Here is a 54,969-nt window from a genome sequence, read left to right on the forward strand (position 1 = left end):
AGCGACACCGGCGCGTTGGGGGAGCAGGGCGGCTGGGGCATCACCAAGGTGTCGAGCGACCACACCGGTTCGAACGTCGGAGGACTGAAGGGCGACTTCCACACGTACTCGGTCAAGGTCCCCGCCGGCGGCATTCCCGCGGGCGGCAGCGTCTCGACGAAGTTCTCCTGGCGCCTTCCGATGACGCAGATCTCGAACCTGCGCGTGAAGATCGGCACCGAGACGTTCGCGGCCCTCTATGACCTGCCTCGCGGCGTCACGGTCGTCGAACCCGGCCCCGGCTCGGGCGGCGGAACGGGAGGCGGCGGCGGAACGGGCACCTGCGACGCCGCAGCGTGGAGCGCCTCGGCGATCTACACGGGCGGCCAGCAGGTGTCGTACGGCGGCTTCGAGTACACGGCCAAGTGGTGGACCCAGGGCAACACGCCGGGCACCAACGACGTGTGGGGCACTGCGACGGCCTGCTGATCGCATCCGGGCGACGCCCTCCTCGTCGTCGTCCGGATGCCGCGGGCGGGGGCGCGTCCATCGCCCCCGCTCGCGCCGGCGGCGGCCCGACACGGCACGTCGACGCCGTGGCCGCCACCTCACCGGAGCCGAGTACGTAGCCCTACGTACTCGGCTCCGAGTCGTCGTGGCGAAGATGTGGATCGTGCGGACGCCGCGCCGCGGCATCCGCTCGTACCGTGACCTCGAGGGGCGCGACCGCGCCCGATCCTCCCTCGACGAAGGACACCATGCAGAGACAGAGAAGCACGCGACGGGGCATGCGCACCGCGCTCGCCGCCCTCGCCACCGGCGCACTCGTCGCCGGTCTCGCCGCGGTCGGTGCTGCGGCGCCGGCCGTCGCCGCCCCCGAGACGGCGCCGAGCGCGGTCAACGGCTACCGCAACGTCGGCTACTTCGCCCAGTGGGGCGTCTACGGCCGCGCCTTCCAGGCGAAGCAGCTCGAGACCTCGGGCACCGCTGCCGACCTCACCCACATCAACTACTCGTTCGGCAACATCAACCACCAGACCCTCGAGTGCTTCATCGCGAACAAGGCGCAGGGCACGGGGCCGAACGGCTCCGACGGCGCGGGCGACGCATGGGCCGACTTCGGCATGGGCTACACGGCGGCGAACTCCGTCGCGGGCGTCGCCGACACCTGGGACCAGAAGCTCGCGGGCTCGTTCAACCAGCTGAAGCAGCTGAAGGCGAAGCATCCGAAGCTCAAGGTCATGATCTCGCTCGGCGGTTGGACCTGGTCGAAGAACTTCTCGAAGGCCGCGGCGACGGATGCCTCGCGCAAGAAGTTCGTGAAGAGCTGCGTCGACCTCTACCTGCGCGGCAACCTGCCCGTGATCGACGGTCGCGGCGGCACGGGTGCGGCCGCGGGCGTCTTCGACGGCATCGACATCGACTGGGAGTGGCCAGGATCGCAGAACGGCGAAGTCGGCAACTTCGTCGACGAGGTCAACGACAAGGCGAACTTCACGCTGCTGCTCAAGGAGTTCCGCACCCAGGTCGATGCGCTGACGGCTGAGAACGGACACCCGTACCAGCTCTCCGCGTTCCTGCCCGCGAATCCCGCCGACATCGCGTCCGGCGGTTGGAACGACCCCGAGAAGTTCCGCTACCTCGACTACGGCAACATCCAGGGCTACGACCTGCACGGCGCGTGGAACCCCACGCTCGCCGGCCACCAGGCCAACCTGTTCGACGACCCCGCTGACACCAGGGCTCCGGCGCAGCGGTTCAGCGTCGACAAGGCCGTCAAGGAGTACCTGAAGACGGGCATCGACCCGAAGCAGCTCGGCATCGGCCTCGCCGCGTACGGGCGCGGCTGGCAGGGCGTGAAGTCCTCCAACGCCTGGAGCGCGTCGACGGATGCCGCTCCCGGCACGTGGGAGAAGGGCAACGAGGACTACGACAAGCTGAAGACCCTCGGCACCGAGTACTACGACGCGGCGCTCGGCGCGGCGTGGCGGTACGACGGCAACCAGTGGTGGAGCTACGACAGCGTCAAGTCAACGACGCGCAAGGCGCAGTACATCGTCGACCTGGGCCTCGGCGGCGGCATGTGGTGGGAGCTCGACGGCGACCGCAACGGCGAGCTCATCGGCACCCTCGCAGACAAGCTCCGCGCGGCCGAGCCCGGACCGGCGACCGACCCCGTCGGCACCACCGACCCGACGGATCCGACCGATCCGACCGATCCGACCGATCCCACGGATCCGACCGACCCGGGCGACTGCGACGCAGCGGCCTGGAACGCAGCGACCGTCTACACGGGCGGCCAGAAGGTGTCGTACAACGGCTCCGAGTACTCGGCGAAGTGGTGGACGCAGGGCAACGCCCCGGGAACCAGCGACGTCTGGGCCCTCGTCGCCGCCTGCACGACGGATCCGACGGATCCGACGGATCCGACGGATCCGACCGAGCCCACCGACCCGACCGACCCCGGCACCTGCGCGGCAGCGGCCTGGGCCGCGTCGACCGCCTACAGCAGCGGAGCGGTCGTGAGCTACGGCGGCTCGACCTACAAGGCCAAGTGGTGGACGCAGAACAACACCCCTGGCGCCGAGCAGTGGGGCCCGTGGGCCCTCCAGGGTGCGTGCTGACGTCCCGTCCGACGGTCGAGTAGCGCGACGCGCGCCTCGAGGCCGGCACCCCTGAACGACCGGATGCCCCGGAGCGAGTTCGCTCCGGGGCATCCGTCGTTCCTGGCGAGGCCGCGTCAGGCGCGGCATCCGCTCAACCGAAGCGGCCGGAGACGTAGTCCTCCGTGGCCTTCACCGACGGGTTCGAGAAGATCGTCGTGGTGTCGGCGTACTCGATGAGCTTGCCGGGCTTGCCGGTGCCGGCGATGTTGAAGAACGCGGTGCGGTCGCTGACACGCGAGGCCTGCTGCATGTTGTGCGTCACGATCACGATCGTGTACTGCAGCTTGAGCTCCTCGATGAGGTCCTCGATGGCGAGGGTCGAGATCGGGTCGAGCGCCGAGCACGGCTCGTCCATGAGGATGACCTCGGGCGAGACGGCGATCGTGCGCGCGATGCAGAGACGCTGCTGCTGGCCGCCCGAGAGGCCCGAACCCGGGCGGTCGAGACGGTCCTTCACCTCGTTCCAGAGGTTCGCGCCGCGGAGCGACTTCTCGACGAGCTCGTCGGCGTCGGACTTCGAGATGCGCTTGTTGTTCAACCGCACGCCGGCGAGGACGTTCTCCTTGATCGACATCGTCGGGAACGGGTTCGGGCGCTGGAACACCATGCCCACCTGGCGCCGCACGAGCACCGGGTCGACCGCGGCGTCGTAGAGGTTGTTGCCGTCGATGAGCACCTCGCCCTGCACGCGGGCGCCGGGGATGACCTCGTGCATGCGGTTCAGGGTGCGGAGGAACGTCGACTTGCCGCAGCCCGACGGGCCGATGAAGGCCGTCACCGTTCGGGGCTCGATCTCGAGCGAGACGCCCTCGACCGCGAGGAAACTGCTGTAGTAGACGTTCAGGTCGTTGACTTCGATGCGCTTGGACACTGGGAGCTTCGCTTCTCTCTGGGCTCGGGAGGGGTTCAGGTCTGGATGGGCCGGGCGTCAGCGGCCGGTCTTCGGCGAGAAGACCTTGGCGACGACGCGGGCGATGACGTTGAGCAGGGCGACGATGAGGATCAGCGTGAGCGCGCCGGCCCATGCCCGGTCGATGTACGCCTGGGCGTCGGCGCCCTGGTTGGCGTACTGGGTGTAGACGAACACGGGGAGGGTCATCATCCGCTCGGAGAACAGGTTGTAGTTCATGCTCGTCGTGAAGCCCGCGATGATGAGCAGCGGCGCAGTCTCGCCGATGACGCGGGCGATCGAGATCATGATGCCCGTGATGATGCCCGCGATCGACGTGGGCAGCACCACCTTGAGGATCGTGAGCCACTTGGGCACGCCGAGGGCGTATGAGGCCTCGCGCAGCTCGTTCGGCACGAGCTTCAGCATCTCCTCGCTCGAGCGCACGACCACGGGGATCATGAGCACCGAGAGGGCGACCGAGCCGCCGAACCCGAAGCGGATGCCGGGGTCGTCGGTGATGAGCGCGAACAGCGCGAACGCGAAGAGGCCGGCGACGATCGACGGGATGCCCGTCATGACGTCGACGAAGAACGTGATGCCGTGCTTCAGGCGGCCGCGACCGTACTCGACCAGGTAGATCGCGGCGAGCAGGCCGACGGGCACGGAGATGAGCGTGGCCATCCCGGTCACGAGCAGCGTGCCGACGATCGCGTGCAGCGCGCCGCCGCCCGGGCCGACGACGTTGCGCATCGACTCGCTGAAGAACTGGATGTCGAAGCGGGGCAGGCCGTTCACGAGGGTCGTCCACGCGACCGAGATGAGCGGCAGCAGGGCGATCGTGAACGCGGTCGCCACGAGCGCGGTCACGAACCGGTCGGCCGCCTTGCGGGGACCTTCGACGGCGCGGGAGAGCACCCAGATGACGACGACGTAGGCGACGACGCCGAGGAACACGGCGGCCACGATGTTGAAGTCGGTGCCGCCCGCGATCGCGACCATCGCGAAGATCGCCGACATCACCGCGATGCACGCGACGAGCACGTAGACCGACGCGTAGCGGGGGAGCTTGCCGGCCGTCAGCGAGTTGGAGACCGGCGTGCCGACCGGCGACTTCGGGGGCGAGGTGACGACGCTCATCAGTTGGCTCCCGAGAATTCCTTGCGCCGGTCCACGATGTACCGGGCGATCATGTTGACGGCGAGGGTGATCACGAAGAGGATCAGGCCCGTCGCGATGAGGATGTTGACCCCGATGCCGTGCGCCTCGGGGAAGTTCAGGGCGATGTTCGCGGCGATGGTGGTCGGGTTCTGCGACTGCAGCAGGGCGAACGAGATGATCGACGCCGGCGAGAGCACCATCGCCACCACCATCGTCTCGCCGAGTGCGCGACCGAGGCCCAGCATGGACGCCGAGATGATGCCCGGACGGCCGAACGGCAGCACCGCGAGCTTGATCATCTCCCAGCGGGTCGCGCCGAGCGCGAGGGCGGCCTCCTCGTGGAGCACCGGGGTCTGCAGGAAGACCTCGCGGCAGAGCGCGGTGATGATGGGCAGCACCATGACCGCGAGCACGACGGCCACGGTGAGGATCGTGCGGCCGGTGCCCGAGACCGGGCCGGCGAAGAGCGGGAACCAGCCGAACCACTCGGTGAGGCTGGTGTAGAAGGGCTGCACGGCCGGGGCGAGCACGGAGATGCCCCAGAGGCCGAAGACCACCGAGGGCACTGCGGCGAGCAGGTCGATGACGTAGCCGAGGCCCTGCGCGAGGCGGCGCGGGGCGTAGTGCGAGATGAACAGCGCGATGCCGAGGGCGATCGGGATCGCCATGATCAGCGCGAGGGCCGCGGCCCAGAGCGTGCCGAAGACGAGCGGCCCGACGTACTGCCAGAAGTTGTCGGCGTCGCCCTTGAAGTCGTCGGGCTCCGCGGTGAAGGCCGGCAGCGCCTGGGCGAGGAGGAAGATCGCCACGGCGGCGAGGGTGACGAGGATGAGCGTTCCGGCCACGACCGTGGCGGTCGAGAACACCCGGTCTCCGGGTCGGGGTTTCGCTGTGATCGCGGATGCCGGTGGGGCTGACGTCATGGCCGGGTCTTCCTGCGTGGATCGGTGGAGAACGGATGCGACGCACGGGCGAGTGCCTGTGCGCCAAGCCTGCCCGACCCGGTCACCGCGCGCAATGGCGGGCGACCGGGCCGGGCAGCGGGTGTTACTTGACGGTCTCGAGCGCTGCCGCGACCTTGTCCGACAGGTCGGACGAGAGCGGAGCCGAACCGGCCTGCTCGGCGGCGACGGACTGGCCGTCGGCGCTGGCGATGTAGCTGATGTACGACTTCACGAGCTCGCCCTGCGCGGCGTCGGCGTACTCCTGGCAGACGATCGCGTAGCTCACGAGCACGAGCGGGTAGTGCGTCGGGTCGGTCGTGGTGCGGTCGAGCGCGATCGCGAGGTCGTTCGCCTCGCGGCCCTCGACGAGCGGCGACTCGGCGACGACGGCGGCAGCGGCCTCGGCCGTGTAGCCGACGAACTCGCCGCCGACCTCGAGGTTCGCGACACCGAGGTCACCGGCGCGCGAGGCGTCGGCGTAGCCGATCGTGTTGACGCCGTTGGTGACGGCGTCGACGACGCCGGACGTGCCCTGAGCGCCCTCGCCGGTCTGGTAGGGGAACGGGTCGGCCGGCTCGGCGTCCCACACGTCGGGCGCGGTCTGGAAGAGGTAGTCCGCGAAGTTCTTCGTGGTGCCCGAGTCGTCGGAGCGGTGCACGGCGGTGATGTTCGCCGCGGGCAGGGTCGCGTCGGGGTTGAGCGCGACGATCGCCGGGTCGTTCCAGGTCGTGATCTCGCCCTTGAAGATCTTCGCGATCGTGGCGGAGTCGAGGTTCAGCTCGTCGACGCCGTCGATGTTGAAGATGAGCGCGATCGGGGAGATGTAGACCGGGAGGTCGATCGCCGCGGTGTCGGGGGCGCAGGAGCCGAACTCGCCCGCGAGCTCCTCGTCCTTCAGGTACGAGTCGGAGCCCGCGAAGTCCACGCCGCCGGCGATGAAGGTCTCGCGACCGGCGCCGGAGCCCGACGGGTCGTAGTTGATCGTGACGCCGGTGTTGGCCGTCTGGAAGGCCGCGATCCAGGCCTCCTGGGCGCTGCCCTGCGACGACGCGCCGGCTGCGTTGATGGTGCCCGAGAGCGTCGAGGCCGACTCTTCGGGAGCGGAGGAGCCGCTTTCGTTCGTGGCACAGGAGCTGAGCGCGAGCGCAGCCGTGATGGCGACGACGGCGGGCACGCCGAAACGCTTGAGGTTCACGTGAGGTTCCCTTCCGGGGATTGAGTGCAGGTTGGGGCCGGGTGCCGACCCGCCTGCGAGGCTATGCAGCCCGCCTTACGAGCTTGCGCCACAGCGGTGAACGGAAGGTGAACGACCGCTGTCCGGTGCGGAAGTCCCGCGGATTTCCGCGGATCTCGATGCGCCGGCCCCGCCTCATGCCTCGGAAGGGAAGGTGTGTCAGACCTTCGGGGCGTGGGTCTCGATCGCGATGACGCCCGACCCCGAGTTCGTCTTCGAGACGTGCACGACGCTGAATCCGCCGGGCTCGAGCTCGGCGGCGTCCGTCACGTAGGAGCCCAACGGGGTCGAGGTCGCGAGCGAGATCTCGCGGATGATCTCGGGGAGCACCGGCCCGTGGCTGCACAGCACGGCCGTGCGGCCCGAGCGGACGCGCTTGCCGACCACGCCGCGGATGTCGGCGTCGCCGCTCGCCCACGCGTCTTCACTGATGCCGGGCCGCAGCTTGACCTTGATCGACGTCGCCGCCGAGAGCGGGCGCACGGTCGTGATGCAGCGGATCGCGGGACTCGAGACGATGCGCTCCGGCCGCCACGCGGCGAGCGTGTCGGCCAGCGCCGCGGCCTGCGACACGCCCCTCGCCGTGAGGGGGCGGGCGGCGTCGGCGCCCTTCCAGGCGCTGCGCGCGAGCGCCTTGCCGTGGCGGACCAGCAGCAGCGCGAACGTGCTCGTGACGCCCTGTTCGACGAGCGCGGCGAAGTTCTCGAGGATCTCGACATCCGGTGCGTAGGTCAGGTAGCCGCGTGCGCGCTTGATGGTGACCCACTCGAGCGCGGCGACCTCGGAGTTGGGCTTGAACGTCGACTGCTGCAGCGCGTGGTCGCCGACCTCGCCCGCCCAGTAGTGCACGACCTTCTCGCGCCCGCTCGGCATGACGTAGCGCGAGACGCCGAGCGGCACCCCGAGCGCGATGGCGAGCCCGGTCTCCTCCTGGATCTCGCGCACCGCCGTCTGCGGCAGCGTCTCGCCCGGATCGACCTTGCCCTTCGGGATGGTCACGTCGCCGTGCACGGTGCGGTGGATGAGCAGCACGTGCATGCGGCCGTCGATGATGCGCCAGCACACGGCGCCGGCGGCGTACACCGCCGTCTCGGCGCTCATCGACGCTGGCCCGAGCGACTGCTGCGCTGGCCGATCTCGACCATGAGGGACGACTGCATGTCCTCGAGCGGATGTCCCGACTCGTCGACCGCGTGCCTGGTCCACGTGCCGTCGCTGTCGAGGTGCCACGACGTCGTCGAGTCGCTCATCGCCTGGTCGAACAGGCCGTTCACCTCGGTGATGTGACTGGGATCGGTGAGGCGAACGAGCGCCTCGACGCGACGGTCGAGGTTGCGGTGCATCATGTCGGCGGAGCCGATGTGGATCTGAGGGTCGCCCGCGTTCGTGAACGAGAAGATGCGCGAGTGCTCGAGGTAGCGCCCGAGCATCGAGCGCACGGTGATGTTCTCGCTGAGACCGGGGATGCCGGGGCGCAGGCTGCAGATGCCGCGCACCCACACCTCGACCTTCACGCCCGCGTTCGAGGCGCGGTAGAGCGCGTCGATGATGGCTTCGTCGACCATCGAGTTGACCTTGATCCGGATGCCGGCCGGCTTGCCCGCCTTGGCATTGGAGACCTCCGCCGCGATCTGCTTCAGGAGTCCCTTGCGCAGGTGCAGCGGTGCGACGAGGAGGCGCTTGAACTTCTTCTCGATCGCGTACCCCGACAGCTCGTTGAACAGGCGCGTGAGGTCCTTGCCGACCTGGTCGTCTGCGGTGAGCAGGCCGAGGTCCTCGTAGACCCGGCTCGTCTTGGGGTTGTAGTTTCCCGTGCCGATGTGGGAGTAGTGCCGCAGGGTGCCCTTCTCCTGTCGGATCACGAGGGCGAGCTTGCAGTGGGTCTTGAGCCCGACGAGCCCGTAGACCACGTGCACGCCGGCCTTCTCGAGCTTGCGCGCCCAGGTGATGTTCGCCTGCTCGTCGAAGCGCGCCTTGATCTCGACGAGGGCGAGCACCTGCTTGCCGGACTCGGCGGCGTCGATGAGCGCCTCGACGATGGGGCTGTCGCCCGACGTGCGGTACAGCGTCTGCTTGATGGCGAGCACGTCGGGATCGGCGGCGGCCTGCTCGAGGAACGCCTGCACGCTCGTGGCGAACGATTCGTACGGGTGGTGCAGCAGCACGTCGCGTCGCGAGACGGCCTTGAAGATGTCGGCGCGGAGGTTCGTGTCGGAGGGCTGCAGCTGCTGGGCCGTCACGGGCACGTGGATCGGGTAGTGCAGTTCGGGGCGGTCGAGTCGCGAGAGGTCGAAGAGCCCGCCGAGGTCGAGCGGCGCCGGGAGGCGGAAGACCTCCTGGTCGGTCACGTCGAGCTCGCGCACGAGCAGGCCGAGGGTGACCTCGTCCATGTCCTCGGTGACCTCGAGGCGGATGGGCGGACCGAACCGGCGTCGCAGCAGCTCCTTCTCGAGCGCCTTGATGAGGTTCTCGGTCTCGTCCTCCTCGATCTCGACGTCTTCGTTGCGCGTGACGCGGAACACGTGGTGCTCGAGGATCTCCATGCCGGGGAAGAGGTCGCCGAGGTGGTTGGCGATGAGGTCTTCGAGGGTGATGTACCTGGCGTTCTCGATCGACTCGGTCGGGTCGACGCGGACGAAGCGGGGCAGCATCTGCGGCACCTTGACGCGGGCGAACTCCTGCCGGCCCGTGCGCGAGTTGCGCACGCGCACCGAGAGGTTCAGCGAGAGCCCGGAGATGTAGGGGAACGGATGCGCCGGGTCGACCGCGAGCGGCATCAGCACGGGGAAGATCTGGCTCGAGAAGTAGTCGCGAAGGTGGTCGCGCGCGTCGTCGCCGAGCGCGTCCCACGTGATCACGTGGATGCCCGCCTCGGCGAGCGTCGGCTTGACGAGGTCCTGGTAGACGGCGGCGTGCCTGGACTGCAGCTCGTGCGCCTGCTTCGAGACGTCGTTCAGCACGTCGACCGGGGCGCGTCCCACGTTCGTCGGCACCGCGAGTCCGGTGATGATGCGCCGCTTGAGCCCCGCCACGCGGACCATGAAGAACTCGTCGAGGTTCGAGGCGAAGATCGCGAGGAAGTGGGCGCGCTCGAGCACGGGGAGCGTGGGGTCCTCGGCGAGTTCGAGCACCCGCTTGTTGAAGGCGAGCCAGCTGAGTTCGCGATCGAGGTAGCGCTCGGCAGGCAGGTCGGGTGCGCCCTCGATGTCGAACGGTTCGAAGTCGTCGTCGAAGTCGCTCGACGTGCGGTCTTCGTCGAGGGCGCTGTCCGTGGTCATCCCCTCATAATGCCATTCGAGGCTCGTCGGGCGATGAACACCGTGTCAACGGGTCGTGACGGGGGCGCCTTCGTCGTCTTCGTGCACGTTGAACCGGTAGCCGACGTTGCGGACCGTGCCGATGAGGCTGTCGAGGTCGCCGAGCTTGGCGCGCAGGCGCCGCACGTGCACGTCGACCGTGCGGGTGCCGCCGAAGTAGTCGTAGCCCCACACCTCGCTGAGCAGCTGCTCTCGTGTGAACACGCGGGACGGATGCGCCGCGAGGAATCGCAGGAGCTCGAACTCCTTGTAGGTGAGGTCGAGCGTTCGACCGTGCACCTTGGCCGAGTAGCTGGCCTCGTCGATCACGACGCCGGACGTCTGGATGCGCTCGGAGGGCTGGGTCGCCGCCGCGCGTCCGAGCGCGAGCCGGATGCGCGCGTCGACCTCGGCCGGGCCGGCCTGGTCGAGCACGACGTCGTCGACGCCCCAGTCGGGCGTCACGGCGGTGAGGCCGCCCTCGGTGACGATGAGCAGCAGCGGGGATGAGAGGCCCGTGGTGCGCAGGATCTGCGACAGGGCCTTCGCCGCCGCGAGGTTCGTTCGCGCGTCGAGGAACACGAGGTCCGATTCGGGCGCTCTGACCAGCTGCTCAGGCGAAGCGGGGATGATCCGCGTTCGGTGAGTCAGAAGTGAAAGCGCCGGAAGAACTTCTTCGTTAGCCGCCGGCGACAGGATCAGCAACTGCGCCACGCACACACTCCAGGAGTAAGGTTCACCAAATACTACGGGACAGCACGAGCCCGACGTTGACACGAAGAGGATGACATGCGCGCGGAGACCGAATCGAACGGGGGCTGGCTCTCCATCGGCGTCGTCTGGGCGATCGCGCTCGTGGGCTCCGTCATCGTGATCTCGCTCGCCTACGGCGGCACTCGGGCCTGGTTCGGCGATGCCGATGCGCTCGGCGTCTACGACGCGCTCGGCGTCGTGCTCGCGACGAGCGTGGTCGGGGCGCTCGCGGCGCAGCTCGCGACGCGCCGCCCGCCGGGCTTCGTCGTGCGGGCGAGTGCGAGCGTCGGCGGCGCGGCGCTCGTCGTCGCGCTCGCCGCGCTCGTCGTGGCGCCGACTCTGTCCGCCTGAGCGGCCGACACCGTCGCACCGAGCGGCCGACACCGTCGCACCGAGCGGCCGACACCGTCGCACCGAGCGGATAGACTCTGAGCATGTCGCAGCTGCTCGCCCTCGAACTCCTCTTCATCGGTCTGCTCGGTCTCGCGAGCCTCGCGATCGCATGGATCAGCGGCGTCGTGGTCTACAAGCTGTTCAAGGGGCAGCGCTAGGCGCATGATCGACCTTCCCGTCGACCTGCCGGCCGAGCTCGTCCCGCTCTCGTGGCTCCTCGGAGTCTGGGAGGGCTCGGGCGTGATCGACTACGCGGTCGGCGACGAGCGCGTCACGCATGAGTTCGGACAGCGCATCAGCTTCAGCCACGACGGCCTCCCGCACCTGAACTACACGTCGTACACGTGGTTGTTCCCGGTCGATCCCGACGGCGAACCGCGTCCGCTCGCGACCGAGACCGGGTACTGGCGCATCGCGCGCGAGCTCGGCGAAGGAGATCCGGGCCCCGCCATGCTGCCCGGTGTCGGTGAGCCCCGCTACCGCACCGCCGACGACGTCGAGACGCTCCGCAACGCCGACGGCGGGTTCGGCCTCGAGGTCTCGCTCGTGCATCCGGGCGGCGTCTCCGAGCTCTACCTCGGGCAGGTGAAGGGTCCGCGCATCGACCTCGCGACCGACGCGGTCCTGCGCGGCGCCGGCGCGAAGGACTACGCGGCCGCCACCCGCCTCTACGGACTGGTCGAGGGGCACCTGCTCTGGGCCTGGGACATCGCCGCTCTCGGCCAGGACCTCCGCACCCACGCCTCGGCCCGCCTCGCGAAGGTCGACTGATGACCGCGTCGCCCTTCCTCTCGCTCCCGGGGGCCGTGCCCGCCGAGGGCGTCGACTCCGTCGCCGGCCCCGGCCACTACGGCAACCCGATCGTCGAGCAGCGTCACCTCGAACGAGGCACCGCGATCGTCGACCTCTCCGATCGCGGCATCGTCACGGTCACCGGGCCCGACCGGCTGTCATGGCTGCACTCCATGGCCAGCCAGTCGCTCGCCCGGCTGCGTCCCGGCGACAGCGCCGAGGCGCTCTTCCTCGATGCTTCCGGTCGCATCGAGCACGTGGTCCACGCGGTCGACGACGGCGAGACCGCCTGGCTCATCGTCGAGGGCTCGGATGCCGCACCGCTGGCGTCGTTTCTCGACCGCATGCGCTTCATGCTGCGCGTCGAGGTCGCCGATCGCTCAGGCGAGTTCGGCGTGCTCGGAGCGATGGCCGCCTCCGCGCTCGACGCGGCCGTCCCGGCGGCCTCGCCGGCCGGCGTCGCCCTCGACTGGATCGACCCGTGGTCGACGCGCATCCCCGGCACGCATCGCTATGCGCGCGACGCGGGGCACCCGGCATCCGACTGGCACTTCATCGAACGCATCGTCGCCCGCGACGCGCTCGCCGAGGCCGCCGCGGCCGTCCGCGCGGGCCGCGTCGAGGTCGCCGGATCCCTCGCGGCAGAGGCCCTGCGCATCGCCGCGTGGCGGCCGCGCCTCGCGACCGAGGTCGACGAGCGCAGCCTGCCGCACGAACTCGACTGGCTGCAGAGCGCGGTCGACCTCGGCAAGGGCTGCTACAAGGGCCAGGAGACCGTCGCCAAGGTGCTGAACCTCGGGCGCCCGCCACGGCGACTCGTGCTGCTGCACCTCGACGGCAGCGACACCGTGCTGCCGGCCCCAGGCGACGAGGTCATCGGCGAGAGGGTCCGCCCCGAGCCGGCGCCGGGCGAGGCTCCCGAGCGGCGGGTCGTCGGGCACATCACCTCGAGCGCGATGCACCACGAGCTCGGCCCGGTCGCCCTCGCCGTCATCAAGCGGCAGGTGCCGGCCGAGCTCCCGCTCATCGTCGAGAGCCACGGCACGGATGTCGCGGCCGCCCAGGTCGAGATCGTTCCGGCCGATGCGGCCTCCGCCATCGACGTGCCGCGACTGCCGCGGCTCGGCGCGCGTCCCTGACCCGCGCCCTCAGTCGAGCGGAGCGACGGCCGACCACGGCACCGTCAGCTCGCCGAGCCTGGCCCGGCGCGGGCCGCCGACGATCGGCCACCCCTCGTGGCGCAGCGACGCGACGGTCGCGATCCACCGCTGCGACGGTCCGTAGACGGCCATCGCCGCGTGGGTGCGCCACGCCAGGTCGAGGTCGCCGAGCAGGGCATGGATGCGTTCGCCGGGAACGTTGCGGTGGATGAGCGCCTTGGGCAGCCGCTCGGCGACGACCGAGGGCAGGTCGAGCCCCGAGCGGCGCAGGCTCACGGTGAAGGTGCGGGGACCCGACGTCCCGATGCCGACCCAGCTCGACACCCGGCCGAGCTCGTCGCAGGTTCCCTCGACGAGCAGGCCCCCGGGCGCGAGCCTCGACTGCATCAACGCCCAGGCCGCTGCGACCTCCGACTCGTCGTACTGCCGCAGCACGTTGAATGCGCGGATCACCGCGGGCCTGGCGCCGTCGGCGACCGGGACCTCGAACCCGCCGACCGCGAAGTCGACGTGGAGTCGTGCGGGGAAGTGCAGTTCGCCGGAGCGCACCTTGGCGAGCTGCTCCCGTGCGACGCGCACCCGCTCCGGCTCGATCTCGAGGCCGAGCACGCGGACGCCCGGGCGCACGTGCACCAGTCGAGAGGCGAGCTCCAGCGTCGTGACGCCGCTCGCCCCGTACCCGAGGTCCACGACGAACGGGTCGACGGCGTGCAGGAGCGCCGGGTGCGCCGCGATCCAGCGATCGACGCGGCGCAGGCGGTTGGTGTTCGTGGTGCCGCGTGTGACGGTGCCCACGCGCTGCCCGGGTCGAAGCCGCCGAGGGTGGGGCGAGGCATCCGCGGGCATGCGTCAAGTCTGCCAGCCTCGTGCGGCTGCGGCATCCGCCCCACGTGACGCCGATCGTCGGGCGTCGAAGACGGAGGATGCCTCACGGCTAGGCTGGTGGCATGCCTCACACCCTCGTGCTGCTTCGCCACGGCAACAGCGAATGGAATCAGAAGAACCTCTTCACCGGTTGGGTCGACGTCCGGCTCAGCGAACTCGGCCGCACCGAGGCCGCCCGCGCGGGCGAGCTCCTCGCCGAGTCGGGCCTGCTGCCCGACGTGCTGCACACCTCCGTGCTCACCCGCGCCATCCAGACCGCGAACATCGCGCTCGACGTGGCCGACCGCGCCTGGATCGACGTGCGCCGCACCTGGCGCCTCAACGAGCGTCACTACGGCGCCCTGCAGGGCCTCGACAAGGCCGAGACGCTCGAGAAGTACGGTCCGGAGCAGTTCCAGCTCTGGCGTCGCTCGTTCGACGTGCCGCCGCCCGTGCTCGCAGACGACGCCGAGTACTCGCAGGTCGGCGACGCCCGCTATGCCGGCCTCTCCGACGACGAGCTGCCGCGCACCGAGTGCCTGAAGGACGTCATCGACCGCATGCTGCCCTACTGGCACGACGGCATCGTGCCCGACCTCGCGGCCGGCAAGACCGTGCTCGTCACGGCGCACGGCAACTCGCTGCGCGCGCTCGTCAAGCACCTCGACGGCATCAGCGACGACGACATCGCCGAGCTGAACATCCCCACCGGCATCCCGCTGGTCTACGAGCTCGGCGACGACTTCACGCCGCTCGCGGCCGGTCGGTACCTCGACCCGGAAGCCGCTGCGGCCGGCGCCGCCGCGGTCGCCGCGCAGGGCAAGAAGTAGTCGCACCGCGCCGCCGGTCCTGAACCGGTCGGGCGCGAGACGGACGAAGGGCGGGGGAGTGATCCCCCGCCCTTCGCCATGTCGTGCAAGCGGCCCGGCGCGGCGCGCCCTCGCCCGGGTCGGGCCGGCTCGTCGAGCCTCGGCTCAGAGACCCGCGCTGATGTCGGGGTCCCAGTCGCCGGTCACGAGGTACTGCACCTTCTTCGCGATCGAGACCGCGTGGTCTGCGAAGCGCTCGTGGTAGCGGCTCGCGAGGGTCGCGTCGACCGTGTCGGCGGCCTCGCCCTTCCACTTCTCGCCGAGCACGGTGTCGAAGACCGACAGGTGCAGGTCGTCGACCCGGTCGTCCTCGTTGCGGATCTCCTCGGCGAGCTTGACGTCTTCGGTGCGCAGCAGCTCGGTGAGCTTCTGCGCGATCTCGACGTCGAGTGCGCCCATGTCGGCGAACGTGCCGCGCAGCCGCTTGGGCACGACCTTGTCGGGGAACCGGTAGCGCGCGAGCTGCGCGATGTGGGTCGACATGTCGCCCATGCGCTCGAGGGAGGCGCTGATGCGCAGCGCGCTGACGACCGTCCGAAGGTCGCGGGCGACCGGCGACTGACGGGCGAGGATCGTGATGGCGAGCTCGTCGAGCTCGACGGCGGCCTGATCGATGCGGTGGTCGTCGGCGATCACCTCCTCGGCGAGGCTCACGTCGGACTCGTTGAACGCTCGCGTCGCCTTGTCGATCGACGTCGCGACGAGCTCGGCGATCTCGACGAGTCGCTCCTGGACTTCTCGAAGTTCCTGCTGGAACACCTCACGCATATACGAAACATCCTCTTTCGGGTGCGCGCGCTGCGCGCACGCGGGAACGGTCCGGAGGTCGCACCGGACCTGCACATCGTCGCCGGGGAAGGTGAACTCCGGGTGCCGTGGACCTGAACACTCGTTAACCTACCGCCGTGGAGCGCCCGGAATCGGGATTCGGGACGACGGGGTGTGGTTACGCTACTGAACATGGACTCCATCTGGCTGGTCCTCGGTGCGCTGGCTCTCGGTGCGTTCCTCGGGGCCGGCTTCCTCCTCCTGCTGTACATGGCCGAGCGACGCGGCGCGCGCGCGGCGCAGGTCATCGCACCCACCATCCCCGACGGCGTCGAGCAGGTGCTCGACGTGCTCGAGTCCGCCGGCATCGTGCTCGATCCGTCGAACAACGTGTTGAAGGCCTCGCCCGGCGCGCTCTCGCTCGGACTCGTGCGCGGCAGCGCGCTCGTGCATCCCGGCCTGCTCGAGCTCGCGGCATCCGTTCGGCGCTCTGGCGAGACGATCGCCGACGAGTTCACGCTCGCGCGCGGACCGTACGGCGACTCGACGATGCGCCTGCGGGTGCTCGTGGCCAGGCTCGGCACGCGATTCGTGCTGCTGCTCGCCGACGACCGCACCGAGTCGTACCGGCTCGACGAGGTGCGCCGTGACTTCGTCGCGAACATCTCGCACGAGCTGAAGACCCCGATCGCGTCGGTGAGCCTCCTCGCCGAGGCCCTCGACCAGGCTGCCGACGAGCCCGACCAGGTGCGCCGCTTCGCCGGCCGGCTGTCGACCGAGGCCGCCCGTCTCGCGCACATCACGAGCGAGGTCATCGAGCTCTCCCGACTGCAGGCACGTGACGCGCTCCGGCCCGACGTGCTCGTCGACATCGGCGAGGTCGTCGCCGAAGCGGTCGACCAGAACCGCATCGTCGCGACCGCCAAGCGTGTCGCGATCGCCGCGCGGACGTCGAGCAAGGCGAAGGTGTACGGCGACCGGCCGCTCCTCGTGGTGGCCGTGCACAACCTCCTCTCGAACGCGATCGCGTACTCGAGCGAGGGCGGCAGGGTCGGGGTCGGCGTCAAGGTCTCGGGCGACACGGTCGAGATCTCGGTCACCGACCAGGGCATCGGCATCCAGCACGACGACCTCGATCGCGTCTTCGAGCGCTTCTTCCGGGTCGACCAGGCGCGCTCGCGCAACACGGGCGGTTCGGGACTCGGCCTGAGCATCGTCAAGCACACGGTGCAGAACCACGGCGGCGACGTGCGCGTCTGGTCCACCCCCGAGCGCGGCTCGACCTTCACGATCCGGCTGCCGCTCGCCCAACCGCCCATTCCGGCGACGGATGCCGCGGGCGGCCCTTCGCCGGCCGAGCTCGCCGCCGCGCCGCAACCGGGGCGCGCGTCGCACCCCGTCCGATGACCGACACCACCACCGGGGCGGCGCGCGACGCCGTTCCTGATCGAGGAGACACCCTGTGACCCGCATCCTGCTCGTCGAGGACGAGATCGCGCTGAGCGACCCGCTGAGCTTCCTGCTCGAACGCGAGGGGTACGAGATCGAGGTCGCGGCCGACGGCCCGTCGGCGATCGCGGCGTTCGACCGCGGCGGCGCCGACCTGCTGCTGCTCGACCTGATGCTTCCCGGGCTTCCCGGAACCGAGGTGTGCCGTGAGATCAGGTCCCGCTCCAACGTCCCGATCATCATGCTGACGGCGAAGGACTCCGAGATCGACATCGTCGTGGGCCTCGAGCTCGGTGCCGACGACTACGTGACGAAGCCGTACTCGACGCGCGAGCTGCTCGCGCGGATCCGGGCGGTGCTCCGCCGCCGCATCGACGCCGACGACTTCGACGACTCGCTGATCGAGGGCGGGCGCGTGCGCATGGACGTCGACCGGCACACGGTCGAGGTCGACGGCGAGGCGGTGCCCATGCCGTTGAAGGAGTTCGAGCTGCTCGAGCTGCTCATGCGCAATCCGGGTCGCGTGCTGACCCGCGGACAGCTCATCGACCGGGTGTGGGGCTCCGACTACTTCGGCGACACGAAGACGCTCGACGTCCACATCAAGCGCATCCGCTCGAAGATCGAGAAGCAGCCGTCGGAGCCTGTGCAGCTCGTGACCGTGCGAGGACTGGGCTACCGCTTCGAGGCGTGATCCGGCACGGCCGCGGCCGGGAATGCGAACGGCTCCCGCCGAGGCGGGAGCCGTTTCGTGTCGGTCGTCGGACCTGGAGAGGCCGGCGCGAGCCCTGAGTTACGGGGCGAGGCCCTCGTAGAGGCGGTCGTCGAGCACGGGGACCTCTTTCTCGATGCCCTCTTCGCTCGCGTACTGGAAGAAGATCGGGGTCAGTCCGCCGACCTCGGCGTCGATGCCCTCGAGCAGCAGCGGCTCGGTCTCCTCGCCGCCGAGCACGACGGTCTCGTTGGCGTCGACCTCGAGCTCCTGCGTGGTCGAGCCCGCCGTGATCTTGAGCGTCTGGTCGTCTTCGCCGGTGTTGACGACGGTCATCACGAGGTTGCCGTCGGTGCCGTCTTCGCTCACGACGAGGATGTTGCGGAGGTCGAGCTCGCCGACCGTGATCGAGACGCCGTCGCTCGCATCGTAGTGCTCGGTCGTCGCCTGGTAGGTGACCATCGAGCAGCCGGTCGCGCCGATGGCGAGACCCAGAGCCAGAACAGCGGATGCCGCGAGACGCGCCTTCACAGAACCTCCAAGTACGGGCGTGCGCGACCGTTCTGGACGCGCACGGAATCGAATCCGAGTGTAGCGCAACGGCGCCGCGCAGCCGGCGAGCGAGCGGCGGAACTTTAGCACGAACGCGAATGTGATATCCTGAAAGTTGCCGGAAGGACATATATTCATGCTTTTTGAGGTTGGCGAAACCGTCGTATACCCGCATCACGGCGCCGCAACAATCACCGAGGTGAAGAAGCGCATCATCAAGGGTGAGGAGAAGCTCTACCTCAAGCTGAACGTCACGCAGGGTGATCTCGTCATCGAGGTGCCCGCAGAGAACGTCGACCTGGTCGGTGTTCGAGACGTCATCGGCAAGGAGGGCCTCGACAAGGTCTTCGAGGTGCTTCGTGCACCGTTCACCGAGGAGCCCACGAACTGGTCTCGTCGCTACAAGGCGAACCTCGAGAAACTCGCCTCCGGCGATGTGATCAAGGTCTCCGAAGTGGTGCGCGACCTGTGGCGGCGCGATCAGGACCGCGGCCTGTCCGCGGGTGAGAAGCGCATGCTCGCCAAGGCGCGGCAGATTCTCATCTCCGAACTCGCACTCGCGGAGAAGACCGACGAGGAGGCCGCTTCGACGGTCCTCGACGAGGTCCTCGCCTCCTAGCGACTCCCGGCATCGCGTCCCTCCGGGGGCGCGATGCCGTTGTGCTGTCCTCCAGCCGTCGTGCCGCGATGCTGGCTAGGCTCGAGCCATGAGTTCGTCGACGGTCGCCGTCATCCTGGTCGCCGCGGGCAGCGGCACGCGCCTCGGCCACGCGGAGCCCAAGGCCCTCGTGCCCTTGGGCGGTTCGACCATCCTCGGCGTGGCGCTCGACGCCGTGCTCGGCATGCGCGAGACGCCGCACGTCGTCATCGTGGCACCGGGCGACCGGGTCGCCGAGGTGCGTGAACGGTACGCGGAGGTCGCGGCCGCGGCATCCGCGCCCTTCGACGTCGTGCCCGGCGCCGACTCGCGACAGGGTTCCGTCGAGGCCGGGCTCGCCGTGCTGCCGCGCATCGTCGACACCGTGCTCGTGCACGATGCGGCCCGACCGCTGACCCCCTCGCTCGTGTTCGACGAGGTCGCCGCCGCGGTCCGTTCGCGAGGCCACGGCATCGTGCCGGGCCTGCCCGTAGTCGACACGATCAAGCGCATCACGGCGGGCCATCACGTCGTCGAGACGGTCGATCGTTCGACCCTCGCGGCGGTGCAGACGCCGCAGGGGTTCCCGCGCGAGGACCTCGACGCCGCCTTCGCCGCGGCGGATCCGACGTTCGAGTACACCGACGACGCCGCGATCGCGGCCGCGGCCGGACTCACGGTCGACCTCGTGCCCGGCGACGCCCGCGCCTTCAAGATCACGGTTCCCGAAGACCTTCGCCGCGCCGAGCAGCAGATGCGTGACGAGCGCCAGGTCCGCGACGAGCGGGGGTCCGAGCCGGACCGGGCGCCCGTCGTGGCGACCGCTCCGGCCGGGGAACCCGATCGCGAACCGGCCGGGGAGCCCGACCCGGCCGACGCCACGGGTGCGGCGGGCGGGACCGGTGCCCCAGCCCACCGCATCGGCACCGGCGTCGACGTGCACGCCTTCGACGCCGACCCCTCGACCCCGCTCTGGCTCGCTGGCCTCGAATGGCCGGGGGAGCGCGGCCTCTCCGGGCATTCCGACGGCGATGCCGCGGCCCACGCGATCTGCGACGCCCTGCTCGCGGCCGCCGGGCTCGGCGACGTCGGCACGATCTTCGGCACCGCCGATCCGCGGTTCGCCGCGGCGCACGGCGAGGTGTTCCTCACCGAGACGCGTCGACTCGTCGAGGCATCCGGATTCCGCATCGCGAACGTGACCGTGCAGGTCGTCGGCAACCGGCCGAAGCTCGCCCCGCGCCGCGGGGAGGCCGAGGCGCTGCTGTCGGCCCTGCTGGGAGCGCCCGTGTCGGTCGCCGCCACCACGACCGACGGACTCGGGTTCACGGGCCGGGGCGAGGGCGTCTCGGCGCTCGCGACGGCACTGCTCTCCACGACCTGATCGGGGCGCCGATCGGGCGCTCAGCCGCGCGCCGGTAGGCTTGCCGGGTGACCGTGCGACTCTACGATTCGAAGGCCCAGGCCCTGCGTGACTTCGTGCCCCTGCATGAGGGACACGTCGGCATGTACGTCTGCGGTCCGACCGTGCAGTCGAGCCCGCACATCGGGCACCTGCGCAGCGCCCTCGTCTACGACATCCTGCGCCGGTGGTTCTCGTACCGCGGCTACGACGTGGCCTTCGTGCGCAACGTCACCGACATCGACGACAAGATCCTCGACGCCGCGACGGGCGAGCAGTGGTGGGCGCTGGCGTACCGCATCGAGCTCGAGTTCCAGGCCGCCTACACGTCGCTCGGCATCCTGCCCCCCACCTACGAGCCCCGTGCGACCGCGAGCGTGCAGCAGATGCAGCAGCTCATCGCGAGGCTCATCGAGCGCGGCCACGCCTATGCGGCTCCGGATGCCTCGGGCGACGTCTACTTCGACACCGCGAGCTGGCCGGCCTACGGCGAGCTCACGCGGCAGGCGCGCGACAACATGGAGGCCGCCGCCGACGCCGACCCGCGCGGCAAGCGGGACCCCCGCGACTTCGCGCTCTGGAAGGGCCGCAAGGCCGACGAACCGGAGTCCGCGTCGTGGGCGTCGCCGTGGGGCGACGGTCGGCCCGGCTGGCACATCGAGTGCTCGGCCATGGCCACCCGCTACCTCGGCACCGAGTTCGACATCCACGGCGGCGGACTCGACCTGCGGTTCCCGCACCACGAGAACGAGCTCGCGCAGTCCAATGCGGCGGGCGACGCGTACGCCCGCTACTGGGTGCACAACGGGCTCGTGAACACCGGCGGGCAGAAGATGTCCAAGTCGCTCGGCAACTCGGTCTTCGCCGCCGAGCTGCTCGAGCTCGCCTCCCCGCTCGCCGTGCGCTACCTGCTCGGCGCGGCGCACTACCGCTCGACGCTCGACTACTCGCCCACCTCGCTCGCCGAGGCCGAGGCGGCCGTCGACCGCATCCGCACCTTCCTCGAACGCGTCGAGCGCCGCCTCGCGGGCACGCGCTACGAGGGCGTGGGCGCCCCGGTCATCCCCGACGCGTTCGGCGAGGCCATGGACGACGACCTCGGCGTGCCCCAGGCGATCGCCGTGCTGCACGACACCGTCCGCGCCGGCAACCAGGCGCTCGACTCCGACGAACTCCACGACGCCGCGGCGCTGCACGGGCAGGTCGCCGCCATGGCGGGCGTGCTCGGCATCGACCCCCGCGACGCCGAGTGGAGCCCGGATGCCGCGCCCGCGGCATCCGCCCTCGACACCCTCGTGACCAGACTCATCGAGGATCGCCAGGCGGCACGTGCAGCAAAGGACTTCGCTGCCGCAGACCGCATCCGCGACGAACTCTCGTCGGCGGGCATCACCATCGAAGACAGCCAGACCGGCACACATTGGAGCTTGGAATCATGAAGGGCAGCAGCAAGCCGCGCGCCGGAGCCGTGCGCAAGGGCAAGAGCAAGCAGGTCGGGTCCGGAGGCCAGGGGCGCCAGGCGCTCGAGGGCAAGGGTCCGACTCCGAAGGCCGAAGATCGCGCCTGGCACCCGGCAGGCAAGCGCAAGGCGGCGCAAGACCGCTACGCCGCGTCCGGCGGCAAGGGCAAGCCGGGCGCCAAGGTCGCCGGGCAGGGCGGTGGCCGCCCGGGCGCACCGCGTGGAGCCTCCGGCGCATCACGCCGTTCGAAGTCGGGCGACGAGTCCGAGATCGTGACCGGCCGCAACTCGGTCGTCGAGGCGCTCCGTACCCGCATCCCCGCGACGACGCTCTACGTCGCCGCACGCATCGAGATGGACGACCGCGTGAAGGAGGCGATGAAGATCGCCACCAACCGCGGGCTCCCGATCCTCGAGGTCATGCGCCCCGAGCTCGACCGCCTCGCAGGCGAGGGCGGCGTGCACCAGGGCCTCGCGCTCAAGGTGCCCCCGTACGAGTACGCGCACCCCATCGAGCTCCTCGACGAGGTCATCGCGCGCGACGAGACTCCGCTGTTCGTCGCGCTCGACGGCATCACCGACGCGCGCAACCTCGGTGCCATCATCCGTTCGACCGCCGCGTTCGGCGGGCACGGCGTGATCGTGCCGCAGCGTCGCTCGGTCGGCGTCAATGCCGGCGCCTGGAAGACCTCCGCGGGTGCGGCCGCGCGCATCCCCGTCGCGATGGCCCCGAACCTCACCCAGACGCTCAAGGCGCTGAAGGAGCGAGGCGTGTTCGTGCTCGGACTCGACGGCGACGGCGACGTGTCGCTGCCCGGCCTCTCGTGGGCCGAGCGTCCCATCGTGGTCGTCGTCGGCAGCGAGGGCAAGGGCCTCTCGCGCCTCGTCGCCGAGACCTGCGACGCGATCGTCTCGATCCCGATCAGCGCGGCGACCGAGTCGCTGAACGCGGGCATCGCGGCATCCGTCACGCTCTACGAGATCTCGAAGCTCCGCGCCGAGAAGTAGGCGGCGAGCGGCGCCGGCGGGAGCCGGACGAGAAGGGGGCCTCCGACCTGGAGGCCCCCTTCTCCGTCGATCAGACCTTCAGGCGCCAGTCGTCGTCGTCGTCGGGGTCGACGACCGCGACGGCCGACGTGTCGAGCGGCACGACATCGATCGATGTCGTGATCGTGCCGGTCGTCGGTCCGATCACGGTCGCCTCGTCGCGGCGATGGCGCAGCACGCTGTTGATGTACGACGCCACGGCCTCGGCGAGCGGGATGTCGTGGCCGACCTGCTGCGCGAGGTACCAGCGGTGCTCGAGCAGCTGGTGGAAGACCTCGGCGGGCTCGAGCTTGCCACGCAGGTCGGTCGGGATCGCGCGCACCACGGGCTCGAAGACGCGGACCAGCCACTCGTGGGCCACCATCTCCTCGTCGAGGTCGCCCTTGCCGTACGTGACGCGGTAGGAGTCGAGGTCGTTGAGCAGCCGCCTGGCCTGGTTCTCGCCGGCGTCGAGTCCGGTCAGCCGGAGCAGGCGTCGCTGATGGTGGCCGGCGTCGACGACCTTCGGCTGGATGCGCACCGTCGTGCCCTGGGCGTCGGTGCGGATCGCGAGCTCCTCGATGTCGAACCCGAGCTTGTTCAGACGGCTGACGCGTTCGTTGATGCGCCAGCGCTCGGCCGACGAGAACGATTCGGAGCCCGTGAGCTCGTTCCACAGGCTGCGGTAGGCGTCGACGATGCCGTTCGAGATGCGCACGGGGTCGAGCTCGTCGGCCACGCGGCCGCCGGCCTCGAGGTCGAGCAGCTCGCCGGCGATGTTCACCCTGGCGATCTCGAGGTCGTTCTCGCGCTGGCCGTTCGACAGGCCGCCCTCGTAGAGCTTGCCGGTCTCGGCGTCGACGAGGTACGCCGCGAACGCGCCGGCATCCCGGCGGAACAGCGTGTTCGAGAGCGAGACGTCGCCCCAGAAGAAGCCGATGATGTGCAGGCGCACGAGCAGCAGCGCCAGGGCGTCGACGAGCCTGGTCGCGGTGTCGGGGCGCAACGTCTGCGAGAACAGGGCCCGGTACGGCAGCGAGAACCGCAGGTGCCGCGTGACGAGCACGGGCTTCAGCGGATCGCCCTCGGCATCGGTGCGGTTGGTGATGACCGCGACCGGCTCGACGCACGGGATCTCGAGCCGCTGCAGCGTGCGCAGCATCTCGTACTCGCCGCGGGCCATGTCGGCCGTCGTCTCCTTGATCGCGACGACGTGGCCGGCGAGGTGCGCGAAGCGAACGAGGTGCCGCGAGATGCCCTTGGGCAGGGCCGCGATGTTCTCGTTGGGCCAGGCCTCGAGCGGCAGGTGCCACGGCAGGTCGAGCAGAGCCGGATCGGTCGTGGCCGATGTGATCGAAAGTGAGCCGCTCATCGTGGTTCAGCGTAGCCGGGCGAGCGGTCGCCTGCAGAACCGCGGTCGGTGGTCGGCACCGGTCGCTCGCTGCCGGGGTGAGCGGATGCCGTGGCGCACGCCCCCGGAAACGCCGAAGCCGGCCGGGCCACGGGCCCGACCGGCTTCGATCGCAGTGCGGTGTCGTCAGGCGACGACGGCCTTGTTGCTGAGGCGCAGGCCCGACTCGATGTCGAAGAGGTGCACGTGGTTCGGCGTGGCCGTGAGGTACACGCGGTCGCCGGCGTTCGGGTGGCTGCGGCCGTCGACACGGGCGACGATGTCGGTGCGCTTGCCCTCGACCGTGGAGTGGCCGTAGAGGTAGCCGTCGGCGCCGAGCTCCTCGACGAGGTCGACGTCGACCGCGAGGCCTTCGCCCTGGACCGCCGAGACGGTGATGTCCTCGGGGCGCACGCCGATGGTCGCGCTCTTGGCCGAAGCCTCGGCGAGCACATCGCGGTCGACCGGAACCGTGGCGGTGCCGAAGAGCACGCCGCCCTCGACGAGGTCCGCGTGGAACAGGTTCATCGCGGGCGAGCCGATGAAGCCGGCGACGAAGACGTTCTGCGGCTTCTCGTACAGGTCGCGCGGGGTGCCGACCTGCTGCAGCAGGCCGTCCTTCAGCACGGCGATGCGGTCGCCCATGGTGAGCGCCTCGGTCTGGTCGTGCGTGACGTAGACCGTGGTGACGCCGAGGCGGCGCTGGAGCGACGCGATCTGGGTGCGGGTCTGCACGCGGAGCTTGGCGTCGAGGTTCGACAGCGGCTCGTCCATGAGGAAGACCTGGGGCTGGCGCACGATCGCGCGGCCCATGGCGACACGCTGACGCTGGCCGCCCGAGAGGGCCTTCGGCTTGCGGCTCAGGTAGGGCTCGAGGTCGAGGAGCTTGGCCGCCTCGAGCACGCGAGCGGCGCGCTCCTCCTTGCCGACGCCGGCGATCTTGAGCGCGAAGCCCATGTTCTCGGCCACGGTCATGTGCGGGTAGAGCGCGTAGTTCTGGAAGACCATCGCGATGTCGCGGTCCTTCGGCGGCACGTCGGTGACGTTGCGGTCGCCGATGAAGATGTTGCCGTCGTTGACCTCTTCGAGGCCGGCGAGCATGCGGAGCGACGTGGACTTGCCGCAACCAGAGGGGCCGACGAGCACGAGGAACTCGCCGTCTGCCACATCGAGGTCGAGCTGGTCGACGGCCGGACGGGTGCCGCCGGGGTAGAGGCGGGTGGCCTTGTCGAACGTGACTGACGCCATGGTGTTCTTCTCCTTCACCGGCAGGTACGTGCCGGACGATCCGTAGTGATGGACTGCGTCATCGTCGACGCCTCTTCAGTATTGCATGCGCGAGGCGCACGGCCGATTCGGCGCCGGCCGCCGGCATCCGCTCGTGGAGGACGCCTGCGAGCGCGCCGCGTGCGGGCTGAATGCCCACCGAACGGGGGCCGCACGCCCGCCGTGGGTGCTCGTGTGGCTGATTCCCAGCCACCGTTCCTACTATCGTGGGTGCGTTCGCAGTACGCGCGCGCCCACACAGCGACCCGGAGTGACCATCGATGACCAACGTCGGATCCAATGAGCCACGTGCCTCCCGCAACGAACGCCGGGAGGCGGCGCGAGAGAAGGCGCGTGTCCTTCGCGAGGAGCAGAAGAAGCGCGACAAGCGCAACAAGGTCCTGATCCAGGGCGGTGTCATCGTCGCCGTGCTGCTCGTGGCCGCCCTCGTCGGCTGGCTCATCTTCAACAGCATCAAGCCCGCAGGCCCCGGCCCGGCGAACATGGCCAGCGACGGGATCCTCCTCGTCGCGGGCGACGACGGTGCCATCACGGCCGTCGAGACGCCCGCCATCGAGGCGGGCGGGGAGCCGACGGCGACCGTTCCCGACGACAGCGGCACGGTCGCGAACATCGTGACCTACATCGATTACCTCTGTCCCTTCTGCGGGCAGTTCGAGACGACGAACTCCGAGGCGATGCGAACGATGGTCGAGTCGGGCGCCGCCACCCTCGAGATCCACCCGATCGCGATCCTGACGAACAAGTCGGCCGGCACCCAGTACTCGCTCCGCGCCGCGAACGCGGCCGCGTGCGTCGCCGATCTCTCGCCGGAGGCGTTCTTCGACTACAACGCCCTGCTCTTCGAGAACCAGCCTGAAGAGGGCACGGTCGGCCTTGACAACTCCGACCTGAAGAAGCTCGCGACCGATGCCGGCGCCGCCTCCTCGGTCGGGGCGTGCATCGACGACGTGCGGTTCAAGGCATGGGTGCAGGATGCCACGACGCGGGCGCTCACGGGCCCGATCCCGAACTCCGACCTCCCGTCGGTGACGGGCACGCCGACCGTGCTCGTGAACGGCCAGCAGTACAGCGGCTCGCTCACCGACGCGCAGGAGTTCCAGTCGTTCGTCGTGCAGGCCACGAGCGCGACCTTCAATGACGCGGAGTCGACCCCGACTCCGACGCCCACCCCGACTCCGGCCCAGTGAGTCGGTCCGCGCGGCGGAGCCCGTTCCGGGTTCCGCCGCGCGGTCGGTGTGCCGGTCGTCGATAAGATGGCCCGAGGTTCGCCTCGCCGGCTTGGCGCAATTGGTAGCGCACCGCTCTTGTAAAGCGGGGGTTGCGGGTTCGAGTCCCGCAGCCGGCACTTGACTGAAGACGCCCAAACCCCGGGTTCCGCCGCGTCCGCAGACGCCGCCGGGCCGTTCGACGGGGTCGGCTCCACCGGTGCTCCGACGCCGGGCGACGGCACGACGACGCACGAGCAGGCGACGCATGCGCAGCCGACCCACGTCGAGCCAGCCCATCGGCACGCCCACCTCGAGCCGCGGACCATGCCCGCGTGGATCGCGATCGCGCTGGCCGCGATCGGCGGCGCGCTCACGGCCGTGCAGTCCAGGGTGAACGGGCAGCTCTCGGCGTCGATCGGCGACCCCTATACGGCCGCGGCCATCTCGTTCGGCAGCGGATTCGCGATCCTGCTCGTGGCGCTCGCGTTGTGGAAACCGGGGCGCGCGGGCGTCGTGGGCATCGTGTCCGAGGTCCGTGCCGGGCGCCTGAGCTGGTGGATGCTGCTGGGTGGCGTCGCCGGCGCGTGGTTCGTTGCGACGCAGGGCCTGTCGGCCGGCGTCATCGGCGTCGCCCTCTTCACGGTGTCGATCGTGGCGGGGCAGACCGTCGGCGGCGTGGTGTTCGACCTGGTCGGCCTCGGCCCGGCCGGGCGGCGCCCGCTGACCGCGACCCGCGCCATCGGCGCAGTGCTCGCGCTCGAGGCGGTGACCTGGACGCTCTCGTCGGAGCTCGGCGGCGCGGCCCCGGTGCTGCTCGTGCTCCTGCCCCTCACGGCGGGCTTCGGCTCGGCCTGGCAGCAGGCGGTGAACGGCCGCGTCCGCGTCGCGGCGTCGAGCGCGCTCACGTCGACGCTCGTGAACTTCGCCGTCGGCACGACGGTGCTCGTGATCGTCATGGTCGTGCACTCCTCGATCGTCGGCTGGCCGACCGAGCTGCCCGCCGAGGCCTGGCTGTACACGGGCGGCATGATCGGATGCGTGTTCATCGCCGTGCAGGCCGTGGTCGTCCGCATCATCGGCGTCCTGGTGCTCGCCCTCGCCGGCGTCGCCGGCCAGTTGACCGCGGCGCTCGCGCTCGACCTGCTGGTGCCGGTCGGCGATCAGGCCGTCGACGTCGCCACCATCGGCGGTGCGGCGCTCGCCCTGATCGCCGTCGTCATCGCGAGCACCCGCTGGACGCGCAGTCGGCACTCGGCCCGGCCGGCCGCGCCGGGCGGCTCCGGCTCCTGAACGTCGCGTGCCCCGGCCCGCGGCGGGCGACTCCCTGGTCGTGAGGGCTCAGGCGCGCGACGGCAGGGTGGTGAGCCTCGTGGAGGCGTCGCTCGGCGTGCGACGCTCCGCGCGCCAGCCCGTCGGCCGTCCCCCGACGTAGAGCCACCCGAGCATGGCCTCGTGCTCGCCGAGTTCATGCGCCGAGGCGACCGCCGAATGCCGCGTGTGCGGTCCCGTGCGCCACATCACGCCCCAGCCGGCCTCGTCGAGCAGCAGGCTGAGCAGGTGTGCGACCCCGGCGGCCGCGGCATCCTGCTCCCATTCGGGAACCTTGGGATGATCCGGCGTGCGCACCGCGACGACCGCGAGCAGCAGCGGCGCCCGCAGCGGCTTCGCAGCGAGCTTGGCGGCACCGCGAGGATCGGACGCCTCGAGCCCCGACGCCTCGGCGAGCGCCGCTCCGAGTCGTTCGCGTGCCGTGCCGCGCAGCGCGATGACCCGCCACGGGCGCAGGGCGGCATGGTCGGCGACGCGACCCGCGGCCCCGAGCAGCTCGACGAGCTCGGCGTCGTCGGGTGCGGCATCCGTCACCCTCGAGACCGACCGGCGCCCGCGCGCCGCGTCGAGCACGGGCCGCACGGTCAGGACTCGGGCGTGAAGTCGAGCGCGATCGAGTTCATGCAGTAGCGGTCGCCCGTGGGAGTGCCGAAGCCGTCGGGGAACACGTGCCCGAGGTGCGAGCCGCAGTTCGCGCAGCGAACCTCGGTGCGCACCATGCCGAGCGAGGTGTCCTCGATGAGCTGGACCGCCTCGGGGCGAACGGACTCGTAGAAGCTCGGCCAGCCGCAGCCCGAGTCGAACTTGGTGCCGCTCTTGAACAGCTCGGAGCCGCACGCGGCGCAGGCGTAGACGCCGGCGCGCTCCTCATCGAGCAGCTCGCCCGTCCACGGGCGTTCGGTCGCGGCCTCGCGCAGCACCTGGAACTGCTCGTCGCCGAGCTGCTCGCGCCACTCGTCGTCGGACTTCTCGACCTGATACGCCATGGGGTTCCCTTTCAGCACTGCGGATGCCTCCATCGTCTCAGGTCGGCCGCGTCGGCGCGCACACACGCCGCCGATGCTCGGCACCCTCACGGCGAGGCATCCCTAGGATGTCACCCGAAGGTGACGCCGTCGCCGGCGGGAGGTGCACGATGAGCGTCGGGGAGACCGCGCGCAACGGCCCGAACGCGCCGCTCGACGATCTCGCGCTGCGCGTGCTCGCCTTCGAGGCGCACGCCTGGCAGCAGCCGGGCGTGAAGGCCGCAGGAATCCGCGATGAGTTCGACATGTCGGCCGCCCGTTACTATCGGATCCTCGGAGAGTTGATCGACTCGCCGGCGGCGCTCCGGCACGACCCCATGCTGGTCAAGCGCCTGCAGCGTATGCGCGATGCACGGGCTGCGACCCGCGCACGCCGCTCCCTCTCGAACGGCCGCACGCTCGACTGAGCAGGCCCCGACACCGACGACTGGACCCATGGCGCAGAACTCCCCTCGAGATCGATTCGACACCATCCCGCACGGGATCGAGCGTGTCGGGGCCCATCGCGCGCCGCAGCGGAGCGGGGCCCGGTGGATCGCATTCGGGTGGGCGGTGCTCGCCACCCTCGTGCTCACCGGACTCGGCATCACGGTGGTCGTCGTCGCGAACGATCGCCTCGACTTCTCCGAGGCAGCGCCGTCGCCCTCGGCCGCGCCCGTGGTGACCGCGGAGCCGACGATCGCGCCCGACGTTCCCGTGACCGTGCTCAACGGCACCGACACGGCGGGGCTCGCGGCGACCGCGGCCGACGCCCTCACCGCCGCGGGCATCCCGGTCGGCGCGACCGCGAACGCGAGCGAGAGCGACCTCACGGAGTCGGTCGTGTACTACGCCACCGCCGACCTCGAGGGCGCCGCGCGCGGCGTCGCGCAGGCGATCCCCGGGGCCGACGTACGCCTCGACGCGAAGTTCGGCGAGATCGGCACGCCGCTCGTGCTGGTCGTCGGCTCGGCCTACGCCGCGACCGTCGCAGGCTGAGATCGCGCGAATCGTTGCCATTCCGCGACATTTCGTTGCGTTTCACCCCTTCTCTTCGCCGCGTCTCCGTCATTAGTATCTGGAATTGGTCGCTCGAACCCGTGTGAACGCCCGGTACCACCACAGGTCCAGCACGAAGGGGGGCCCGGTACAGGCGACATGCACGTGCTGATCGACACACAGCTATATGGGAGCAACGCATGGCGAACGGAACCGTCAAGTGGTTCAACGCTGAAAAGGGCTACGGATTCATCACCGTCGACGGAGGCCAGGACGTGTTCGTCCACTACTCCGCCATCGACATGGCCGGCTACAAGGTCCTCGAAGAGGGCCAGGCGGTCGTGTTCGAGGTCGGCACCGGTTCGAAGGGCCCGCAGGCCGAGGCTGTCCGCCCCGCCTGACAGACGCGTGAACGATGCGCCGCCGATCTCGCACCGGCGGCGCATCGTCGTCCACAGGTGCGCCGCGCCTGCCCGTCGGGTCGTCTGGGATCGAGCGGGAACGCGTCGCGGCGCGTCGCACCCGATCGGCGAGTCCACGGTGGTTGGCTGTGCGCATGGCGAGGCGGCGCGGATCTGCCGGGAGGCGGCAGGCGCGTTTCGTGCTGCTCGCGGCCTCCGCCCTGCTCCTCTCGGCGTGCACCGTCACCGACGCACCCGAGCCCGTTGCGGCCCCGACGCCCACGGCGGCCTCGCGCCCGGTCGGGGAGTCCGGCGCCCCCGTCGCCGTCGCGTTCGCGCCACTGCGCGGAACCCACGCCGAGTGGGCCGCGATGCAGCATCCGTCGCTCGCAGCGAAGATCGACAACCATGAGGAGGCGCGCCCGCAGGTCGCGCTGAATCGCACGGACATCGTGTTCGAGGAACTCGTCGAGGGCGGGCTCACGAGGTACCTGGCCGTGTGGCACTCGGACATTCCGGCCGAGATCGGCCCCGTGCGGTCGATCAGGCCGATGGATCCCGACATCGCGACCCCATTCGGCGGCATCATCGCGTACTCCGGAGGCCAGGAGGAGTTCGTCGAGATGATGCAGGCGACACCGCTCGTCAACGTCGTCTTCGACTTCGACGACACCGGCCTGTTCGCCCGTGCCGACGAACGGCCCGGCCCGCACGACGTGATCCTCGACGCGACGGAGGTCGTCGAGCGCAACGCCGAGCTGGCTCCGCCACAGGTGCAGTTCGCCTACGGCGGCACCGATCCGCTCTCCGCGCCCGCCTTCGCGGCGCAGCCGACCTCCGGCATCTCGCAGGTCTTCTCGGAGGAGCGGTATCCGTCGTGGTCGTGGGATGCCGCGGCATCCGCCTGGCTGCGGTCGCAGGAGGGCGCACCCGACTTCGACGACGCGGGGGCGCAGGTACGGGCCGCGAACGTGGTGACCCTGAGGGTCGACATCGACTGGCGCTACGGCGAGGTGCCGAAGACCGTGCTGATCGGATCGGGCGAGGCGTGGGTGTCGGTCGGCGGGCGAACCGCGCACGGCACCTGGTCGAAGGGCGCGCAGGCGGCGCCGATCGTGTTGACGGCCGACAGCGGCGACCCGCTCCTGCTGGCGCCGGGCAACACCTGGATCGAGCTCGTGCCGGCGACCGGATCGGTGTCGTTCGCGCCCTGAGCGAACCGGCTGCGCGCCGGCGGGTGCTCGCTTGCACTCATGGCAGTCGAGTGCCAGAATTGATTTAGCACTCATTCGAATCGAGTGCTAACGAGAATCTTTGAGACGTCCGAGAAGGGACGAGAAACACACATGGCAAAGATCATTGCTTTCAACGAGGAGGCCCGCCGCGGTCTCGAGCGTGGCCTCAACACGCTCGCCGACGCGGTCAAGGTGACCCTCGGCCCGCGCGGTCGCAACGTCGTGCTCGAGAAGAAGTGGGGCGCTCCCACCATCACGAACGACGGCGTGTCGATCGCCAAGGAGATCGAGCTCGACGACCCGTACGAGAAGATCGGCGCCGAGCTCGTCAAGGAGGTCGCCAAGAAGACCGACGACGTCGCCGGTGACGGCACCACGACCTCGGTCGTGCTCGCCCAGGCGCTCGTGCGCGAGGGCCTCCGCAACGTCGCCGCAGGCGCCGACCCCATCTCGCTCAAGCGCGGCATCGAGAAGGCCGTCGCTGCTGTGACCGCCGAGCTCGTCGCCAACGCCAAGGAGGTCGAGACCAAGGAGGAGATCGCCGCCACCGCGTCCATCTCCGCCGGCGACCTCGAGATCGGCGCGCTGATCGCCGAGGCCATCGACAAGGTGGGCAAGGAAGGCGTCGTCACCGTCGAGGAGTCGAACACCTTCGGCACCGAGCTCGAGCTCACCGAGGGCATGCGCTTCGACAAGGGCTACCTGTCGGCGTACTTCGTCACCGACCCCGAGCGCCAGGAAGCGGTCTTCGAAGACCCGTACATCCTGATCGTCAACGGCAAGGTCTCGAACATCAAGGACCTCCTGCCGATCGTCGACAAGGTCATCCAGACCGGCAAGCAGCTCCTCATCATCGCCGAGGACGTCGACGGCGAAGCGCTTGCGACCCTGATCGTGAACAAGATCCGCGGCATCTTCAAGTCGGTCGCCGTCAAGGCCCCCGGCTTCGGCGACCGTCGCAAGGCGCAGCTTCAGGACATCGCGATCCTCACCGGCGGCCAGGTCATCTCCGAGGAGGTCGGCCTCAAGCTCGAGAACGTCACCCTCGACCTGCTCGGCCAGGCCCGCAAGGTCATCATCACCAAGGACGAGACGACCATCGTCGAGGGTGCCGGTGACGAAGAGGGCATCGCCGGTCGCGTCGCGCAGATCCGCGCCGAGATCGAGAACACCGACTCCGACTACGACCGCGAGAAGCTCCAGGAGCGTCTCGCCAAGCTCGCCGGCGGCGTCGCCGTCATCAAGGCGGGTGCGGCCACCGAGGTCGAGCTCAAGGAGCGCAAGCACCGCATCGAAGACGCCGTGCGCAACGCGAAGGCCGCCGTCGAAGAGGGCATCGTCGCCGGTGGTGGCGTCGCCCTCATCCAGGCCGGCAAGACCGCGTTCGAGAAGCTCGAGCTCACCGGCGACGAGGCGACGGGCGCGAACATCGTGCGCGTCGCGATCGACGCCCCGCTCAAGCAGATCGCCCTCAACGCCGGCCTCGAGCCGGGCGTCGTGGTCGACCGTGTGCGCAACCTCCCCGTCGGCCAGGGCCTCAACGCCGCGACCGGCGAGTACGTCGACATGCTGGCCGCCGGCATCAACGACCCGGTGAAGGTCACCCGCTCGGCCCTGCTCAACGCAGCGTCGATCGCCGGCCTGTTCCTCACCACCGAGGCCGTCGTCGCCGACAAGCCCGAGAAGAACCCGGCTCCGGTCGGCGACCCCACGGGTGGCATGGACTTCTAGTCCGAACCGATCTCCGGCCGTCACGGCCCGATCAGCGCGAAGGGCGCCTCCTCTCGGAGGCGCCCTTCGTCGTGTGCGCGGTGCTCGCGCTCAGCGCAGGAACAGCCTCGCATTGGCCTGTTCGGCCTCGGTGTACTGCGCGGCGGCGACTCCGAGTGCCTGGTTGAGCCCGTCGAGGCTCTGCTCCACCTGCAGTTGCGTCGCACGCCAGTCGGAGACGGCTCCCTGGAACGCGGTCGCGGCCTGACCCGACCACGAGGACTGCAGGCCGGTGAGCTGCCCGAGGAGCGACGCGACCTCGGACTGGATGCGGCCGATGGTGCCCTGAACTGTCTGGGTCGCGGCCGTGACCTGGCCGGCATCGACGTGGTAACTCGACATGGGAGTCCTTTCCGTTCGGTTGATGCCGCCACGGTACGGCGGGCATCACCGGCATCGGTTCGCGAGTGCCGTGGCTGTGCAGGCGGCGCCGAACGGTGACGAGGGGGAGGAGCCATGCCCCGGGAGCGGGCCGAGCGGTGAGCTCGGGCGAGCGAGCGGGGCTCGGGGCTTTCGCCGTCAGTCCGTCGAGACCGGCTGGGGCGCCGCCGCGCTGCCGGCGAGCGGCAGGAGCACGCGGAACGTCGCGCCTCCTCCTGGCGTCTCGATGACGTCGACTGCGCCGTTGTGCGCGGCCACGATCGAGGACACGATCGCGAGACCGAGTCCGGACCCGCCCGTCTCCCGTGTGCGCGACGTGTCGGCTCGCCAGAACCGCTGGAAGATCTTCTCGCGGATCTGCGGGGGGATCCCCTCGCCGTGATCCACGATCTGGATCATCGCGCGCTCGGTCGCGGCATCCGCGCTGACGCGGATCTCGACCGGGCTGTCGTCGGAGGTGAACCGCATCGCGTTGCCCATGAGGTTCGTGATCACCTGGCGGATCTTGTTCTCCTCGGCGAGCACCACCGCCCGGGAGGCGCCGCCTCCGGCGGACTCGGGGGAACGCGATGCGGCACCGGAGGCGGGCGCACCCTTCGTGGAGGCTGCGGCGTCAGCCGGCACGGCGACGACGCGGCGGCCGCCCGACGCGGAGGGCTCCGTCGTGCGCGGACGGCGATTGCGAAGTCGTGCGAGCGTCGCCCCCGCGAACGAGATCGCCCCGGTCGACGGGCGTTCGGGCTCCGTGCCGGCGACCACGTCTCTCCCGCCGACCGGTGCCGCCGAGGCATCCGGTGCGCCGACCTCGTCGGGCGTCGTGACGGTGATGGTGCGACCCGGATGCGCGGCCATGGCGTCGAGGGCGGCGTCGCGCGCGAGGGGCACCAGGTCGACCTCGGCGAGTTCGAGCGGCTTCGCCTCGTCGAGGCGGGCGAGTGCGAGAAGATCCTCGACGAGGCCGCCCATGCGGATGGCCTCCTTCTCGATGCGCTCCATCGCCTGTGCGACGTCGTCGGGTGTCTGCAGGGCGCCCATGCGGTAGAGCTCGGCGTAGCCGCGCACCGAGACGAGCGGGGTGCGCAGTTCGTGCGAGGCGTCGCCCACGAAGCGGCGCATCTGCTCGATGGTTCGGGCGCGATCGCGGAAGGCGCGGTCGATGCGATTCAGCATGGTGTTCAGCGAGCGGTTGAGCCGACCGACCTCGGTGTTGGGGGTCGCGCCGCCGAGGCGCTGGCTGAAGTCGCCGTCGGCGATCGCCGCTGCGGTCGCCTCGACCTCGCGGAGCGGCGTGAACGTGGTGGTCACGAGCATCCGGGTGAGCAGCGCGCCGACGAGCACCACGCCGATGCCGAAGCCGAGGAAGATCGTGAGGTACACCGCGATGAGCGCCTCGGTGTCCTTCGACGAGATCGCGATGATGATCGGCGAGTAGACGCCGTGCTGGTCGGCGACCATCAGCGCCGTGACCGCCCGGAACGTCTTGTTGCCGTCGGCGTCCTCGAGCTCGAACACGGTGTACTTGCCCGAGCTCTGCGCGTTCATCGCGTTGACGTCGGCCTGCGTCAACGACTCGGGGATGCGGGGGAGGTCCTCGATCGGCCGGTCGTCCCAGTTGGTGCCGGCGCGCATGCCGGTCGACGCGTCGTAGACCGCGACGAACACCTGGTCGTTGTCGGAGAACGCGCGCGTGTCCTTGTCGGGTGAGAGATCCGACTCGCTCTCTTCGACGAAGTACTTGTCGAGGCTGCCGCCGGCGATGCCGCCGAGCTTGGCCGACATCTGGTCCTCGACGTAGGAGCGCAGCATCGCGGCCGTGCCGATGCCGGAGACGAGCAGCCCGAGGGTCAGCATCAGCACCGTCACACCGGTGATCTTGGTGCGCAGCGAGATGCGGTTCCACCGCTCGGAGATCGTCTGATGCATAGCGGGGCGAGTCTAGGCGGTGGACCCTGAGTCAGGGCTTGGAGGCGGAGGACTTCAGCATGTACCCGAACCCGCGCTTGGTCTGGATCAGGGGCTCGGTCGAGTGCTGGTCGAGCTTGCGACGCAGGTACGAGATGTAGCTCTCGACGATGCCGGCGTCGCCGTTGAAGTCGTACTCCCAGACGTGGTCGAGGATCTGCGCCTTCGAGAGCACGCGGTTCGGGTTCAGCATGAGGTACCGCAGCAGCTTGAACTCGGTGGGGGAGAGCTCGACCGGCACGTCGCCGACGAGCACCTCGTGCGTGTCCTGGTCCATGACGAGCTCGCCGGTGCGGATGACGGCGTCCTCTTCGGCGTGCATGGTGCGGCGCAGGATGGCCTTGATGCGCGCGACGATCTCGTCGAGGCTGAACGGCTTGGTGACGTAGTCGTCGCCCCCGACCGTGAGTCCCGTGATCTTGTCCTCGGTGTCGTCCTTCGCCGTGAGGAAGAGGATCGGCGCCGTGTAGCCCGCCGAACGCAGGCGCTTGGTGACGCCGAAGCCGTTCATGTCGGGAAGCATCACGTCGAGGATGATCAGGTCGGGTTCCTCTTCGAGGACCGCAGAGATCGTCTGTGCGCCGTTGCCGACGGCGCGCACGGCGAAACCGGCGAATCGGAGGCTCGTGGTGAGCAGGTCGCGGATGTTGGGCTCGTCATCGACGATGAGAATGCGTGGTCCATCGCTCATGTTGACCATCATCTGCGCACCGGCTGGAACTTTCCTGAACATTCTTCGAGGGTCGTGAAATCCGATCCTCGGATGGAACACTTGGCCTATGGCGTCACATGAACGAGTAGTCGTGGTCGGCGGGGGCCTGACGGCGGCCGCAGCGGTGGGTTCGCTTCGCGAGGCCGGCTTCCCGGGCGAGGTCGTCGTGGTCGCCGATGAGCCCCGCCTGCCCCACGAGCGCCCGCCGCTCTCGAAGGGCTACCTGATCGGGTCGGATGCCGCGAGCAGCGTCTACCCGCACGATGCGCGCTGGTACCGCCGCCACGACATCGACGTGCGGCGCGGCACGCGGGCGTCCGCCCTCGACCCGGTCGCCCACACGCTCGACGTCGTCGGGCCCGATGGTGCGGCCTCCACGCTCGAGTACGACCGCGTGCTGCTGGCGACCGGTGCCCGCCCGCGCCGGTTCGAGGGCCCCGGCGCCGGGCTCCGCGGTGTGCACCTGCTGCGCACGCTGCCGGATTCGACGAGACTGCGAACGGTGCTCCGTCGGGGTGATCGACGCGTCGTGGTGGTCGGCGGCGGCTGGATCGGCCTCGAGGTGGCCGCCGCGGCACGCGGCTACGGCAACGAGGTGACCGTGGTCATCCGAGGCGACGAGCCCCTCGAGGCCGCGATCGGCACGGGCCTCGGTCGCATGTTCCGTGGGCTGCACGAGCAGCACGGCGTCACGATCCGCGGCGGCGCGGCGGTCACGGCCCTCCGTGGCGAGCACGGCAGGGTCTCCGCGGCCGTGCTCGGCACGGGCGAGGAGGTCGCCGCCGACGTGGTGGTGTTCGGCATCGGCGCGATCCCGAATGTCGAGCTCGCGGCATCCGCCGGTCTGCGGGTCGACGACGGCATCGTGACGGATGCCTCATTCCGCACGAGTGCCGCCGACGTCCACGCGGCCGGCGACGTGGCCGCGGTGTGGAACCCGGTGCTCGAGCGGCACCTGCGCGTCGAGCACTGGGCGAACGCCCGTGCGGGCGGCGCGGCTGCCGGGCGGGTGCTTGCGGGAGAGCCGGTCGTCTACGACGAGGTGCCCTACTTCTTCACCGATCAGTACGACCTCGGCATGGAGTACTCGGGCTACGGGGCGCTCGCCGCCGGGGCCGAGGTCGTCGTGCGCGGGGAGGTGCCGCTCACGGCCGCATCCCTGCCCCAGACGAGGCGAGAGGGCGTCGTGTTCTGGTTGGCACCCGACGGTCGCGTGGCGGCGGGCATGAACATCAACGTGTGGGACGTGAACGAGCAGGTGCAGCGGCTGATCAGGTCGGGGCGGGTGGTCTCGCGCGAGGAGCTCGCCGACCCCTCGGTTCCGCTCGACGCGCTCGCCGGGGACGCCTCGTGACGGCGGCGTCCTCGGCGCGGGCGGCCGTGAGCGGTTCTGCCGTCGGCGGCATGGTGCGCACCATCGGCCCGCGCACGTTCGACTTCGCGCGCGAGGTCGCGGTCATGGCGATCGTGAACCGCACGCCCGACTCGTTCTACGACCGGGGCCGCACCGACGCGCTCGATGCCGCGGTCGCCGCGGGGCGCCGGGCGATCGCCGAGGGAGCCGACTGGATCGACATCGGCGGCGCGAAGTTCGCGCCGGGCCCCGCGGTGCCCGTCGCCGAGGAGATCGACCGCGTGGTGCCGGTGGTCGCCGCACTCGCCGACGCGGGCGCGGTCATCTCGGTCGACACCTTCCACGCCGAGGTCGCCAGGGCGGCGATCGCCGCAGGGGCGCACGTCGTCAACGACACCACTGGCCTCAGCGATCCGGGCATGGCGGCGGTCCTCGCCGAGACGGGCGCATCCGTCGTGATCACGCACAGCCTCGCGGCGCCGCGCATGCCGTTCCCGTCGCCGCGGTACGACGACGTCGTGCTCGAGGTGGCCGACTACCTGCGCGCCCGGGTGGCGCTGGCCGAGGCGGGGGGCGTCGCATCCGATCGCATCATCGTGGATCCGGGCCACGACCTGAACAAGCACACGCTCGACTCGCTCGAGCTCACCCGACGGCTCGACGAGGTCGTCGCGATCGGCTACCCGACGCTCGTCGCGCTCTCGAACAAGGACTTCGTGGGCGAGAGCCTCGGGCGCCCGCGCGCCGAACGCGTCGAGGGATCGATCGCCGCGGCCGTGTACTGCGTGCTACGCGGCGCCCGCATCGTGCGCGTGCACAACGTGCGCGAGACGGTCGACGCGATGCGCATGATCGAGGCGATCGAGGGCTGGCGCGATCCCGTGTTCCTGGAGCACAACCAGTGACCGGCCCGGCCGCCGTCGACCGCGAGCACCTGCTCGTCGCCTACGCGACGGCGCATGCGACGACGCCCCGGATCCGCATGAACTTCGTCGCGAGCATCGACGGAGCGGTCACCATCGACGGGCGAAGCGGCGGACTCGGCGACGCGGCCGATCGGCTCGCGATGCAGGTCATGCGCACCCTCGCCGACGTGGTGCTCGTCGGCGCGGGCACGGTGCGGGCCGAAGGCTACGGCGGTCTCGCGGTCGACGAGCCGGATGTCGCGTGGCGGCGCTCGCACGGACGCGCGGACCATCCCCGCATCGCCGTGGTCTCGTCGAGCCTCGACCTCGACCCGCGGCATCCGTTCTTCCGCGATGCCGTTCGGCGGCCGATCGTGATCACGCATGCGGCGGCCGACGAGGCGCGGCGGGCTGCGCTGGCCGAGGTCGCCGACGTGCTCGTGTGCGGCGACGGTGCCGACGGCGGGGTCGACCTCGCCGAGGCGCAGCGTGCGCTCGCGGGGCTCGGCCTCGCGCAGGTGCTCTGCGAGGGCGGGCCGCACCTGTTCGGCGCGCTCCTCGACGCCGGCCTCGTCGACGAGGTCTGCCTCTCGCTCAGCCCGATGCTCGTCGGCGGTCCTGCCGGACGCATCGTACGCGGCGCCCACGAGGCGGCGCGCACGATGACGCTCGGGCACGCACTGCCCGCGGGCGACCTGCTGCTGTTGCGCTACGTGCGGGCGTGAGCGCGAGCGTCAGGCCGCTTCGAGTGCGTGCGCGTCGAGGATCGTGTAGCTGTACCCCTGCTCGGCGAGGAACCGCTGGCGGTTCTGCGCGAAGTCCTGGTCGACCGTGTCGCGCGCGACCAGCGTGTAGAAGTTGGCGGTGAGGCCCGACTCCTTGGGCCGCAGCAGGCGGCCGAGTCGCTGCGCCTCCTCCTGGCGCGAACCGTACGAACCCGAAACCTGGATCGCGACCGTCGCCTCGGGGAGGTCGACCGAGAAGTTCGCGACCTTCGACACGACGAGCACCTGCGTCGTGCCGTCGCGGAACTCCTGGAACAGTCGTTCGCGCTCGTCGACGGAGGTCGCGCCGGTCAGTTGCGGCGCGCCGAGGGTCTTCGCGAGCTCGTCGATCTGGTCGAGGTACTGGCCGATCACGAGGATGCGCTCGCCGCGGTGCTTGGCGACGAGTTCCTTGACGACCTCGAGCTTCGCAGGCGCGGTGGCCGCGAGGCGGTAGCGCTCGTCGTCGGCGGATGCCGCGTACGCGAGTCGCTCGGACTGCGGCAGGTCGATGCGCACCTCGTAGCAGGCCGCGGGGGAGATGAATCCCTGGGCCTCGATCTCCTTCCAGGGGGCGTCGAATCGCTTGGGGCCGATGAGGCTGAAGACGTCGCCCTCTCTGCCGTCCTCGCGCACGAGGGTCGCGGTGAGGCCGAGGCGACGCCTGGCCTGCAGCTCGGCCGTGAGCTTGAACACCGGTGCGGGCAGCAGGTGCACCTCGTCGTAGACGACGAGACCCCAGTCGAGCGCGTCGAGGAGCGCGAGGTGGGCGTACTCGCCCTTCCGCTTGGCCGTGAGGATCTGGTAGGTCGCGATCGTGACGGGCTTGACCTCCTTCACCTGGCCGGAGTACTCGCCGATCTCGTCGGCCGTCAGGGTGGTGCGCTTCAGCAGTTCGTCGCGCCACTGGCGTGCCGAGACGGTGTTCGTCACGAGGATCAGCGTCGTGGTCTTCGCGGTGGCCATCGCGCCGGCGCCGACGAGGGTCTTGCCGGCGCCGCAGGGCAGCACGACGACGCCCGAGCCGCCGTCGAAGAAGTTGTCGACGGCTTTCTGCTGGTAGTCGCGCAGGTGCCAGCCCGACTCCTCGAGGTCGATCGGATGCGGCGTGCCCGGCGTGTAGCCCGCGAGGTCCTCGGCCGGCCAGCCCAGCTTCACGAGCTCCTGCTTGAGCGCACCCCTGGCCCAGGCCTCGACGAGGAAGCCGGTGTCGTCGATGCGCTCGGTCAGCAGCGGGGCGATGCGCTTCGCGTTCGCGACCTCGGTGAGCACCGCGAGGTCGTCGGAGCGCAGGCGCAGCGCGCCGTCGTCGGTGCGGTCGACGACGAGGCGGCCGTATCTCGACACCGTCTCGCGCATGTCGACCGAGACCGTCTGCGGCACGGGGAACTTCGCATACCGCTCGAGCGTGCCGAGCATGTCCTCGGACGTGTGGCCCGCGGCCCTCGCGTTCCAGAGCCCGAGGCGCGTGATGCGGTACGTGTGCACGTGCTCCGGTGCGCGCTCGAGCTCGGCGAAGACCGCGAGATCGTGGCGCGCATCCTCTGCGAGCGGGTGCGCGACTTCCAACAGCACGGTTCGGTCGCTCTGCACGATGAGGGGGCCGTCTGACATAGCCAACGAGTCTACGCCCGGTTCATGGGTGCTCCGCCGACCGTGCCGGGATCGACGGTCGAGCCGGCGCGGCGGTCAGACGTTCGACGGCGCCGGGGCGACGGACGCGATCGCCGAGAGCGGCAGCGTGCGCTCGATGTCCGCCTTGCGATCGCGCGCCCGGAGGCGGCCGTTCGCCACGCTGGCGGGTGCGAGCAGGTAGTCGGCCGTGGTTCCGCCCGGCATGCGGACGGTGACCGTGAGCGTCTCCTTCGAGCGTGCGGCGGCCTCGAGCTGGCGGGCGAGCCAGGCGACCTCGTCGGTCGCGTCGTCGTCGTTCTTCGCGAGGAGCTTGTCGAGCAGTGCCGCGATCGGATCGCTCGTGGGAGCGACCGGCGGCGACTGGGCGAGGTGGTGACGGTGCAGGCGCACGATGGTGCCCTCGTGGTCTTCGGCCGCGACCGGATAGCGCGCATCGGCCAGCGCCCAGAACACCACGTCGGGCGCGAAGCGCGAGAGCAGGCGGTGGGGCCCGACCTGCCGCAGGCCGACCGCATTCAGGGTCTGGTCGACGGCGAGCGTGCCGATGAGCTGGTCGTCGTCGGAGCGCACGACGGTGCGGGCGGGCAGATCGGCCTCGGTTGCGGAGGCGACGCGCACGCTGCCGAATCGGCGTGCGGCCTCGCCGACGAGGTAGGCGACGGGCTGCGGGATGCCGGTGAGCGAGATGCCGCCGAGGAACTCGAGGATCGACTCCGACGTCTCGCCCGCGGCGAGGCCCCGGTTCACGGATGCCGCGCTCACGCGATACGTCGAGGCCAGGTCGCGCCCTTCGACGTCGGCGAAGCCCCGCAGGCGCGCGTCGAGCACGGGCTGGAGCGGGCCGGGGGAGACGACGGTGAGGTCGTGCTGCACGTAGACCTTCGAGACCTGCGCCGGGAAATGCTCGGCGAGGGCGAACGCCGCGCGACGCACCTCGCCGGTCAGTACGAGGCGGCCGGACTCGACGGGTTCGCCAGAGACCGCGAGGCCGAGCGCCTCGGCGTCGTCGACGAGCCGGTCGAGGCCGTCGTCGAGCCACTTGCCGCCGGCCGGGTAGAGCCAGCGCACGTCGTCACGCAGGTCGGTGGCCGAGATCGACTCGCTGCGCCGGGCGACGAGTTCGCGCAACGACGGTGGGATGCGGGCGAGCCACTGCTCGGCGAGCCGCTGCCAACGGTCGGCCGAGCCCAGTTGCGACCACTCGGCTCCGATGTCGGATTCGAGCCAGTACGCGCCGTCGCGCAGCACGAGCCCTGCCTCGTCGGCGCGGTGGAAGAGTCGGGGGAGCGCATCGAGGTCGATGCCGCACGCCTCGGCCAGCCGCTTCGAGTCGGGCAGGGTCAGACCGCCCTTCGCGAGCTCGCGCGCGGGCTGGGTGCCGACGGCCGCGAGCAGTTCCGCGGTCGCGGCGACCGTGGCGTACGCGGCTTCGGCGGCGCGCCGATCGAGCAGGGTGCGGTCGACGTCGTCGACCCCGACGAGCACGGGCGGGGCGGGGGCGGCCAGCTCCGCGGCATCGGGGATGTCGCGCTCCATGCGCACGGCGAGGCGGCCGGCGACCGCCACCGGCAGGTGCACGCGCTGCTCCTCGAGCACGATGATCAGGGAGTCGGCGAGGCGGCCGAGCAACTGGGGCACGGCCGCGGCGAGTTCGGCGGAGGCGCCGAGACGTGCGAGTTCGCCGACCACCGCATCGATCGTGGTGTCCGTGTGGTCGGCGGTGAGGGACGCGGTCACCGCGAGCACGGCGAGGCGCGGGCGGTCGAGGCGCGAGATGACGTGGTCGAGCGAATCGGGTGCGAGCAGCACCTCGGCGAGGTCGAAGAGGTCGCGGATGCCTGTGGCATCGAACTCACGCGTCGCCAGCGCCGCCTCGAGGTCGGTGCGGGGCAGCGAGCGGAGTCGTGCGGCGAGTTCGAGCATCGTCTCCGATCAGTTCGTCTGGGCGCGCGCGGTGCGCGAGCGGTTCACGGCGTGCACGATGAACAGGGCGATGAGCAGGAGGAACGCGAGCGGCAGGCCGAACCACGGCAGCATGATGACGACGGGCCAGACGCCCTGGCTGAACCCGTCGTTCTCGGCGACGCCGGCCATCGTCGCGATGAGCACGGCGATGAATGCGGCGATCGACAGCATGACGAGACCCGTGAACATGTATGCAAGGACGCGTTCGATGCGCTGGCTGCCGGACTGCTGGGTTTCGCTCACTCTGCAAGGATAGGGCAGCGCACCGCCCGAGGGGGCCGGGACTCTAGACTGGTGCTTGCATGGCGCACGTCTTCCCGCGCGCCTTCCACGACACGAGCGAGGTTTCCACGATGCCCACCGGCAAGGTCAAGTTCTACGACGAGGAGAAGGGATTCGGCTTCATCAGCTCCGATGACGGCCAGGAGGTCTTCCTCCACGCATCCGCTCTTCCCGCCGGTGCGACCGTGCGCGCGGGCAGCCGACTCGAGTTCGGCGTCGCCGAGGGCAAGCGCGGGGCGCAGGCGCTCTCGGTGCGCGTGCTCGACGCACCCGTGAGCCTCGCGAAGATCAACCGCAAGCCCGCCGACGACATGGCGATCATCGTCGAAGACGTCGTCAAGGTGCTCGACTCGATCGGCGCGGACCTCCGCAGGGGCCGCTATCCCGAGAAGTCCAAGGCGCGCACGGTCGCAACCGTGCTGCGCAAGGTGGCTGACGACCTGGATGCCTGAGTTCATCGAGCCCGAGACGGATGCCGCCGAGCCGGCGTCCGATTCCGTCGCGCCCGTCGCACCGCTCGACGACTCCGCGCAGCCCGTCGCCGAGTCCGAGGGCGATGCGGCGGAGGCCGCCGAGGCGTCGGAGCCCGCGGGCGCCGAGTCGGAGGCCGTCGAGGACGAGACCGCCGAGCCCGTGGCCGCCGAGCCCGAGCCCGTGATCTTCGAGCCCGACCCGGTGCTGCTCGCCTCGGTCGACCTCGCCCGCCGGGCACTGCTCGAGACGACGGCGCCCGAGACGGTCGGTTCCGTCATCGGCCACATCGCCGAAGACGAGCATGTGCTCACGCTGCACTTCGCCTCCGACCTCTCCGGCTACCCCGGCTGGCACTGGAGCGTCACCATCGTGCGCATCGACGACGATGAGCCGACGATCGTCGAGACGCAGCTCATGCCGGGTGAGCAGGCCCTGCTCGCTCCCGCGTGGGTGCCGTGGTCCGAGCGGCTCGCCGACTACCGTGCCGCGCAGGCGGTTGCCGCGGCCGCCGCTCGTGAGGCAGGCGAGGAGCCCGAGTCCGACGAGCACGACGACGACTTCGACGACGCGTCGGAGGAACTCGAGATCGACGGCGACGACGAGTTCGACGACGACGACGAGCACGACGACGACGAGCACGACGACGACGAGCACGACGACGGCGGGCATGTCGACGCGTTCGACGGCATCGACATCGATGCGCTCGACGAGGACGACCCGTCAGCCGAGGCGACGACCGACGCCGGGCCGACCGACGCCGAGGCGTCGGAGGACGGCGACGAGGATCACGACGAGGCGCCCGCGCCCTGACGGTTGCGACGGCGCCTGATCGCCTGGACGACCGCGAGTGCGGCGACGCCGATCAGGAGGCCGACCGCGCACGCCCAGATCAGCCACTCCAGGCCGGACGACGCGAGTGCGTCGCGCAGCAGCAGGCACACCACGAGCGCGACCAGCCACAGGGCGGTGCCCGCGAGCACCGCCTTGCGCGCGTCCGCCCGAGCGGGCGCCGGGTCTGGCCGACGATCCGCCTCGGGGAGCCAGAGCCGCATCGACGTCAGCCGATCTGCTCGAGCACGTAGTCGATCGAGGCGGTCAGCGCGCGGACGTCGTCGGGCTCGATCGCGGTGAAGGTCGCGACGCGGAGCTGGTTGCGCCCGAGCTTGCGGTAGGGCTCGGTGTCGACGATGCCGTTCTCACGAAGGATCGAGGCGATGCGCGCGGCATCCGTCGTCTCGTCGAAGTCGATCGTGACGACGACCTGCGAGCGATCGGCGGGGTTCGCGACGAACGGGGTCGCGACCGAGGTGCGCGCGGCCCAGTCGTAGAGCACCGACGAGGACTCGCGCGTGCGCGCGTCGGCCCAGCTCAGGCCGCCGGAGGCGTTCATCCACTCCAGCTGGTTCTCGAGGAGCAGGAGCGTCGCGAGGGCGGGCGTGTTCAGCGTCTGGTTCAGGCGCGAGTTGTCGACCGCGTTCTTCAGCGAGAGGAACTCGGGGATGTAGCGGTCGCTCGCGGCGATGCGCTCGACGCGTTCGATCGCGGCCGGCGAGAACAGGGCGAACCAGATGCCGCCGTCGGAAGCGAAGTTCTTCTGCGGCGCGAAGTAGTAGACGTCGAACTGCGTGGGATCGACCGCCACGCCGCCCGCGGCGCTCGTCGCATCGATGACCGTGAGCGCACCCTCGTCGCCCGAGACGCGCTGCACGGGAGCCATGACGCCCGTCGAGGTCTCGTTGTGCGGCCACGCGTACACGTCGACGCCGTCGACGGCCTCCGGATTCGAGCGCGTGCCGGCGTCGGCCTTGCGCACGTCGGGCGCCTCGAGCCAGGGCGCCGCCGCGGCGCCGGCGAACTTCTGGCCGAACTCGCCGAACGAGCTCAGCTGGGCTCGTCGTTCGATGAGACCGGATGCCGCGGCATCCCAGAACGCGGTCGAGCCGCCGTTGCCGAGCACGACCTCGTAGCCGTCGGGCAGGGTGAAGAGGTCGGAGAGCCCGGACCGCACGCGGCCGACGAGGTTCTTCACGGGCGCCTGCCGGTGCGAGGTGCCGAGCAGGGACGGGCCGACGGCGGCCAGGTGGGCCAGCTGTTCGGGGCGCACCTTGGAGGGGCCGCAGCCGAATCGTCCGTCGGCGGGCAGGAGGTCGCTGGGGATCACGATGCTCGGCATGCACGGAAGTCTATCGAGCCGCCGCAGCGGGCTAGGCTTGATGACGGGCTGCGACAGGGAGGGCTTGCTGGTGACTGATCTCATCGACACGACGGAGATGTACCTCCGAACCATTCTCGACCTCGAAGAAGAGCACATCGTGCCGCTTCGCGCCCGCATCTCCGAGCGACTCGGCCACTCGGGCCCCACCGTCTCGCAGACGGTGGCCCGCATGGAGCGCGATGGACTCGTGGTCGTCTCGGACGACCGCCACCTCGAGCTCACCACCGAGGGCCGGAGCAAGGCCGTGCACGTGATGCGCAAGCACCGGCTCGCGGAACGCCTGCTCTCCGACGTCATCGGCCTCGAATGGGAGTACGTGCACGACGAGGCATGCCGCTGGGAGCATGTCATGAGCGAGCAGGTCGAGCGTCGTCTGATCGAGATCCTCGGCGAGCCGAAGGAGTCGCCGTACGGCAACCCGATCCCCGGCCTCGAAGAGCTGGGTCTCGAACCCGCCGACCCGTTCATGACCGGCGTGGTGCGCGTCACCGATGCCATCGCCGAGCGCGATTCGGCGGTCCGCGGCGTGGTCAGGCGTCTCGGCGAACCGGTGCAGTTCGACCCCGAGCTGCTCCTCCAGCTCAAGCAGGCGGGCATCATGCCCGGCGCCACGGCGACCTTCACGCGCAGCGGTGCATACGTCGCGGTCGAGGTCGACGGCGTCGACGGCGCGCTCGAACTCCCGAACGAGGTCGCAGGGCACATCTTCGTCGCGGAATGAGCGTCGATCGAACCTGAGAATTCACAAGGGATCGCGGCAAACCGTGATCGGAATGTGACATTCAAGCAACCCTCGCGTATTCTCGGTCGAGTCCGACGGCACGAAGCCGGTCGTCGGGACCAGAATCAGGTTCGCCTCTCGGCACTCACCGCCCGGTTCAGGACGAAGACGCGCCTCGAGCGCACCAGGTGAGACGGAGCCCGACTCCGTGGGGCGGTGGAGGAAACCCGATTTGGCTCGATTCACCCCACGCCGCCGTTTCACGTCACCGAAGCGGGGCGCCGCCTCGAAGGTCGTCGTCCAGCGCGTCAGCCCCGAACCCAAGCCCACCGTCGATGCGGCCGTCGCCGCGCGACCACTCCCGTCCACGCGTCGCCTCCGTCGCGGGGGCGTCGCCAACGTCGCCGTCATGACGATCGCCGCCGGCATCGTCGGAACCATCGCGATCCCCGCCTACGCGTTCGCGCCGGGCAGCACGGGACCGCAGTTCGCGACGAGCGCCGAGACCAGGATGACCAAGGCGCAGGCCCAGTCGGTCGAGGTCGCCGACGACGTCATCGCCGCGCCGGTCACGAAGGACGCCTTCGCCGCCGTGACGGCCGAGGAGATCGCGGCGGCCGCCGACGCGAAGCGCCGGGCCGATGAGGCCGCTGCGGCGGCCGAGGCCGCCCGCGTTGCCGCCCAGACCGCGATGACCTCGTACGCCGCATCGTACGCCGGCCCGTCGGTCGGCGACTTCCTCGCGAACCCGCCCTACCCGAGCTTCGACCTCGGCAGCGTGTACAGCGTCGCGACGCAGTACATCGGCACCCCGTACGTCTACGGCGGCGCCACGCCCGCCGGCTTCGACTGCTCCGGGTTCGTCATGTACGTCTACGCCCAGTTCGGCGTGGCCATGCCCCATTCCTCCGCCGGACAGGGCGCCATGGGCACCGTGATCTCCGAGGCCGACGCACGGCCGGGCGACCTCGTGATCATGCCGGGCCACGATGGCTTCTACGCCGGCAACGGCATGATCCTGCACGCTCCCTACGAGGGCGCCTCGGTGCGCGTGCAGCCGATCTGGACGAGCGACTACACGATCGTCCGCATCGGCATCTGATCGGTGAACATCGGGTGACACGGGTGCCGAGCGCCGCGGAGGATGCCCCTCCGCGGCGTTCATGCCGTAGCCTGAAGGCCTGACGATCCGAGATCCGGGCGAGGGGAACGCCGATGGTTCGCACGTGCAGCATCCATTCCACGGATGCGCGCGCGCAATTCCACCAACGGCGCAGTAGTCAGCCGAGTACCGCACGAGCCGACGTTTCGACGGGCACTGTCTTCATGACGGTGCCCGTTCTGCGTTTTCGGGGCCGGTCACGGCGGCGAGCGGCATCCGTCCCACCCGTGCCATCGAGCGGCCGCAGCGCCGTCGGAGCGTCGACCCGTTCACGCGGCTGGAAGCCATCCAGCCCCGATCGAAAGGCACTCCATGCGCACCCTCGTGCTCAACGCGGGCTATGAGCCCCTGGCCGTCATCTCGTTCAAGCGAGCCCTGCTGCTGGTCATGAACCAGAAGGCGACCGTGATCCAGCATGACGAGGGCAATCCCGTCTGCGCGGCGAGCGGGTCGTGGCAGAGACCAAGCGTGATCATCCTCACGAGATACGTCCGCACGCCGCGCGTGCACGCCGTGCCCGTGAGTCGTCGCGGGGTGCTCCGCCGCGACGAGCACCGATGCGCCTACTGCGGGCGGTCGGCCGCGACGATCGACCACGTGCTGCCGCGCTCGCGCGGCGGGCGCGACACCTGGGAGAACCTCGTCGCCTGCTGTCTGCGCTGCAACAACATCAAGAGCGACCACACGCCCGCCGAGATGGGCTGGGAGCTGCGGTTCACGCCGCGCATGCCCCACGGCCGCAGCTGGGTCGTGCGCGGGTTCGAGCGCACCCTCCCGCAGTGGGACGAGTACCTCTCGACCGCGGCCTGAACACGGACCCGGCCGCCTGGGGCCCGACCCGCTGACGACACGCGAAGCCGGATGTTGACCACCGGCGATCGCGAGCGCCATACTCGGCTCAAGATCGAGATTTCGATCGGGGGCATCCGCACCGCAGGGGCTGTGGGCGGTACGTATCGCAGATGGGCGGTATTCGTCATGGCTGAGTCACGGCAGTTGAGCGGTTGGGTCGGGTGGGTCGGCTTCGCCGCATTCATCCTCATCCTGAGCGGTCTCTTCAGCATCATCCAAGGGGCCATCGCCCTGATCGGATCCAACTACTACTACGCGGTCGGCGACGGGACGCTGTTCCTGTTCGACCTCACCGGGTGGGGATGGTGGAACCTCATCATCGGCGTGGTGCTGACCCTGACCGGTTTCGCGCTGTTCTCCGGTGCGACCTGGGCGCGCGTCGTCGCCATCATCGCCGCCATCCTCAGCGCCATCGGGCAGCTGCTCCTCGTTCCCGCGCAGCCCTGGTGGGCGCTCATCGTCATCGCCATCGACGTGCTCATCATCTACGCGATCACGGCTCACGGGCGCGAACTGCAGTCGACCGGGGAGTGATGATCCGCAGTGCCGTCCGCCGCCCGTGCGGCGGACGGCACGACGGGGACTCCGCATCCGCCGGGTCCTCGTCCGTCGCAGCAGTGGCAGTCTCATCGGTTCCGCCGTTCGTTGGGGGTTGGTAGCAGTGGAGATCTTCCTGGTCGTACTCCAGGCCGTCGTCGTCGTCGGTGCCATCGCCATGGGCGTCCGCACCGGCGGCCTGGGCCTCGGGCTCTGGGGCGTCGTCGGCACCGTGATCCTGGTCTTCGGGTTCAACCTGCCGCCCGGCTCCATCCCGATCGACGCCTTCTTCATCATCATCGCCGTGATCACGGCGTCGTCGGCGATGCAGGCGGCCGGCGGCATCGACTACCTCGTCTCGATCGCGTCGAAGATCATCCAGCGCAACCCGAAGCGCCTCACCTACGTGGCGCCCCTCGTCGCGTTCGTGTTCACGGTGCTCTCGGGCACGTCGAACATCTTCTTCGCCCTGATTCCCGTGATCTACGAGACGTCCTACCGCAACGGGCAGCGACCTGAACGGGCCCTCGCGGCGTCGACGGTGACGTCCGGACTCGGCATCACGGCCAGCCCCGTGTCGGCGGCCATGGCCGCCTACCTGGTGCTGATGGACGGTACCGGGTACGGACTGCCGCAGATCCTCCTCATCACGGTCCCGGCCGCGATCGTCGCCTGCATCGTGACGTCGTTCGTGCAGCAGCGACTCGGAAAGGACCTCCTCGACGACCCCGAGTTCCTGAAGCGGGTCAAGGCGGGCACCGTCGAGGTCCCGGCCGCATTGCAGCAGCGCTACGAGGCGAAGGTCGGCGGCGGTGCGACCGCGACCCTCACCGCCACCGGCGGCGGTGCATCGGAAGGCGCGGCGAAGCGTCCGGCGCCCATCGAGCACCCGGTGCCGCCGGGAGGTGCGGTCTCGGCCTGGATCTTCGTGTCCGGCACCCTGCTCATCGTCCTGTTCGGCCTGTTCCCCTCGCTCCGTCCGGCCTTCCCCGACGAAGAGGGCGAGCTCGTGCCGATCGGCATGTCGACCGTCATCGAGATGATCATGTTCACCGTGGCGCTCGTGATCATCCTCGTCCGCAAGGTGAAGCCCTCGCTGGTCGTCGAGCAGCCGCTGCTCAAGGCGGGCTTCGTCGCCGCGGTGGCCCTCTTCGGAATCGCGTGGATGGCCGACACCTTCATCGCGGCGAACGAGGAGACGATCATCGAGCCGCTCGGCGCGATGATCGAGTCCAACCCGCTGCTGCTCGCGGTCGCCCTCTTCATCGTCTGCGGCCTGACGACCAGCCAGTCGGCGACGACGAACACGATGATCCCGATCGCACTTGCCGCAGGTCTCGCCCCCGGCGTCATCACGGCGATGTGGCCGTCGCTCATCGGCGTCTGGCTGTTCCCGGCGAACGGCTCCCAGATCGCCGCCGTCGAGACCGACCTGACCGGGTCCACCAAGCTGACGCAGGTGCCCGTCTGGCACTCGTTCACCATCCCGATGCTCGTGTCGTGGATCGCGGTCGTGCTCGCCGGCCTGCTCATCCAGCTGGTCGTGCCCGCCTGATCCGATCTCGCGCCGACGCGTTCGGCAGCGAACGACGCACGCTCATCCGACGAGGAGGAACCCCATGTCCGAAGAACTCTCCGCTGCCGCGGCCCAGCTCATGCCCGAGGTGATCGAGCGTCTCGAGGCGCTCGTGCGGATCCCGTCGGTCGCCTTCCCGGGCTTCGACCCGGAGCCGGTGCACGCGATGGGCGCGGCCGTCGTGGACCTCTTCGAGGCGGCCGGGGCCACCGGCGTGAAGCTCCTCGACGTTCCCGACGGGTACCCGTGCGTCTACGCGGACCTGCCCGGCCCAGAGGGATCGCCCACGGTGCTGCTCTACGCGCACTACGACGTGCAGCCGGCGCCGAAGAGCCAGGGCTGGTCGAGCGAGCCGTTCGAGCCCGTCACCAAGGAGGACGGCCGCATCTACGGGCGCGGGGCGGCCGACGACAAGTCGGGCCTCGTGATCCACTACGGCACGCTGAAGCTGCTCGGCCCCGACCGGCCCTGCCGGGTGAAGATCCTCGTCGAGGGCGAGGAGGAGACGATCTCCCACCTCGAGGCCTTCGTGGAGGCCAATCCCGACCTCTTCGCCGCCGACGCCTACGTCATCGGCGACATCGGACCGCAGCGCGTCGGCCGGGCGGGCCTGACGACCGCCCTCCGCGGCGATGTCGCCTGCACGGTCACGGTGCGCACCCTCGCCAACCCGGTGCACTCCGGCATGTTCGGCGGCGCAGCCCCCGACGCCATGACCGCGATGATCCGCGTGCTCGACTCGCTGCACGACGAGCACGGCGACACCGTGATCCCCGGCGTCGAGAGCGGTAAGTGGGGCGGAGCGGACATGGACGAGCAGGTCTACCGCGACGGCTCCGCGATCCTCCCCGGTGTCGAGTTCCTCGGCACCGGCTCGCTCTCCGACCGCATCTGGATGAAGCCGTCGGTGACCGTGCTCGGCATGGACCTGCCGAACACCGCCGAGGCGTCGAACGTGCTCCTGCCCGAGGTGACCGCCAAGCTCTCGATGCGCATCGTCCCCGGATCCGACGGCGACGCCCAGCTCGACGCGCTCATGGCGCACCTCAGGGCGCAGCGGCCCTGGAACTGCGAGGTCGAGGTGACGAAGGTCAAGGTCGGGCAGCCGTTCGCCGTCGACGAGAGCCACCCCGCGATCGTCGCCGCCGCGGCCGCGCTGGAGGAGGCGTACGGGGGAGCCGTCGAGTCGATCGGCAGCGGCGCGTCGATCCCCCTCGTGGCCTCCCTGCAGAAGATCGCGCCCGAAGGGGCGATCATCCTCTGGGGTGCCGAGGACACCGCGCAGTCCCGGATCCACGCCTCGGACGAGTCCGTCGACCCGGGCGAGATCGAGCGCATGATCGCCGCGCAGACCCTGTTCATCACGAAGCTCGCCGAGACCGCAGGGCAGTGATCGCGTGTCGGGTGACTTCGGCCGCGCGGTGCCCTAAGGTGGAACGAGTCTCCGGAGCACCCGACCGGCGATGACGTACATCTACCCGAACCGGGCCGCACCGCGGCCGGGCGGTGTCCGGAGGATCGACTTTGCACGAAGACCACGCCGAGCAGCCGTCGCGCTCGCAGCGGCGCGCGGCTGAGTCCGCCGGCCGTTCGCGCGGCGGAGCCCGCTCGGCGCCGCGTGCCGGTCGGCGCAAGGCCGCGGCATCCGCCCCGATTCCGAACAACCCGGCCGGTGCCCCGACGGGGCCGAGCGCGATCCGCAAGCCCGCGAACGTGCGTCGAACCGGCCCTGTGCGCGTGTTCGCGACGCTGCTCGTGGTGCCGGCGATCTTCGGCACCGTCGCGGTGCCCGCCTATGCGTTCATGCCCGGCGGCGATGCGTTCCAGCCGGGCGGTGCCTTCAGCTTCGCCGTCGCTGAGGCGCAGGATCTCGACGTCTCCGCCGTGGCCAGCGGCGCCCCGATCTCGTCCGACGCCTACGCCGTCACCACGAAGCAGCAGATCGACGAGGCCGCGCTCTCGGCCGAGGAGGCGGCGCAGGCCGCCTGGGCCGCCGAACTCGCCTCGCGCGGGTCGGGCAGCTACGCCATCTACACCGTCAAGGCCGAGGGCGACGACTACCCCTGGTGGGATCAGGTTCCCGATGACTACGGCGGAGGGCTGTCGCCGCTCCGCTACTACTACCGCGAGTGCGTCGACTTCGTCGCGTGGCGGCTGAACCGCGACGCCGGCGTCACGAGCGCCCCTTGGAAGTGGGACTGGTCGAACCTCGCCGCGGGCAGCGCCTATGCGTGGGCCGACGAATGGGCCGCGCACGGCTGGCCGACCAGCAGCGAGCCGGTCGTCGGCGCCGTCGCCTGGTTCCCGTACAACCATGTCGCCTATGTGCAGTCGATCAACGACGACGGCACGGTGAACATCGAGGAGTACAACCAGAACTCCGATCACTCGTACCATCGGCGCACGATCGCCAAGGCCTCCGCGCTGTACCTGTACCCGCCGGGCTGAGCCCTGCGGCCGGTCGATCGGGCTCGGTGTTCCGCCCCGGTGTTCGACGACGGCGTCCGGCGATCCGCGGGCTGCGGCAGTTGCCGGAGCACCGTCCTGCGTCGCCGGTCGGTCGACTGTGACATTCTGGCGAAGAATGCCTGCAACGTTGGACGACGCGGACAGTGAACTCCGCCGCAGGCTCCCGTACCGTGGTGAACCATCCCACGCAGAGGCAGGTGACCGCGATGACGCAACCTTCGGACGAAACGCGACTCGAGGAGAGTGCGTTCCTCGACGAGCTCTCGCCGACGACCTCCGCCATCGTGGTGCTCGGCTACAACTGAGCCGCTCGCCCTCCCCGTCGGGCGCGCGTCAGGGCAGTCGCGCCAGGCAGCCGGGCGCGGGCGTGGCGATCGTCGAGACGACGCGCGTCGGCACGCCGGCCTCGAGTTCGACGACGGCGATCGAGTCCGACGCCTGATCGGCGACGAGTGCGAACCGCTCATCACGCGTGACGTGCAGGTCGCGCGGGTGACGTCCGCCGGTCGGCACCGAGGCGACCCGCTCGAGCGTGCGCGCGTCGGCATCGAATCGGAGGGCGACCAGCGCATCGGCATCGCGGTCGCCGACGAGCACGGTTCCGGCGCGGGTCGCACGGATGGCCGAGAGCCCGAGCCCGCGCGGCGCCACCCGTTCGTCGACCGGGAAGGACGCGAGCTCGCGTCCTTCGACGAGGTCGACCACGCTCGCCGTGCGATCCAGCTCGTTCGCGACGATCGCGACGTCGCCGAGCACCACGAGATGGCGCGGGCCTGCGCCGGCGTGCATCACGATGTCCGGCGTCTCGTCGGCGCCGTGGAGCGCGCCGGGCAGTCCGTCGAGCCCGACGATGCGGATGCGGTCGGATCCGAGGTCGGGGACGAGGAGGCGCGCACGGGCCTCGTCGAGCACGACCTGGTGCGGGTGCGAGGACTCCTGCCGCGAGGTGTCGGGCCCTGTGCCGCTGAACTCGGTGAAGAGCTCGGCGTCGGCTGCGGCATCCGGAACCATGCGATGCGCCGTGACCCGGCCGCCCGAGTAGTTGGCGGCGAACGCCCATGCGCCGCTCGCGTCGAAGGCGATGTGGCAGGGGTCGGCCGAGCCGGTGCCGCCGACGCCGCCGAACGGGCGCACGGTGTCGCCGTCGATGGTCCACGTCGAGACGAGGCCGGCCGTGAGCTCGTGCACGATGCCGAGCACGCCCGAGGGGGAGACCGCGAGGAACATGGGGTTCTCACCAACCTCGACCGGGTCGCCCAGCGTCGTCGTGCCGTCGGTCGCGACATCGAGAGGTCGGATGCCGCGGGCCGGCGACCCGAGTGCGCCGACCGTCGACGCGCCGACCCAGAACCTCGTGCCGTCGCCGCTCATC

At 70.3% G+C, this 54,969-nt stretch carries 54 protein-coding genes and 1 tRNA gene (1 of these 55 running past the window's edge); 32 read left to right on the forward strand and 23 right to left on the reverse strand.

Going from position 1 to position 54,969, the window contains the following annotated elements; all coding sequences use genetic code 11:
- Both ABIC29_RS04785 and ABIC29_RS04790 read left to right on the forward strand, forming a co-directional pair.
- On the forward strand, positions 1-468 hold the final stretch of the coding sequence (locus ABIC29_RS04785; protein ID WP_354243228.1) for a glycosyl hydrolase family 18 protein. The gene continues 2,121 nt to the left of window position 1, outside the view; only the last 468 of its 2,589 coding nucleotides appear in the window; its start codon lies off the left edge, out of view; the stop codon is at positions 466-468.
- Between the two features lie 269 nt (positions 469-737).
- Entirely contained in the window at positions 738-2,603 is a 1,866-nt protein-coding gene (locus ABIC29_RS04790) for a glycosyl hydrolase family 18 protein (RefSeq protein WP_354243230.1), read from the forward strand.
- Positions 2,604-2,736: 133 nt separating this feature from the next.
- Here the strand turns inward: ABIC29_RS04790 and pstB are convergent, their stop codons facing one another.
- The 7 genes from pstB to ABIC29_RS04825 all read right to left on the reverse strand — a co-directional run bounded on the left by pstB (position 2,737) and on the right by ABIC29_RS04825 (position 10,883).
- Complete coding sequence (gene pstB / locus ABIC29_RS04795) at positions 2,737-3,516, reverse strand: phosphate ABC transporter ATP-binding protein PstB (protein ID WP_116081077.1); 780 nt, start codon at positions 3,514-3,516, stop codon at positions 2,737-2,739.
- Between the two features lie 57 nt (positions 3,517-3,573).
- Entirely contained in the window at positions 3,574-4,674 is a 1,101-nt protein-coding gene (gene pstA, locus ABIC29_RS04800) for a phosphate ABC transporter permease PstA (RefSeq protein WP_116081078.1), read from the reverse strand.
- Positions 4,674-5,618 carry a phosphate ABC transporter permease subunit PstC gene (gene pstC / locus ABIC29_RS04805; protein WP_116081079.1) on the reverse strand — a complete coding sequence of 315 codons (945 nt, stop codon included), beginning with the start codon at positions 5,616-5,618 and terminating at the stop codon, positions 4,674-4,676. Before pstC ends, pstA begins: the two co-directional genes overlap by 1 nt.
- 124 nt (positions 5,619-5,742) lie before the next feature.
- A complete protein-coding gene (gene pstS, locus ABIC29_RS04810) occupies positions 5,743-6,834 on the reverse strand; it encodes a phosphate ABC transporter substrate-binding protein PstS (RefSeq protein WP_116081080.1) in 1,092 nt (363 codons plus the stop codon).
- Between the two features lie 198 nt (positions 6,835-7,032).
- Positions 7,033-7,974: an NUDIX hydrolase gene (locus ABIC29_RS04815; RefSeq protein WP_116081081.1), complete on the reverse strand. Its 942-nt coding sequence runs from the start codon at positions 7,972-7,974 to the stop codon at positions 7,033-7,035.
- A complete protein-coding gene (locus ABIC29_RS04820; protein WP_116081082.1) occupies positions 7,971-10,151 on the reverse strand; it encodes an RNA degradosome polyphosphate kinase in 2,181 nt (726 codons plus the stop codon). The genes ABIC29_RS04815 and ABIC29_RS04820 overlap by 4 nt, the downstream gene beginning before the upstream one ends.
- 45 nt (positions 10,152-10,196) lie before the next feature.
- Positions 10,197-10,883, reverse strand: a complete 687-nt coding sequence (locus tag ABIC29_RS04825) for a winged helix-turn-helix domain-containing protein (RefSeq protein WP_116081083.1) — start codon at positions 10,881-10,883, stop codon at positions 10,197-10,199.
- 75 nt (positions 10,884-10,958) lie between these two features.
- On the opposite strand from ABIC29_RS04825, the gene ABIC29_RS04830 reads away from it, so the two are divergent.
- From ABIC29_RS04830 to ygfZ, 3 genes are all read left to right on the forward strand, one after another.
- Complete coding sequence (locus tag ABIC29_RS04830) at positions 10,959-11,273, forward strand: hypothetical protein (protein WP_116081084.1); 315 nt, start codon at positions 10,959-10,961, stop codon at positions 11,271-11,273.
- Positions 11,274-11,477: 204 nt separating this feature from the next.
- Positions 11,478-12,086, forward strand: a complete 609-nt coding sequence (locus tag ABIC29_RS04835) for a nitrobindin family protein (protein ID WP_116081085.1) — start codon at positions 11,478-11,480, stop codon at positions 12,084-12,086.
- Positions 12,086-13,246 carry a CAF17-like 4Fe-4S cluster assembly/insertion protein YgfZ gene (gene ygfZ, locus ABIC29_RS04840; protein ID WP_116081086.1) on the forward strand — a complete coding sequence of 387 codons (1,161 nt, stop codon included), beginning with the start codon at positions 12,086-12,088 and terminating at the stop codon, positions 13,244-13,246. Before ABIC29_RS04835 ends, ygfZ begins: the two co-directional genes overlap by 1 nt.
- Before the next feature lie 9 nt (positions 13,247-13,255).
- Here the strand turns inward: ygfZ and ABIC29_RS04845 are convergent, their stop codons facing one another.
- Positions 13,256-14,113 carry a class I SAM-dependent methyltransferase gene (locus ABIC29_RS04845; RefSeq protein ID WP_116081087.1) on the reverse strand — a complete coding sequence of 286 codons (858 nt, stop codon included), beginning with the start codon at positions 14,111-14,113 and terminating at the stop codon, positions 13,256-13,258.
- A 101-nt stretch (positions 14,114-14,214) separates the two neighbouring features.
- Here ABIC29_RS04845 and ABIC29_RS04850 point away from each other — a divergent pair, with 101 nt between their 5' ends.
- The gene (locus ABIC29_RS04850; protein ID WP_116081088.1) at positions 14,215-14,961 is read left to right on the forward strand and encodes a phosphoglyceromutase; all 747 of its coding nucleotides are present in this window, start codon (positions 14,215-14,217) and stop codon (positions 14,959-14,961) included.
- A 144-nt stretch (positions 14,962-15,105) separates the two neighbouring features.
- Here ABIC29_RS04850 and phoU read toward each other — a convergent pair whose 3' ends face one another.
- On the reverse strand, positions 15,106-15,768 hold the full coding sequence (phoU, locus tag ABIC29_RS04855; RefSeq protein WP_116081089.1) for a phosphate signaling complex protein PhoU: 663 nt from the start codon (positions 15,766-15,768) through the stop codon (positions 15,106-15,108).
- A gap of 192 nt (positions 15,769-15,960) precedes the next feature.
- On the opposite strand from phoU, the gene ABIC29_RS04860 reads away from it, so the two are divergent.
- Together ABIC29_RS04860 and ABIC29_RS04865 are read left to right on the forward strand one after the other, a co-directional pair.
- Entirely contained in the window at positions 15,961-17,175 is a 1,215-nt protein-coding gene (locus ABIC29_RS04860) for a sensor histidine kinase (RefSeq protein WP_116081090.1), read from the forward strand.
- Between the two features lie 55 nt (positions 17,176-17,230).
- Positions 17,231-17,911: a winged helix-turn-helix domain-containing protein gene (locus ABIC29_RS04865; RefSeq protein WP_116081091.1), complete on the forward strand. Its 681-nt coding sequence runs from the start codon at positions 17,231-17,233 to the stop codon at positions 17,909-17,911.
- Between the two features lie 99 nt (positions 17,912-18,010).
- Here the strand turns inward: ABIC29_RS04865 and ABIC29_RS04870 are convergent, their stop codons facing one another.
- Positions 18,011-18,460, reverse strand: a complete 450-nt coding sequence (locus tag ABIC29_RS04870) for a hypothetical protein (protein ID WP_147309127.1) — start codon at positions 18,458-18,460, stop codon at positions 18,011-18,013.
- A 157-nt stretch (positions 18,461-18,617) separates the two neighbouring features.
- On the opposite strand from ABIC29_RS04870, the gene ABIC29_RS04875 reads away from it, so the two are divergent.
- The 4 genes from ABIC29_RS04875 to rlmB all read left to right on the forward strand — a co-directional run bounded on the left by ABIC29_RS04875 (position 18,618) and on the right by rlmB (position 22,987).
- Positions 18,618-19,100, forward strand: coding sequence for a CarD family transcriptional regulator (locus ABIC29_RS04875; RefSeq protein WP_022889889.1), 483 nt, complete (start codon positions 18,618-18,620; stop codon positions 19,098-19,100).
- A gap of 88 nt (positions 19,101-19,188) precedes the next feature.
- Positions 19,189-20,502, forward strand: a complete 1,314-nt coding sequence (gene ispD / locus ABIC29_RS04880; RefSeq protein WP_116081093.1) for a 2-C-methyl-D-erythritol 4-phosphate cytidylyltransferase — start codon at positions 19,189-19,191, stop codon at positions 20,500-20,502.
- 47 nt (positions 20,503-20,549) lie between these two features.
- The gene (gene cysS, locus ABIC29_RS04885; RefSeq protein WP_354243242.1) at positions 20,550-21,959 is read left to right on the forward strand and encodes a cysteine--tRNA ligase; all 1,410 of its coding nucleotides are present in this window, start codon (positions 20,550-20,552) and stop codon (positions 21,957-21,959) included.
- Positions 21,956-22,987, forward strand: a complete 1,032-nt coding sequence (gene rlmB, locus ABIC29_RS04890; RefSeq protein WP_116081095.1) for a 23S rRNA (guanosine(2251)-2'-O)-methyltransferase RlmB — start codon at positions 21,956-21,958, stop codon at positions 22,985-22,987. The genes cysS and rlmB overlap by 4 nt, the downstream gene beginning before the upstream one ends.
- 70 nt (positions 22,988-23,057) lie before the next feature.
- Here the strand turns inward: rlmB and ABIC29_RS04895 are convergent, their stop codons facing one another.
- Together ABIC29_RS04895 and ABIC29_RS04900 are read right to left on the reverse strand one after the other, a co-directional pair.
- Positions 23,058-24,377: a DUF4032 domain-containing protein gene (locus ABIC29_RS04895; RefSeq protein WP_116081096.1), complete on the reverse strand. Its 1,320-nt coding sequence runs from the start codon at positions 24,375-24,377 to the stop codon at positions 23,058-23,060.
- Positions 24,378-24,542: 165 nt separating this feature from the next.
- Positions 24,543-25,643 carry an ABC transporter ATP-binding protein gene (locus ABIC29_RS04900; protein ID WP_116082392.1) on the reverse strand — a complete coding sequence of 367 codons (1,101 nt, stop codon included), beginning with the start codon at positions 25,641-25,643 and terminating at the stop codon, positions 24,543-24,545.
- Between the two features lie 299 nt (positions 25,644-25,942).
- Between ABIC29_RS04900 and ABIC29_RS04905 the strand changes: the two genes are divergently transcribed.
- From ABIC29_RS04905 to ABIC29_RS04915, 3 genes are all read left to right on the forward strand, one after another.
- Positions 25,943-26,872 carry a thioredoxin domain-containing protein gene (locus ABIC29_RS04905; protein ID WP_116081097.1) on the forward strand — a complete coding sequence of 310 codons (930 nt, stop codon included), beginning with the start codon at positions 25,943-25,945 and terminating at the stop codon, positions 26,870-26,872.
- A gap of 85 nt (positions 26,873-26,957) precedes the next feature.
- Positions 26,958-27,030, forward strand: a tRNA-Thr gene (locus ABIC29_RS04910).
- Position 27,031: 1 nt separating this feature from the next.
- On the forward strand, positions 27,032-28,183 hold the full coding sequence (locus tag ABIC29_RS04915; RefSeq protein WP_354243247.1) for a DMT family transporter: 1,152 nt from the start codon (positions 27,032-27,034) through the stop codon (positions 28,181-28,183).
- A 48-nt stretch (positions 28,184-28,231) separates the two neighbouring features.
- Here ABIC29_RS04915 and ABIC29_RS04920 read toward each other — a convergent pair whose 3' ends face one another.
- Both ABIC29_RS04920 and msrB read right to left on the reverse strand, forming a co-directional pair.
- A complete protein-coding gene (locus tag ABIC29_RS04920; protein ID WP_502915443.1) occupies positions 28,232-28,795 on the reverse strand; it encodes a nitroreductase family protein in 564 nt (187 codons plus the stop codon).
- Between the two features lie 11 nt (positions 28,796-28,806).
- Positions 28,807-29,208 carry a peptide-methionine (R)-S-oxide reductase MsrB gene (gene msrB / locus ABIC29_RS04925; RefSeq protein WP_055856275.1) on the reverse strand — a complete coding sequence of 134 codons (402 nt, stop codon included), beginning with the start codon at positions 29,206-29,208 and terminating at the stop codon, positions 28,807-28,809.
- A 149-nt stretch (positions 29,209-29,357) separates the two neighbouring features.
- On the opposite strand from msrB, the gene ABIC29_RS04930 reads away from it, so the two are divergent.
- The 5 genes from ABIC29_RS04930 to groL all read left to right on the forward strand — a co-directional run bounded on the left by ABIC29_RS04930 (position 29,358) and on the right by groL (position 33,592).
- On the forward strand, positions 29,358-29,654 hold the full coding sequence (locus ABIC29_RS04930; protein WP_116081099.1) for a DUF3263 domain-containing protein: 297 nt from the start codon (positions 29,358-29,360) through the stop codon (positions 29,652-29,654).
- Positions 29,655-29,799: 145 nt separating this feature from the next.
- Positions 29,800-30,225, forward strand: a complete 426-nt coding sequence (locus ABIC29_RS04935) for a LytR C-terminal domain-containing protein (protein ID WP_158551774.1) — start codon at positions 29,800-29,802, stop codon at positions 30,223-30,225.
- A gap of 200 nt (positions 30,226-30,425) precedes the next feature.
- Positions 30,426-30,626, forward strand: coding sequence for a cold-shock protein (locus tag ABIC29_RS04940; protein ID WP_116081101.1), 201 nt, complete (start codon positions 30,426-30,428; stop codon positions 30,624-30,626).
- A 200-nt stretch (positions 30,627-30,826) separates the two neighbouring features.
- Positions 30,827-31,840: a DUF3048 domain-containing protein gene (locus ABIC29_RS04945; RefSeq protein ID WP_116081102.1), complete on the forward strand. Its 1,014-nt coding sequence runs from the start codon at positions 30,827-30,829 to the stop codon at positions 31,838-31,840.
- 132 nt (positions 31,841-31,972) lie between these two features.
- The gene (gene groL / locus ABIC29_RS04950) at positions 31,973-33,592 is read left to right on the forward strand and encodes a chaperonin GroEL (protein WP_055856291.1); all 1,620 of its coding nucleotides are present in this window, start codon (positions 31,973-31,975) and stop codon (positions 33,590-33,592) included.
- Positions 33,593-33,682: 90 nt separating this feature from the next.
- On the opposite strand, the gene ABIC29_RS04955 is transcribed toward groL, so the two are convergent.
- The 3 genes from ABIC29_RS04955 to ABIC29_RS04965 all read right to left on the reverse strand — a co-directional run bounded on the left by ABIC29_RS04955 (position 33,683) and on the right by ABIC29_RS04965 (position 36,665).
- Entirely contained in the window at positions 33,683-33,973 is a 291-nt protein-coding gene (locus ABIC29_RS04955) for a WXG100 family type VII secretion target (RefSeq protein ID WP_116081103.1), read from the reverse strand.
- Positions 33,974-34,150: 177 nt separating this feature from the next.
- Positions 34,151-35,935: a sensor histidine kinase gene (locus tag ABIC29_RS04960; RefSeq protein ID WP_354243257.1), complete on the reverse strand. Its 1,785-nt coding sequence runs from the start codon at positions 35,933-35,935 to the stop codon at positions 34,151-34,153.
- Positions 35,936-35,966: 31 nt separating this feature from the next.
- Positions 35,967-36,665, reverse strand: coding sequence for a response regulator transcription factor (locus tag ABIC29_RS04965; protein ID WP_055860832.1), 699 nt, complete (start codon positions 36,663-36,665; stop codon positions 35,967-35,969).
- 112 nt (positions 36,666-36,777) lie between these two features.
- On the opposite strand from ABIC29_RS04965, the gene ABIC29_RS04970 reads away from it, so the two are divergent.
- From ABIC29_RS04970 to ABIC29_RS04980, 3 genes are read left to right on the forward strand one after another with little or no spacing between them, the layout of a single operon-like run.
- Entirely contained in the window at positions 36,778-38,040 is a 1,263-nt protein-coding gene (locus tag ABIC29_RS04970; RefSeq protein WP_354243260.1) for an NAD(P)/FAD-dependent oxidoreductase, read from the forward strand.
- A gap of 50 nt (positions 38,041-38,090) precedes the next feature.
- Positions 38,091-38,945 (forward strand): dihydropteroate synthase, encoded by an 855-nt coding sequence (gene folP / locus ABIC29_RS04975; RefSeq protein WP_354243263.1) that lies wholly within the window; start codon positions 38,091-38,093, stop codon positions 38,943-38,945.
- Entirely contained in the window at positions 38,942-39,670 is a 729-nt protein-coding gene (locus ABIC29_RS04980) for a pyrimidine reductase family protein (RefSeq protein ID WP_354243266.1), read from the forward strand. The genes folP and ABIC29_RS04980 overlap by 4 nt, the downstream gene beginning before the upstream one ends.
- A 9-nt stretch (positions 39,671-39,679) precedes the next feature.
- Here ABIC29_RS04980 and ABIC29_RS04985 read toward each other — a convergent pair whose 3' ends face one another.
- The 3 genes from ABIC29_RS04985 to ABIC29_RS04995 all read right to left on the reverse strand — a co-directional run bounded on the left by ABIC29_RS04985 (position 39,680) and on the right by ABIC29_RS04995 (position 43,552).
- Positions 39,680-41,323: a DNA repair helicase XPB gene (locus ABIC29_RS04985; RefSeq protein WP_116081106.1), complete on the reverse strand. Its 1,644-nt coding sequence runs from the start codon at positions 41,321-41,323 to the stop codon at positions 39,680-39,682.
- Between the two features lie 75 nt (positions 41,324-41,398).
- Positions 41,399-43,267, reverse strand: coding sequence for a helicase-associated domain-containing protein (locus ABIC29_RS04990; RefSeq protein WP_354243269.1), 1,869 nt, complete (start codon positions 43,265-43,267; stop codon positions 41,399-41,401).
- A gap of 9 nt (positions 43,268-43,276) precedes the next feature.
- A complete protein-coding gene (locus ABIC29_RS04995; protein WP_147309128.1) occupies positions 43,277-43,552 on the reverse strand; it encodes a multidrug ABC transporter ATPase in 276 nt (91 codons plus the stop codon).
- A 110-nt stretch (positions 43,553-43,662) separates the two neighbouring features.
- Between ABIC29_RS04995 and ABIC29_RS05000 the strand changes: the two genes are divergently transcribed.
- Both ABIC29_RS05000 and ABIC29_RS05005 read left to right on the forward strand, forming a co-directional pair.
- The gene (locus ABIC29_RS05000) at positions 43,663-44,043 is read left to right on the forward strand and encodes a cold-shock protein (RefSeq protein WP_092964766.1); all 381 of its coding nucleotides are present in this window, start codon (positions 43,663-43,665) and stop codon (positions 44,041-44,043) included.
- Positions 44,036-44,875 carry a DUF3027 domain-containing protein gene (locus ABIC29_RS05005; protein WP_116081109.1) on the forward strand — a complete coding sequence of 280 codons (840 nt, stop codon included), beginning with the start codon at positions 44,036-44,038 and terminating at the stop codon, positions 44,873-44,875. Before ABIC29_RS05000 ends, ABIC29_RS05005 begins: the two co-directional genes overlap by 8 nt.
- Here the strand turns inward: ABIC29_RS05005 and ABIC29_RS05010 are convergent.
- Together ABIC29_RS05010 and serC are read right to left on the reverse strand one after the other, a co-directional pair.
- On the reverse strand, positions 44,851-45,117 hold the full coding sequence (locus ABIC29_RS05010) for a DUF2530 domain-containing protein (RefSeq protein ID WP_116081110.1): 267 nt from the start codon (positions 45,115-45,117) through the stop codon (positions 44,851-44,853). The genes ABIC29_RS05005 and ABIC29_RS05010 overlap by 25 nt on opposite strands.
- Positions 45,118-45,122: 5 nt before the next feature.
- A complete protein-coding gene (serC, locus tag ABIC29_RS05015) occupies positions 45,123-46,238 on the reverse strand; it encodes a phosphoserine transaminase (RefSeq protein ID WP_116081111.1) in 1,116 nt (371 codons plus the stop codon).
- Between the two features lie 70 nt (positions 46,239-46,308).
- Here serC and ABIC29_RS05020 point away from each other — a divergent pair, with 70 nt between their 5' ends.
- The 7 genes from ABIC29_RS05020 (at position 46,309) to ABIC29_RS05050 (ending at position 53,576) form a co-directional block, all read left to right on the forward strand.
- Positions 46,309-47,001 (forward strand): iron-dependent transcriptional repressor DtxR, encoded by a 693-nt coding sequence (locus ABIC29_RS05020; RefSeq protein WP_116082402.1) that lies wholly within the window; start codon positions 46,309-46,311, stop codon positions 46,999-47,001.
- A gap of 409 nt (positions 47,002-47,410) precedes the next feature.
- A complete protein-coding gene (locus ABIC29_RS05025; RefSeq protein WP_116082405.1) occupies positions 47,411-48,103 on the forward strand; it encodes a C40 family peptidase in 693 nt (230 codons plus the stop codon).
- Positions 48,104-48,475: 372 nt separating this feature from the next.
- Entirely contained in the window at positions 48,476-48,973 is a 498-nt protein-coding gene (locus ABIC29_RS05030; RefSeq protein ID WP_055856330.1) for an HNH endonuclease, read from the forward strand.
- A 168-nt stretch (positions 48,974-49,141) separates the two neighbouring features.
- A complete protein-coding gene (locus ABIC29_RS05035) occupies positions 49,142-49,549 on the forward strand; it encodes a DUF7144 family membrane protein (RefSeq protein ID WP_116081112.1) in 408 nt (135 codons plus the stop codon).
- Between the two features lie 127 nt (positions 49,550-49,676).
- Positions 49,677-51,107, forward strand: coding sequence for an anaerobic C4-dicarboxylate transporter (locus tag ABIC29_RS05040; RefSeq protein WP_116081113.1), 1,431 nt, complete (start codon positions 49,677-49,679; stop codon positions 51,105-51,107).
- Positions 51,108-51,171: 64 nt separating this feature from the next.
- Entirely contained in the window at positions 51,172-52,521 is a 1,350-nt protein-coding gene (locus ABIC29_RS05045) for a M20/M25/M40 family metallo-hydrolase (RefSeq protein ID WP_116081114.1), read from the forward strand.
- 131 nt (positions 52,522-52,652) lie between these two features.
- Positions 52,653-53,576 carry a CHAP domain-containing protein gene (locus ABIC29_RS05050; RefSeq protein WP_116081115.1) on the forward strand — a complete coding sequence of 308 codons (924 nt, stop codon included), beginning with the start codon at positions 52,653-52,655 and terminating at the stop codon, positions 53,574-53,576.
- A gap of 354 nt (positions 53,577-53,930) precedes the next feature.
- On the opposite strand, the gene ABIC29_RS05055 is transcribed toward ABIC29_RS05050, so the two are convergent.
- Positions 53,931-54,968 carry a lactonase family protein gene (locus ABIC29_RS05055; RefSeq protein WP_354243277.1) on the reverse strand — a complete coding sequence of 346 codons (1,038 nt, stop codon included), beginning with the start codon at positions 54,966-54,968 and terminating at the stop codon, positions 53,931-53,933.
- Position 54,969: the final 1 nt, after the last annotated feature.

It is taken from the genome of Agromyces sp. PvR057, assembly GCF_040547485.1.
Lineage (GTDB): Bacteria > Actinomycetota > Actinomycetes > Actinomycetales > Microbacteriaceae > Agromyces.

Excerpts from the sequence above, each read along its gene's own strand:
- folP (WP_354243263.1), top strand. The coding sequence starts at position 38,091 with ATGGTGCGCACCATCGGCCCGCGCACGTTCGACTTCGCGCGCGAGGTC.
- ABIC29_RS05035 (WP_116081112.1), top strand. The coding sequence starts at position 49,142 with ATGGCTGAGTCACGGCAGTTGAGCGGTTGGGTCGGGTGGGTCGGCTTC.
- rlmB (WP_116081095.1), top strand. The coding sequence starts at position 21,956 with ATGAAGGGCAGCAGCAAGCCGCGCGCCGGAGCCGTGCGCAAGGGCAAG.
- groL (WP_055856291.1), top strand. The coding sequence starts at position 31,973 with ATGGCAAAGATCATTGCTTTCAACGAGGAGGCCCGCCGCGGTCTCGAG.
- ABIC29_RS04790 (WP_354243230.1), top strand. The coding sequence starts at position 738 with ATGCAGAGACAGAGAAGCACGCGACGGGGCATGCGCACCGCGCTCGCC.
- ygfZ (WP_116081086.1), top strand. The coding sequence starts at position 12,086 with ATGACCGCGTCGCCCTTCCTCTCGCTCCCGGGGGCCGTGCCCGCCGAG.
- serC (WP_116081111.1), bottom strand. The coding sequence starts at position 46,238 with ATGCCGAGCATCGTGATCCCCAGCGACCTCCTGCCCGCCGACGGACGA.
- pstC (WP_116081079.1), bottom strand. The coding sequence starts at position 5,618 with ATGACGTCAGCCCCACCGGCATCCGCGATCACAGCGAAACCCCGACCC.
- ABIC29_RS04930 (WP_116081099.1), top strand. The coding sequence starts at position 29,358 with ATGAGCGTCGGGGAGACCGCGCGCAACGGCCCGAACGCGCCGCTCGAC.
- ABIC29_RS05045 (WP_116081114.1), top strand. The coding sequence starts at position 51,172 with ATGTCCGAAGAACTCTCCGCTGCCGCGGCCCAGCTCATGCCCGAGGTG.
- ABIC29_RS04985 (WP_116081106.1), bottom strand. The coding sequence starts at position 41,323 with ATGTCAGACGGCCCCCTCATCGTGCAGAGCGACCGAACCGTGCTGTTG.
- pstA (WP_116081078.1), bottom strand. The coding sequence starts at position 4,674 with ATGAGCGTCGTCACCTCGCCCCCGAAGTCGCCGGTCGGCACGCCGGTC.
- ABIC29_RS04940 (WP_116081101.1), top strand. The coding sequence starts at position 30,426 with ATGGCGAACGGAACCGTCAAGTGGTTCAACGCTGAAAAGGGCTACGGA.
- ABIC29_RS05000 (WP_092964766.1), top strand. The coding sequence starts at position 43,663 with ATGCCCACCGGCAAGGTCAAGTTCTACGACGAGGAGAAGGGATTCGGC.
- ABIC29_RS04990 (WP_354243269.1), bottom strand. The coding sequence starts at position 43,267 with ATGCTCGAACTCGCCGCACGACTCCGCTCGCTGCCCCGCACCGACCTC.
- ABIC29_RS05025 (WP_116082405.1), top strand. The coding sequence starts at position 47,411 with ATGACGATCGCCGCCGGCATCGTCGGAACCATCGCGATCCCCGCCTAC.
- ABIC29_RS05010 (WP_116081110.1), bottom strand. The coding sequence starts at position 45,117 with ATGCGGCTCTGGCTCCCCGAGGCGGATCGTCGGCCAGACCCGGCGCCC.
- ABIC29_RS04850 (WP_116081088.1), top strand. The coding sequence starts at position 14,215 with ATGCCTCACACCCTCGTGCTGCTTCGCCACGGCAACAGCGAATGGAAT.
- ABIC29_RS04820 (WP_116081082.1), bottom strand. The coding sequence starts at position 10,151 with ATGACCACGGACAGCGCCCTCGACGAAGACCGCACGTCGAGCGACTTC.
- ABIC29_RS04960 (WP_354243257.1), bottom strand. The coding sequence starts at position 35,935 with ATGCATCAGACGATCTCCGAGCGGTGGAACCGCATCTCGCTGCGCACC.
- ABIC29_RS04905 (WP_116081097.1), top strand. The coding sequence starts at position 25,943 with ATGACCAACGTCGGATCCAATGAGCCACGTGCCTCCCGCAACGAACGC.
- ABIC29_RS04955 (WP_116081103.1), bottom strand. The coding sequence starts at position 33,973 with ATGTCGAGTTACCACGTCGATGCCGGCCAGGTCACGGCCGCGACCCAG.
- ABIC29_RS04895 (WP_116081096.1), bottom strand. The coding sequence starts at position 24,377 with ATGAGCGGCTCACTTTCGATCACATCGGCCACGACCGATCCGGCTCTG.
- ABIC29_RS04965 (WP_055860832.1), bottom strand. The coding sequence starts at position 36,665 with ATGAGCGATGGACCACGCATTCTCATCGTCGATGACGAGCCCAACATC.
- ABIC29_RS04900 (WP_116082392.1), bottom strand. The coding sequence starts at position 25,643 with ATGGCGTCAGTCACGTTCGACAAGGCCACCCGCCTCTACCCCGGCGGC.
- ABIC29_RS04835 (WP_116081085.1), top strand. The coding sequence starts at position 11,478 with ATGATCGACCTTCCCGTCGACCTGCCGGCCGAGCTCGTCCCGCTCTCG.
- phoU (WP_116081089.1), bottom strand. The coding sequence starts at position 15,768 with ATGCGTGAGGTGTTCCAGCAGGAACTTCGAGAAGTCCAGGAGCGACTC.
- ABIC29_RS04860 (WP_116081090.1), top strand. The coding sequence starts at position 15,961 with ATGGACTCCATCTGGCTGGTCCTCGGTGCGCTGGCTCTCGGTGCGTTC.
- ABIC29_RS04845 (WP_116081087.1), bottom strand. The coding sequence starts at position 14,113 with ATGCCCGCGGATGCCTCGCCCCACCCTCGGCGGCTTCGACCCGGGCAG.
- ABIC29_RS05005 (WP_116081109.1), top strand. The coding sequence starts at position 44,036 with ATGCCTGAGTTCATCGAGCCCGAGACGGATGCCGCCGAGCCGGCGTCC.
- ABIC29_RS05055 (WP_354243277.1), bottom strand. The coding sequence starts at position 54,968 with ATGAGCGGCGACGGCACGAGGTTCTGGGTCGGCGCGTCGACGGTCGGC.
- ABIC29_RS05030 (WP_055856330.1), top strand. The coding sequence starts at position 48,476 with ATGCGCACCCTCGTGCTCAACGCGGGCTATGAGCCCCTGGCCGTCATC.
- msrB (WP_055856275.1), bottom strand. The coding sequence starts at position 29,208 with ATGGCGTATCAGGTCGAGAAGTCCGACGACGAGTGGCGCGAGCAGCTC.
- ABIC29_RS04815 (WP_116081081.1), bottom strand. The coding sequence starts at position 7,974 with ATGAGCGCCGAGACGGCGGTGTACGCCGCCGGCGCCGTGTGCTGGCGC.
- ispD (WP_116081093.1), top strand. The coding sequence starts at position 19,189 with ATGAGTTCGTCGACGGTCGCCGTCATCCTGGTCGCCGCGGGCAGCGGC.
- ABIC29_RS04830 (WP_116081084.1), top strand. The coding sequence starts at position 10,959 with ATGCGCGCGGAGACCGAATCGAACGGGGGCTGGCTCTCCATCGGCGTC.
- ABIC29_RS04875 (WP_022889889.1), top strand. The coding sequence starts at position 18,618 with ATGCTTTTTGAGGTTGGCGAAACCGTCGTATACCCGCATCACGGCGCC.